We start from the raw sequence: 57,671 nt of genomic DNA on the forward strand, positions 1-57,671 counted from the left end.
TCTCCTATTTTAACCACATTACATAGTGGATACATCTCAAGTTCAATTGCATTTTTATATATCATATATGGATATGGTCTAGCTTCTTTTAATTCATCTGCTGCTACAACATAATCTGGTGAGTACCCTCTATCTTTAGCCGCATTTACTACTATCTCCATCATAACTTTTGTATATCCTGATGTACTCCCAAGCTTTAGATCATTATCTTTTATAAAATCTACTAACTTTAAAGCTCCATCTATAGGCTCTGCATAATTTTCTAATGTACTTAATAATTTAGGTTCAAACTCATTGTAAATACTAATTACATCCTCTTCTGAGATTTCTCTATTATAAATTTCTCGAAATTGATTTTGTACAGAATTTAGCTTAGATAATTCTCTTATATGATCTATCTTTTTAAGTCCCATAGGCCCTCTAGCTTCTTCATTTGTTATACTTATGCCTCTTTCCTTAAATACATCTACAAAAACTTTAAGTGGTGCCATGCATCCATAGTCAACCATAGTTCCTGCCCAATCTACTATTACACCGCTTATATTATTTAATTCTCTCATAATTAAATCTCTCCTCACTATAAACTTCTCTCCATCTTATACTCTTTATTTTTATTTATCTTTTTCATTATTAATTGATACAGAACTCTAACTATTAAGTTAGTTATTATTATCAGAGATGCTAGTGCTGCTGCTCCTGCAGTATTTCCTGCATCATCTAAATTTACTATTAAGATTGTAGCTAACATAAACTTTGGTGAATATAAAAATACAACTGCTGATATAGTTACCATAGAATTTGTAAAGAAGTACATAAAATTCTCTAGTATACCCTCTAAAGACATTGGAATAGTTACCTTTAATAGTGTCTTATAAAAGGGTATCTTTAATGTCATTGCTGCTTCTTCGAAATTATTATTGATCTTCTTTAGATTTCCTGTTAGGTTTATAAACGGAACTGAATAGAAATGAATAATATTGCCTATAACAACAATTGCTATAGTTCCATATATAAAGTTTAATGGATTATCTGGATTGTTAAAAAAGATTATATAGCTTATTCCTATTACTAATCCTGGAAGTGATAATGGAATTATAGATAGTAAGTATGATACCCCCCTAAGAATTTTAAAACTCTTTACTTTCTCTATTAGGTAGCTGTTCATAAATGTTATAAATGTTCCAACTATAGCTGTAAGTAGTGCTATAACTAATGAGTTCATATAACTTGTTAATCCACTTGCGCTCCCTGTATTAAACTTAAAATGATCTAGTGTTAAGCTTAAATTATAAGGCCATACCTTTATAAATGCTGCCAGTAAAACTACAAATATCATTACTACAAATATTAATGATATAATACTGTTAAATATCATAAATATAATATCTCTTACTTTATTATCTTTAATCTTAACTTCTCTTAAATCTGATATTTCACTTCCATTTTTTAGCTTACTATTTGTAACCCTGTCTATTATAAATGATAAAAGTGCTGGTATTATAAGTATCATCCCAACTGTTGATCCCATTGGAAGATTATTTTGACCTACAACCTGTTTATATACATCTGTAGCTAATACGTTATAACTTCCACCAACAATTTTGGGTGCCCCAAAGTCTGTAAAACTTAAAGTAAATGCTACAAAAACAGAAGATATTAGTGAGTACTTAATTCCTGGAAGTGTCACATAAAAAAATTGTTTAAACTTATTTATACCTAATGATTCAGCTGCCTCATACAATCTGTTATCTGTATTCCTAAGGGCTATATAAAGTATTAAAAAACATTGAGGAAATGTATATATTATTTCTGATACTATTATTCCCAAAGGACCATATAGCTCTAAGTTGATACCTAAGCCCATCGTTATAAATCCTTTATTACCAAATAAATATATAAGTGCTATACCATATAACATTGTCGGTGCAAATATAGGTAATAAAGCTAAATAGTGATATGCACCTTTAAATTTTATATTTGTCCTTGTAAGTCCATAAGCATATAAAAATGCTAACATTACCGATATTATTGTACTTATAGATGATACAAACAGACTGTTTTTTAGTGATATCCTAAATCCAAGTGATGTTAAATACATTTTTACATTTTCAAATCCTACATACTGCCCATGTCTATCTTTTGTTAATGTAAATAATAGCATCACTACTGGAATAAATATAAATATAACTAATAATGTAACCATAAGTACTATAAGTAACTTCTTTAATAGCTCTTCTCTATCTAATTCTTTTATTTCCTTTAAACTATTCAACCTATTTAACCCACCTTCTCAGTCATCTCTTCTTTAAAAGGTATTACATCATTAAGTCCAAGTATCACTTCAACTTTGTCCTCTTCTTTTATGTTGAGTTCTTTAAATTTATTAGATGTTATATCTGCCAATATAAAATTATTATTCTCTTCAAGCTTTATCCTATAGATACTACCTCTAAATTCTATATTCTTAACTACATAAGTTAAGGAATCTTCTGATTTAATATTTGATAAAGTTATATCTTCTGGTCTTATCATCACATTCTTACCTTCTCTTTTTAAGAAGTTACTAGTTCCTATAAAATCAGCTACAAAATCACTTGATGGGTTATTATATATTTCTTCCGGTGTCCCTATTTGTTCAATTTCGCCTCTATTCATAACAACAATTCTATCTCCCATTGATAAAGCCTCCTCTTGATCATGAGTTACCATTATTGTTGTTATTCTAAGCTTTCTTTGTAATTCTTTTATTTCATATCTAAGCCTTCCTCTAACCTTTGCATCTAATGCAGATAATGGCTCATCAAGAAGTAATATGCTAGGCTTCATTGCTATTGCCCTCGCAAGTGCTATCCTTTGCATTTGTCCACCAGACATTTGTGATGGATATTTATGTGCTATTCCGTTTAATTGGACAAGCTCTATAGTTTCTTTTAGTATTGATTGAATCTCGTAATTACTTATTTTTTTATTTTTTAATCCAAATGTTATATTTTCTTCTCCTGTCATATTAGGAAATAATGCATAAGATTGAAATACTATGCCCACATTTCTATCCTTTGTTGATAAATTACTTATATCCTTTCCTTCTAAAGATATTTTCCCGCCATTTTCCTTCTCAAGTGCTGCTATTATTCTAAGGAGACTTGTTTTTCCACACCCGCTTGGTCCAAGTAAACATATAAATTCTCCCTTTTTTATAGAAATATTAATGTCTTTTAAAACATGAAACTTACCAAAATACTTATTTATATTATTTAGACTAAGATATACACTATCATTCACAACATATACACCCCTTCAATATAGAATTTTTATTTTTTCTCTGACTTTGAATCATACCTCTTGCTCCACTCATCTGTTATCTTATCTTTTTCTTTTGATAACTTAGAAAAGTCTATATCAACAAGAGATTCTTTTATATCTTTTGGATATTCTTCTGGCATTTCATAATCATTCTTTATAGTTATAACAGGATAGTTTTTATGGTACTCTTTCATTGCACTATCGCTAATTGCCCAATTTAAGAATTCTTTTGATTCTTCTTTTATATTTTCTTTCTTTATAAGAGCATTTGCTTCAACGTCCCACATAATCCCATCCGTTGGAAATATAACTTCTACTGGTGATCCTTTAGATTTTTCACTTATTCCTCTATAAGCTATAGATATTCCAATTGGAAATTCACCTTTAGATGAATTAACTGCTGGCTTTGAGCCTGAGTGCGTATACATTTCTACGTTATCATTTAATTCATCTAAGTACTTCCATCCTTTTTCTTCCCCCATAGTTTCTAATATTCCAGATATTATAAGAAATCCTGTACCTGATGAAACTGGATTTGGTATTGTTATTAATCCCTTATACTCATCCTTTAATAACTCCTCATAACTTTTTGGAATATTTAATCCTTTAGCCTTTAATTCTTCCGCATTTACTATAAACCCAGCTTCTGAAATGTCCATTCCAACCCATTTAGGTTCTTTACTTGAATCTTTAAATTTATCAGGTATTCTTTCTACTCCACTTGGACTATATTCTTGTAATTGATCCTCTATTGTAAGTAAACTACTTGCACCAACTCCCCAAACTACATCTGCAACTGGATTATCTTTTTCAGCCTTCAACTTGGCCGCTATAACACCAGTTGAATCTCTTACTATATTAACTTTTACATCTGGATGACCTTTTTCATAATCGCTTAAATATTGATTTATAATATCCTCTTCTAATGCTGTATATACTGTTATTTCACTAGTTTTACTTTCATTTTTTGAACATCCAATAGTTAAAATGGATATGGTCATAATTGCTGCTATAATACCTATTAACCTTTTTTTCATACCGCACCTCTTTGTTACCATTTTTTGTTTTATTTTCAATTACTAGTATATAACTCTAAAGTTAAGTGATTATTATTGTAAGGTTAAAGACTTGTTCAATTCTTTAATTAAGAAAAAAATAAGCTCTGGACTTACTTCCAGAGCTTATTTACAAATATTGTATTAAAATTAGGTTAACTAAATTAAAATACTTTAACGTATCTTTATTTATTATTAACTTGCAATATCATATATATTATTTTCTCATTTCAATTAATATAAAATGTGAATCTGTCTTCGATTTTATAGATATATCTTCTTCAATGATTTCTAAAGCATCTCTTTCATTCACTTTAATATTATTTATTATAGAATTTCCTTCTATTTGTACAAGATATACTTGTCTTCCATCTTCAACTTTAAATTCTATCTCTTTTCCTTCTTCTAAAAATAAAGTATAGATATTAACATCTTGATTTATTTTTATAGGAGCATTACCTTCCATAGATGATACCATGTGTAAGAAGTTATTTCTTCTATCATCAAAATTAAATTCAAAGTCGCCATATTGTGGTTTTAATCCTTGCTTATCTGGAATTATCCATATTTGAAGAAGTCTTAACATATCATCTGACAAATTATGTTCACTATGATATACCCCTGTTCCAGCACTCATGTATTGCATGTTTCCTCTTGATAGAGTTCTCTTATTCCCCATGCTATCTCCATGAGTTAATTCTCCTGATACTATATAAGTTATAATCTCCATATTTTCATGTGGATGTGTATCAAAACCTGTTCCAGCTTCTATTAAGTCATCATTTAATACTCTAAGTGGTCCAAAATGCATATTATCTATATTAAAATATTCTGCAAAAGAAAAGTGAAATGAACTTTTAAGCCATCCTAAATTACTTTTCCCCATATTTTTATTCTCTAAATGCCTAATCATAATAATCTCTCCTTCTATAATTACATTTATCACTAATTAGTGATAAATATATAAAAAAATTTATAGTTTTCTAATCTTACTTAATATTTTTATTAATTGTTCCTTCTCTTCTTCATCTAATACACTAAATATATTCTTTATGTTTTCAAAGTGCTTTGGAAGAATATCCTCTATTACCTCTTTACCTTTGTCTGTTAAACTTATTAAAACCGCCCTACTATCTTCTGGATCTTTTAATTTCTTAATAAACCCTTCCTTTTCTAGATTTTTAATTATAACTGTTATATTACCTGATGTAGTAAGTATACTGTCTATTATTTGGCATATCTTAAGGTCTCCTTTACTATATAGAACTTCTAAAACTGCAAATTGTGATGTAGTTAATCCAGAAGGTCTTATAGTTTCATATGATAATTTACCTACCTTTTGATCAGCCCTACTTAGTGCAATTAAACTTGATAAACTTAACCTTGTTTCTTTATCTCTTACAAATTTATTCTTCATGATTCAAATTTATCACTAGTTAGTGATATTGTCAAACATAATTTTAAAAGAATGTATTAATATGATCTATTAATACATTCTCTTTATCATAATAACTTTTTATTTTCCCATAAATTCAGCGTATTGAGGTGTTGGCATTCCAAAACCTCCTGCAATCTCCATAAGATCTCCTGTTATAAATGATGAGTCATCACTAGCAAAGAATACAACTGCCTTAGCTATATCATCTGGTTTACCTACTCTATTAAGCGGTACATGTCTTACAAATGAAGCTCTAAACTCCTCAGTCATATTTTCTAAAGCAGCTTTAGTTCCAATAAGGCCTGGCAATATAGCATTACACCTTACATTTTGCTTAGCATATTGTGTTGCTATATTTTGTGTTAATGAATTTATAGCAGCCTTTGATACACAATAAGCCATTCTAGATAAATCTGGAACTACAGAGCCTATTGATGATATATTAATTATACTTCCTCCACCATTTTTAATCATATATGGAACAACTGCTTTACATGGTAAATATACACTTTGTACGTTATCTTGTAATATTTTAAAGAATTCCTCTGTATCCCCATCTACAAGATTCTTATCAAATTTAACGTTAGTACCACCATAATTATTTACTAATATATCTAATCGTCCTTCATTGTTTATAACTGTATCTATCATAGTAGTATAAGTATCTACTTCTCTTGCATTAAAATGTACAAACTTTGCTTTATAACCTCTCTTAGTTATATTTGCAATAACTTCATTTGCAAGCTTCTCTGATCTAGCTGCAATATACACTAAAGCTCCTTCTTCTGCTAAAGCAGCAGCAGATGCTAAGCCTATCCCCTTTGTAGATGATGTAACTAATGCAACTTTATTTTCTAATTTTCCCATAACTCAATACCTCCATTTACTGTATATACTATACTCAATAAAAATAATATTTAATGATTACATCCATTAAGCATAGTATTTATTTCTAATTATATCCTCAATTTAGCACTCTCTATCTATACAATCAATACTATTATTATTAAATATCTATTACATATTAAAAAACTTTCTCAATATTTAAGGAGGGTATTTTTACCCTCCTTAAATTTATATTCCAAACTATTGTATTAATTACTTTTACCTATATTCTGCGCCTGCATCGACCTTTGTTACTTGAACTGCAACCATTTCTTCAGTAGTTCCATTTATTATTTCATGCCATTCACCTGTTTTTACAAAAACAACAGCACCTGGATCTACATTATGTGATTTATCACCAACTAACATTTTTCCTTCACCCTTTAAGAATACAAAGATTTGCTCACCCTTAGGATGTCTATGAGATCTTAATATTTGATTAGGCTTAAAGTAGTATACTTCTGATGTTATATCCTCACCTGCAAAAACTGGTATCTTAGGTACAACATCTCCACCAAATTGCTCTAAAGTCCCATCTAATAAGTGTTTTTTAATAACTTCCATAGTATAAAATCTCCTTCTAAAATATAATATTTTACTAATTTATATATACCTAGTTTTTCTCTTAAGTCACTTATATTATTCATATATTTATAGTTAAAATTTATATTCTACAAGATACAATTAATTTATACTTGGACCTATATTTTGAAACAATTAATTTTTGCTTTGTCATTTTTTAATTTGGAATATATAATTTTTATTTATTTTCATAATATTTTATTAATGCTTGTGTTCCTAAATCCCCCATTCCTTCATCTTGAAGCTTTTCATACATTTTTAACACATCTTCTAGTATATCTAACTCTAAGTTAACATCCTTTGCTTCATCATCTGCAATTTTCATATCCTTTATATAATGTTTTATAAAGAATCCTGGATCAAAATCTCCTTTAAGCATTCTTGGTGCCATATTACTCATTTGCCAGCTTCCAGCAGCACCTTTACTAATACTATCTAACATTTTATCTACATCTAGTCCAACCTTTTTGGAATATGTTATAGCTTCGCATACTCCAGCTATAGCACCACCTAATGCTATTTGATTTGCCATTTTGGTATGTTGTCCACTTCCAGCTTCACCTTCGTATATTATGTTAGTTCCAAGACTTTTAAAAACATCTAAACATTCTTCAAAAGCATCTCTGTCTCCACCAACCATAACTGATAACGTAGCATTTTTAGCTCCAACATCTCCTCCTGAAACTGGTGCATCTAAAGCGAAAATATTTCTTTTCTTTGCTTCATCATAAATCCTAATAGATAACTTTGGACTTGTTGTTGTCATATCTATTAAATATGTTCCTTCTTTTGCATTTTCTATTATTCCATCTTCCCTAAAGTAAACTTCCTCTACATCCTTTGGATATCCCACAATAGTTATTACTACATCCTTATCTTTAGCACAACTTTTAACATCATTACACCAAGTTATACCTTCTTCTATTAAATCTAATACCTTACTTTTTGTGCGTGTATAAATTGATACATCAAATCCATTCTTAACTAGATTTCTTACCATAGATTTTCCCATTACACCTACACCAATGAATCCTATCTTTTTCATTTATATACCTCCCAAAAATCAAATAGAATATCTTACTAATTACTTTTTATTATATCATTATAAAATATATAATTTAGAATATAAAAAATAGATTCAAGATTACCCTAAAATTATCTTGAATCTATTTATATAAACTGGTGTAGTTTATACTAGTTCTTCTCTATCTTTCTTCTCATTATGAAAAAATATTCCTATAGTTAAAATTAATCCTCCCCATAATACAGTTGAGCCTAATGCAAATAATACTAAAGCCGCTGTTGTCATAAATATATTCCCCCTTTTACTAAGTTAAACCCTATATTATTCTGATATATAATCTTCAATTTGCTTATCCTTCCAAGGTTTCTTTGAAAGTATTAATGCAGAAATTATTCCAAAAGCTATTACACTCCATCCATATAATAAAAGTTCTGATAAATTATATCCTCCATAAGGTGTTTTAATTTCTGTAAGAAGGCTTTGAACTAACATAAATATTAATATAGATGGTGTAACATACTTAACTACTACATCCCACCACTTTCCTATGCTAAAATAAGAAACTCCATTAGTATGAATACGAATCTTCTCTGGAGTTATTATCCAGCCAATTAGAATAACCTCTAATAATCCAACTACAACTATTCCATAGTTATTTATAAAGTTGTCTATTATATCTAATAGATATAAACCTGCTCCTGTTGCAAAAAGTGTACTAATTAAAAATCCTATTAAGCATATTGTTGTAACAACTTTATTTCTATTCCATCCAAACTTATCTTGAAAAGGTGCAGCTACTGCCTGTGTTAAAGATACTGATGATGTTATTCCAGCAAAGATCAAGCATAAGAAAAATAAAGTTCCAAGCAATGTACCTATTGATCCCATAGTTGTAAATACTTGCGGAAATACTACAAATGCAAGTCCTACTCCACTTGATACAACTTCTGATACTGATACTCCTTGAGCTGTTGCCATATATCCTAAAATAGCAAATACTGCTATCGCAGATAAAAATTCAAATCCGCAATTTGCAAATGCAGTCATAAAAGCACTATTATTTATATCTGTCTTCTTTGGTAGATAACTTGAATAAGTTATCATTATTCCCATAGCCAAACTTAAAGAGAAGAATACTTGTCCGTAGGCCGCAATCCATACCTTTGGTTCCATAACCATTGACCAATCTGGAGTAAATAATGTGTTAAGCCCTTTAATTGCACCTTCTAAATTTACAGATCTAACTGCAATTATTATCATAATTACAACTAGCATAGGCAAAAGTATCTTATTAGCTTTCTCTATTCCCCCTTTAATTCCCTTATAACAAATAAACCAATTTACTATCCATACAAAAGCTATTCCAAGTAATATATACCATACAATTCCCCCAAGTTCTAAAGGTGAATTACTTAGGTTTAGAAAATTATTATGGAAAAATGTATTTGTGTCACTTCCCCATCCTTTACTAAAACTAAGACCTAAGTAATTAGTTGACCAGCTAAGTATCATTGAATAATAAATCAATATTATAAATGCACTTATAGTTGGCCACCATCCAAGCCATTCCCAACTTTTCTTTCCTCTTGCAATAGCTAGAGGAGTTGACCCCTTATATTTATGCCCCATTCCATATTCTAAAATCAAAAGTGGAATTCCTGCTGTAAATATAGCAACGAAGTATGGAATTAAAAAAGCTCCTCCTCCATTTTCATATGCAACATAGGGAAACCTCCATATGTTACCAAGGCCTACTGCCGAACCTACTGCCGCAAGTATAAATCCAAGTTTTGATCCCCACTCTTCTCTTTTATCCTCCATTTTAATTCCCCCTTTTTATATTTTGTGCTAATACATATGAATCCATTATATGTATATTATTACAAATTATTAATTAAATCAATATTTTGTTATTAATTTATATGTTTTAAAGACATTTTATTGATATTGTATGATTAATTATATGATTTTGTTATCACTTTATTATCAGTCCATAAATTATTTTTTGAATATATAATAATTACTTTAATATAATATTGTAATTATTTTGCATTTTTTATGTTTTTCATTAAATCAAATTCATTTTAATTCTCTAAAACATTGACTTTAAGATAATATTATATTAGAATTTATCTGATATTGATTATCAATTTAAAAAGAAAAGAGGTCTCATATGTATTTAATTTATTCATTAATAGTAGTAATACTCATGTCACTACTATTTACAAAAACAATCAGAAATCATTCTAAGATTTTTTATTCAATCGCCTCTATAGCAGCTATTGCTACAACTATTTATGAAATTTTAAGATTAACTTCTAATTTAAAATTACAGGGAATTATAGCTAATTTAGAAAAGGCTTCTATGAAGGGCAATATAGCAATTGCATTTTTTGTGTTAGTAATGTTTGCAGGTGCATTAAACTCAAGATGGACCATAACTAAGAAATTATTAAGCATAAGAGCTGAACTAGCTATACTTGGATCTATACTTATACTTCCACATTGTGTAATGTATTTTGTTAGATTTATAGTTAAATTATTTAATAATCAACCTATAAAACCTTTATACTTAATTTATTTAATTGTAGGACTTATAGCTTTCATTATAATGATTCCACTATTTATAACTTCACTTAAGAAGTTTAGAAGCAAAATGAAATATAAGGATTGGAAAAAGCTACAAAGATATGCTTATCCATTTTACCTTTTAGCTTATGTACATATATTACTTGCGTTATTAAATAGCAAGCAAGTAGATTTATTAAAATTAATAACATATACAGTTTTATTTGGTGTTTATTTTATTCTAAAGTTAGTAAAAACATTTAGTAAAAAGAATTAGTTCTAATAAAAACAACCTAGTTAAACAGACAAATCGTCTATTTAACTAGGTTGTTTTTAATGAATATATTCTTAACTAACTTTACTAAACTTTCTATACCTTATTATTGCTACAATTGTCGCAACACTACATATTACCCCTGCAACTATGAATACCCAATCCATTCCATATATAAATACATCATTTCTTCCTAGTATATAATTATCTACTTGATATCCTATCTTATAGCTCATTCTATCATATAAAAGTGTTGTAGCTAATGTGTAGCCAAATACCATACCTAAATTTCTAAGTAACGAATTTACACTTCCAGCTATTCCAAGCTCATTTTTCTTAATCTCTGCCATTACTAAAGAATTATTTGGAGATTTAAATATTCCATTTCCTACTCCCATAATTACACTATATATTCCTAAAATCCATATGCTTGTTTCGTCTTTAACTGTACCCATTAAGAATAACCCTAAAGTTAAAAGCATAATACCAATTAATGAGATAAGCTCTGCATTTAGCTTATCTGAAAGTGAGCCACTAAATGGTGATACAATAGCTAATGCTATAGGATATATCATAAGAAACATACCAGTTTCAAATGGCGACATCTTAAGTACATCTTGCAAGTAAAATGGTAATAATATTGATACACAACTTATTCCTATAAATGATATACATCCACAAAGCACACTTAAAGAAAATAATTTTGTCTTAAATAATTTTAAATTTAAAACTGGTGATTTAACTGTCATTTGTAGATATATAAATATTGAAAATGAAATTATAGAAATTAAAAATCCAAGTAGTATGGGTACACTTGTATATCCTTTAAATTCACCTTCTGTTACTGATAATACTATTGATACTATAAATACAGCAAATACTAAAGTTCCTCTAATATCAATTTTTTGTTTTGTATCATTTTGCACTTCATTTAATACAAATTTTGATGCTATAAAGTTTATTATGCCTATTGGTATATTTATATAAAATATACAGTCCCATCTAAATGAAACTATTATTCCTCCAAGAGCTGGTCCTATCATTGTACCTAAAGCTACTGCACTTGCCGCTATTCCCATGGCTTTTCCTCTTCCTTCTTTTACAAAGGTGCTTGTTATTATTCCCATACTATTTGCCATAGTGCAAGCTGCACCTGTACCTTGAATTACTCTTGCAACTATAAGCAATGGTAAACTTTTTGATATACCTCCCATTAATGAACCAATAGTAAATATTAAAATACCTATTTTAAAAACACTGCATTTACCCTTTATATCTCCAAGTCTACCGCATAATAATATCAGTACTGATATTGTCATAAGATAGCTTGTAACAATCCATTGAACCCCTGCCATACTTACATTTAAATCATGCGAAATCATTGGTAATGCAACATTTACAATACTTCCATCTATACACGTCATAAAAGTCATAGTTACTACGCAAATTAATATCTTCCATTTTTTAGACGAGCTGATTTCTTCATTAGCTTTATTCATTTTACTACCCTCCTATAATATAAATATAAGTTTATTATAGGAGAACTTTATTAACTTTTTACTCCGCTAGTATGTATATTATTTAAATATATATATGTGACTATTTAATTTACAATTAATCCATTAATTATACTACTACTAAAAATAAATAAGATAAGCTACATTTATGTGTAGCTTATCTTATTTACTTTTTCTATATATCATACCTCTATGACTGACCTCACTTATTGGCCCATAACTATCTTCATCAATAGTAGTTAAAGCTTTAGTTAATTCTTCAACATGTTCTTTCTCTTCTTTAATAATTTGATTTATTATACAAACTATAGATTGATCTTTTATATTGTTTATAAATTCTTCGTAAAGTATTATAGCTTCTAACTCACCTTTTATTAAAATCCTTATAGAATCAAGTAAGTCCTCCTTTTCAACTTTAGTGCTTTCTTTATATTTTTGCTTTGTATATATATTAATCTCTGAATAAATCTTCTTCTTTAATTCTCCCTCTTCTTTATCTACCTTTCTAAGTGCATCTAAAAACATCCCATAATGTACTTTCTCTCTTTTCATTATTTGATAAAAAATACCCTTTACTTCTTTATTATCAGTTAATGATATAAAATGGCTATAATCATCTATTGCTACTATTTCTGCTATCATTCCTTCTCTTAAAAAAGTTTCTATATTTCTTTCCATACCTTGCGGTTGTCTCTCTGTAGTATAACTCATAAATATCTCCTTTAATAAATTCGTACAGTTTTAGTTTATTAAATTTAAAATACTATTGTTACATAAATATATAACAAAATTAAAGCATCACTTATATAATTAAGCGATGCTCTAATTTAAAATAACTCTATTTATTTTTTATTTGTAATTTATAGCTTCCACTATCTGAATTTTCATATTTATAAACACATAAATAGTACTTTCCTGGCTTCGCTTTATAAGTATTAGATAACTTATTACCATCTTCTTTAGCATAAGTTACATAGTTATTTAAATCATCAGCTGAATATAGTATCCAATTCATACCTATATTATTGCTATTTTCAACTAATATATTTAAATCACTTGAGTCTTTTACATCAAAGCTATAAATATCCTTAATATCCTCACCATTTAAGTTTCCTAATATTTTGCTGTTATTACTTACTTTCATTGCACTTTTAAATTCATCATTTTTTTCAACTTCTTTTATAAATTCTTGTTGTTCTTGACCTTTATCTGTTAATGGTCCATTAACGTTTAATGTATAATCTCCAGCTTTTCCATCATAACTATATACACTAATATAGTATCTACCTGGCTTTAATGTTGCTTCACCTTCTTTTAATACATTATCATTACTAGTTGGATACATTATATACTTACTTAAATCATTTTCATTATAAACAAGCCATGTCATTCCTACTGAATTTATATTTTCCATACTAATGTTTACTTTTCCTTCTTTATCAACATCAAAATAATATTTATCAGTAGAATCATCTTTAGATAAACTTGCTTTTACAAGAATATCTGATTTTGATATTTTATTTGCTTTTTCATATGAATTATTTGGTTCTGACTCTGTAATTGTACCACTTGGAACTCGTTTAGTAATTTTAACTTTTTTACTAGTTATATTTGTTGCACCTAGATTATCAGTAACCTTTAACTTAATAGTATATTCACCTATTTTATTAAATTCATGATTAACTACTGCTTTATTAGATGTAGTACCATCTCCAAAATCCCATTCATAATTTTTAATTTGTCCATCTTCATCTTTTGAAGTACTTCCATCAAACTTTACTTCTTTTCCTATTGATGATGTATCATCTGATTTTATAACTGCTTTAGGTATTTTATTATTTTGTTTTTCATTAACATTTAAACCATGGAATACAACATCATATTGATAGTTACCATCTTTATCTACTCTGTGATTAACAAAGTATGCAGTAACAGTTTTATATCCACTCCACTCTTTATTAGATAAATCTTTTAATATATTATCTAACTTTGAGTTCATATCTTTCCAATCTGAAGCTTCACCATTACTCTTAGCCCCTGTATATGTTCCTCTTATATCATAAGTATTGAAGAATTGAGATTTTTCTTCTGTAGTAGTTACATCTTTTATGCTTGAAACCTCTTTTATATCATTACATACTTCATTGATATTTTTGTAAGGATGACTTTCTGTATAATCATCTGATACTAAAGGTACATTTAAGTTTTGAAGATTTTTTAATAAACCATCCATATAATCTTGATACTTATTATTTAAATTAGAATCACTACTCATTGATTCTATATAATCTTTATATCCTCTAGCATCATTATGTTTTATATAATCTGTCATTTTCTTAAACATATCTATATTGTTGTTATACATATAATTTGAGAATGCAAATCCATAGTGATAGAATTCCCATGACCCATATTTAGCATGAAGTAAATCATTTAAAGACATTCTACTATTTCTATCATAAGCTATATTTTGAGCTACTGATTTTCTTGGTTTTATTCCATCTGTTCTAGTTGATCCTGCAAAGAATTCTGCTGTTCCTTCTTCATACCAAGTTAATGATCCATCTTTATAGAATTCACCTTGTCCAAACATCCCTGGAACAACATATCTCGCTTGAAGATAATGAGTAAATTCATGACGGAATAATTCTTCTAAAGTATATATACTTTCCTCTGGAGTTCTTTCATATGTAAAGAATGTTCCTACTCCTTCAATATATATTCCTCCATTATCAGTACTATATCCATATAATTTTTGGTTTAACTTATACTCTTCTGGTGAGTTATATATTACTACAGTTAATACATCATCTGGATTACCTTGCTCTAATGCCTTATCATTTTGAACTACCCTCATAAATTGAGCTTTAACTTCTTTTGAAGCCCAATATAATCTCTTTATTTTTTCTTCTGATACTTTATCTCCAGCTTTGACCACAAACTTTCCGTCATCAAACTTGTAAGTTTTTGATAAATATTTATCTTTTGAATCTTCTTTTATTTTATTAAAATTTATATCTTTTCCATATTCATCTTTTCCATTAAAGTTACTATCTAAAGAACTAGCTGCTTCTATATATTGATAAGATAAATATGGATATGTATGCATTGCATCCTCTAAAGCCCTTTGTGAATATCTAGGATCCATCCTAAATTTCCCCATCCTACCGGTAAAATAAAGTGCATTATTAACAAGCCAAGCATTATCCTTATTCATTCTGTTTCCTAATAAACATAAACTCTCTAATTGATCCATATAAGGATTAATCTTACCATAAAAAATTGTATCTTTTGCGTCATAAGAGCTTGTATTATATAAAACTGAGTTAGTATAGTAATCTATTCCCTTAAGTAAATTATATACTGCATTCCCCTTTGCATTATCCTTTGCATATTCTTTAGCATTATCATTAAATTGAATAAGTATGTTTCTTGAATTATTTATAACCTCAGGATCCGCTGACGCATTCCCTATAAGTCTTCCAAGTGCTTCTACTACTCCATCTTGAGTTTTTGTACCTAGTCTAAAATTACTATTAGATTCAATAGCTTTCATAGCAGGTAAACATCTATTCTTAAACTCTACAGTGTTTAAGTATGATAACTGATTATTATAATATCCAAGATAATATCCGGCTCTTAAGAATTCTACTAAAGTTGGTATACCTTTATTATCAGTACTTGTATAACTTCTACCACTATCCTCTAGTGCATATATAATAGCTTGTACACGGTCTTTATTATTAAAGAACTTATACGAACTATCACTAAATTCAAATAAACCTGGGACATTTTCATAACTTATTTTTTTTATTACTGAAACTAAGTCACTATAGTTCATTCTATTTAATTCATCCAATGTATAATTTCTACTTTTATTATTACTTTGAACTTTAGTTGCATAGCCTTGTGGAATATTATTAGTTGGTACTACATTTTTATATACATCTTTTTTAATTAAGTCATTACTACTAACTTCTCTAGTTAATTCTGTATTATTGACTTGATTTTTCTGTGCTGCAAATACAGGAATTGAACTATTGAATAAAAGAAATGCTGTTAATGTTAATGCTACCCCCCCTTCTCTAATTAGTTTTAACTTGTTTGGTTTTTCTTTAAATTCTTTCTCTTTTGTAATCATAAAATCCTCCTATGTAAAGTAATTATTTATATAAATATCCTTTTAATTTATAAAAGCATATTACATACACCAATCAGTTTATATAATTGATTTTACTTTTAAATTTATTTTTTAATTAAACTATATTTACAATTAAAAATATGTTAAATACTTCACAAGTATATCACTATATCTTAAATAATTCATAAGAAATAGGTGAAATCGTACTACTATTTAACATTTTATATAAAATTTGTACAAAAAAAGAGCCTATATACATAGACACTCTTTTTTTATATTGTCTACTATATAGGCTTCAGTTTAATTCATTAAAACTCATTTTTATTATTTATTTCATCAATTTACATATAGCATTTGTAAAATCAACTGGGTCTTTTATATCAATTCCTTCTATAAGTAATGCTTGATTATATAATAAATCTGTATATAGCTTAAACTTATCTTTATCATGCTCATATGCATCTTTTAATGCTTTAAATACATCATGATTTATATTTATTTCTAAAACTTTATCTGCCTTTACACCTGGACTGTTAGGCATAGCATTTAGAATTTTTTCCATTTCAAGAGTTATCTCACCCATAGTTGATAAACATACTGGATGATTCTTTAATATCTTTGATTCTTTTACGCTTGTAACTTTATCATTCAATAGATCCTTCATAGCTTCAAAGATTTCTTTATTTTCTTTTTCATCTGCTTCTGATACTTCTTTATTATCTTCTGATTCTATTCCTAAGTCTCCGCCAGATACTGATCTAAATTCTTTATCTTTATACTTAATAAGCATCTTTATAGCAAATTCATCTACATCTTCAGTAAAGTATAGAACTTCATATCCTTTATCTAATAATGCTTCTGTTTGTGGAAGTTTTTCAATTCTCTCATTTGATTCTCCAGTTGCATAGTAGATATATTTTTGATCTTCTTTCATTCTTTCTACGTATTCATCTAGTGTAACTAATTTCTTTTCTTTTGATGAGTAGAACATTAATAAATCTTGTAGCACTTCTTTATTTGCTCCAAAGTCATCATATACACCATATTTTAATTGTCTTCCAAATGATTTATAGAATTTTTCATACTTTTCTCTTTCATTCTTTAGCGTGTTCTTTAATTCATTTTTTATCTTATTTTTAATATTTTTAGCTATAAGTCTTAGTTGTCTATCATGCTGTAACATTTCTCTTGATATATTAAGAGATAAATCTGGTGAGTCCACTACCCCTTTAACAAAACCAAAGTAATCAGGCAATAAGTCTCCACACTTATTCATTATTAGAACACCATTTGAATATAATTCTAATCCTTTTTCATATTCTTTTGTGTAGAAATCATATGGAATATTTTCTGGTATAAATAATATTGCATTATAACTTATCATACCATCAACACTTATATGAATATGTTTTAAAGGTTTATCAAATCCATAATGTTTTTCTAAATAGAAATTATCATAATCTTCATCAGTAAGTTCTTTCTTATTCTTTTTCCATATAGGAACCATGCTATTTACTACTTTAAGTTCTTTAACTTCTTCGTATTCATCTTCACTACCTTTTTTAAGCTTTTTAGTAGTTATATCCATCTTTATTGGATATCTTATAAAATCTGAATACTTCTTGATCATTGCTTGTAATTTATATTCATTTAAGTATTGATCATAATCTTCATCTTCTAAATTTTCTTTTATCTTAAGAATAACTTCTGTACCTACACTATCTTTAGTGCAAGGTTCAATTGTATATCCATCTTCCCCTTCTGATTCCCACTTGTAAGCTTCACTACTTCCAAAGGCCTTACTTATAACAGTAACTTTATCAGCTACTAGGAATGCTGAATAAAATCCAACACCAAATTGACCTATTATATTGTGTTCATCATTAACTTCATTTTCTTTCTTAAACTTTAGTGACCCACTTTGAGCTATAACACCAAGGTTATCTTCAAGATCTTCTTTTGTCATTCCAATACCAGTATCACTAATTGTTAGTGTTCTGTTTTCTTTATCAGGAGTTATCTTAATGTAGTAGTCATCTTTATTAAATTTTATGGAATCATCTACTAATGCTTTATAGTAAATTTTATCAATGGCATCACTTGCATTAGATATAAGCTCCCTTAAAAATATCTCTCTATTTGTATAGATTGAGTTAATCATAAGGTCTAATAATCTTTTAGACTCTGCTTTAAATTGTTTCTTTTCCATATCTAATTCTCCCTTCATAATAAAAACATTTACTAAATTACATATTGTAATAATTTATTTAAACCTTATAATTAGCACTCTAATCCAGAGAGTGCTAACCATACTTTTTATATAACATATTTTTAATTTTATGTCAATAAAAGTTACATTATATACATTATATATTAAAATTTCTAAATAGTAGTTGCTTAACAATTGTTATATAATGTTATTAGCTAAATATAGAAGTTAGAGGGGATACATAATGCAAAAGAAAAAACTAATAGTAATAATTTTAGGAATATGTGCAATAGCCGTAATTGGAGGATTTTCATTTAACTATTATAGGAAGGAAACTAAATTTTCTAATTATATAAGCACTGCAAATAAACTTATATCTGACGGAAACTATTCTGAAGCTACCTCAATGATAAATGAGGCTAAGGAAATAAAAGATTCTACAGAAGTAAAAGAAGCCGAAAATTTACTTAAGTTAACTGAAGAACAATCAAAAATATATGACGAAGGACTAAATCTAGCTAAACAAGAAAAATACACAGAAGCAATAAATGTTCTAGAAAAAATCGATAGTAATGCTACTCAAATAAAAGATAAGGCTAATAAAGAAATAGCCTCACTAAAAAATAAACTGATATCAACATATGTTGATAATGCAACTAAGTTTATAGATAAATCTGATTTTACAAATGCTAATAAGGAGATAGATAAGATTGCATCTATCAATAGTAATGATAGTAATATACAAAAACTAAAAGATTCAATAGATTCAAAAAAGAAAGAGCTTGTAGCTACTTATAAATCAAAAGCGACTGAAGCAATTAAGAATAATAATTTTAATGATGCTAATAAATCAATTAACAAACTTCAATCTATAGGCGCTAATGATGAGGCTATTAAAAGTTTAAAATCTAAATTAACCGATAAAGAAAAAACTCAAAAGTATTATAACTGTAGATATAGAGGTATATCAGACACTCAAAAACAAAGTACTATGTATTTTGCAGCAGCTCCTAGTAAACCATGTATAACTAGATATTATAACCCTGATTTAATGACAGAAAAAATCTTTATAGACTTCTATCATGCCAATATTGAACCTAAATTATATGAGGGTTATTCTTATGTTTTACGTAGTACAAAGGATAATAATTATGGACTCTTATTTGTATGTGAACCTAATGAAAATTATGAGTTCAATATGGGCAAAATAGGTCCAGATGGATTATTAGATATATATAGTGACTCAGCTGCATACTGTGGAATACACGGTGATAAAGTTGTATACTATAGCTTACAAACTCAACAACCTATAGGACCTTTATTATTAAGATAATTATATTAATATATAGAATTATCTTTAAAGCGAGTCAAAAATGACTCGCTTTTTATTAAAAATATTATAATTAACCTCTCTTTTTTAATACACTTATGCCAGCTAAAATAAATCCTATTGCACCTGCCATAAATCCTAAATTATTTCTACCTGTATCAGGTATTGGTTTATTGTTATTAGCTCCTCCAGATTCTGTATTGCTATCATCTTTATCAGTTGTATCACCTGGTTTTGTATTTGGACCTTCCTCTTTATCTGTATCTCCATTATTTTCTTTATCATTTTTAAGTACTAATTTATCAATTGATTCCTGTAGACTTTTAACTGCCTTATCTACTTGTTCCTGATTCACACCTTTATCATTTAATATCTCTTCTGCTTCTTTTAATGCACCTTTAACTACTTTAGCTGTCTCATCTGTATATTTTGATAAGTCTAATTTTTTTGTAGTACTAACCAAATCTTTTAATTTACTCTTATCAACTTCCTTTGGAGCTTCAACAGTCCCCTCTTTAGTTATAATTTCATATATATTAGGTAATGGTTTTGATGAATCAAATTCAAGTTTTACTTCTAATATTGTTTTTTTAACATCAAATGTTTTAAACTCTTCATCAAGCTTTCCAACTTGAATCCATTTGTCATCAATACCTTTAATGCTAACTTTAGCATCGCTTATATTTTTATCATCTTGTAAAAACATTAATTCCTGAACATCTGTAACTCTACTCATCTTATAAACAATATTATCCCCAGTCTTAACTGATTCTGGAGAATATGCTGTTGATAAATCTCCATCATAAAGGTTTTTAAATTCTCCTTTTGGATTCCCTGTAACTAACTCAACATAATCATTTCCTTCATTCTGCACTGTTTTGTTAACTTCAATCTCATATAATTGAACCCAATAGCTTGAATTACCTTCTGTATTTGAACCGTTTGCTTTTATTCTAATGTATCTTGCCATTTTACCTTCAGCATTGATAGCTGCAACCATCTTTCCATTTTCTTCAACATATTTTAACTCACCTAATGAAGTCCAATTGTCTCCATCTACTGAGATCTCATATTCTGAATTTCTCATACGATCTGAAACAGCAAAATAAGATTTTATATCATAAAGAGGTATAACTGACCCTAAATCAACTTTAATATGATGTCCTTCAGCTGATGGTTTATTACTCCAATATTTTGTTTCCATATCTCCATCAATAGCATTTTCAATATTATTACCATCATGAGTTCCTATATTTTCAGAAATTGATAATTTAGCTTTATATATTGGTGTGACCTCTAACTTTTTAATATCCTGAGATATACTATTATCTGAAGTATTTATAACTCTTACAAATGTAGCGGCAACATTCTCCTTTGATGTTGCTACTCCATCTATCACTTCTGTTTCTGCCTTAATCCACTCAATTCCATTTAATGAATATTGAAGTTCTATATTGTCATAGTTATCAGATTTTAATTCTATTTTATCTAGCATCATAGCTTTTGGTATTGCAAATCCAATATAATCATTTTTATTCATCTTTATATTTGATACATCATTTATACTATATTTACCTGCTTGAGTTTTTACCTCTACTTTTTGTATATCCTTAACATTACTAATTACTTTAGATGATTTATCTCCATTTAATGTCTTTGACATCATCTCCTCAGCTTTTTTTATAGTATCAGAAACTAATGGCTTAAGAAGTTTAGTTCCAACATCAACTATATATTCTTTAGCTCCCTCTGACTCTATCCTATCTACAGTAAAATTATTCATTGAATCTAGTTTTTGCTTTGCTACTTTAGTATTAGTAATCCATTCTTTAATATTACCTTCTTCAGCTGCAATTATTGACTTCATAGCTGATATCCCTGATTCACTTAAAGCTTCATATGCTCCTAAAAATGGTGTGATTTCCTTAAGTAAATTTTTATTTTTTAGTTTTGACTTTAAAGTTTTTGCATCAGATTTTAAAGTGTTAAATTCATTTAATAATACAGTAGCTGCCTTCTTTATTGATTCACCCTTTTGTATTGCATTTTTAAATGAATCAATTTTCTCTTTTAAATAAACTGACTCATCAAATATAAATGGACCACTTGCTCCCCCATCATCGCTTAAGTATGAAATATTTGATGCAAATCTTTTAAATTCTTCTGATGCTTCTGGAACAAGTTCCTCAATAGATCTTTCCCAACTTTTCTGATATTTAAATTCATTTGTATTCCATGTATAATCTGCAATACTATATAAAGCTACCTTTGAAGCTTCTGCTTGATTCATAGGATTTGAGAAAAATCCAGTAACATTATCTAAATCTGGATTTAAATTAGGCATCGGTGCCATTAAAAGCTTAGAATCACAATAATCATTTACTGGATAGTTCCACCAAACGGCAACATCTTTATCTACTCCTGTAGCGGTCTTTGGCCATTCAAATACCTCTTTAGATACATTTGACATAGTAGCATGTCCAGTCCACATCACTTCAATATCCTTATCTAAAGTCTGCATAAATGGTTTAAAATATCTATCTATATTAGGCCCCCAAGCTGAATTATATCTTGCTGAAATAACTATCATAGGTGCAACATCACCTTTAGCTTTAACAAACTCTTTATTTATTCTATTAATCCACTCAGCCTGAAGCTTCCCTCTACTCCAATCATCAGTATCATCAAATAATACGCCAAATTGACGAACTCCCAAGCTATAAAGCTGTTCAAATTTATTAATTATAGCTTTATAATCTTCATCTGTAAATTGAAGCGTTGCACCTGGGTGGATTGTCCAACAAAAATTCAAATTATTATCAGTCCCTGCCTTTGCAAGTTCTGCAATTTCTTTTGCCTTATCTTCTGGATATAACTTTTTCCACTCTGCTCTATGATATATGTCATCTTTTGGAGCATATATATAGGTATTCATTTTATATTCACTAGTATCTTTCATAAGGCTTTTTCTATCTTCATGACTCCAAGGAGTTCCATAAAATCCTTCAATAAATCCTCTATGCTTAATCTCTGGATTATCTGATATAACAACCTCAGCTATTTTATTTGAACCAGTTGATTGATCTAATATTTGATCTAATGTTAATACACCATAATAAACACCATCTTTATCAGTTCCCGTAATTTTTATAATTCCATTTTTATTTACATCATCACTTGTACTAAGTATATATCCCTCTTCCTTTTTAAGAGTTCCTAATTTATCAGATATTCCTTCAGTACAATCATCACAATGTTCTTTATCAGATGATAAAATTATATTTGCTTTTTTATCATCTACTTTTTCAGTTACTTCATATGAAATCTTATGTTTATCTAGACTCTTCTTAAGTCTCGGTAAAGTAGCTTTTTCTTGTTCTCCATGAACAACAATATTTACCTTTCCTTTAAGTTTAAACTCTTCTTGTGATTTATACTCTATCTTCTGAGGCAATGGATATATATCAAGTTTTTTATTAACTATATCCACAGGTTCTTTAGTCGCTGTCATTCCATAAGCTAATGGTGTTGCAAAAGTAGTAATTCCAAGTGATAGAAAACATGTAGTTGCTACCCCTATCTTCAAAGCTTTTTTCTTTTTATTTCTAAGCATATTATTTCTCCTTAAATTTATTATTTTATAAAACTATAAAGTTAATCATTATAATTTATTTATACAATATTTCCCATTAATTTCATATAGAATATTTTTACTTGTATTCTATTTCCTTGGAAAATTATTATTAATTTAAACTTAGAATTATATATGCACAGATAAAAAATTAAGACTATATTATCAATAATATAGTCTTAACCTTTAATATTTATTTAATTTATCTAATTACTTATCAAATAATCCTCCGCCATTACCAGTTTTAACACCCTTAGAGGCCACACTTCCTATACTCTTTTTAGCTTTCATACTATTTTTAGTACCAGAACTTTTCTTCTTCTTTTCTTCTATAAGCTTTTTCATCATTTCTATATTTTTATTCATACTATATATCCTCTTTTATAAATCCCTAATACTAGTGAGTATTGCTTGCACCAGCACTTTGCTTTCCGTATCTATCTGGTATTTTCTTTCCTGATTTTTTTGTTACCTTTGCTTTCTTTTCTTCTAAAAGCTTTTTCATCATCTCTACATTTTTATTCATTATAAAATCCTTCTTTCAATGTAGTCTTCTACATCATCTTATTTTACTTGTCTTTTATTTTAAATAAATAATATCATACATTATATTTACTTAAATCAACGAAAATCAATTCATCTAAACACTTCTAATATATTTAGTGGTATCTAAATATATTAATTATAATCATATTACTATAAATGAGTATCAATGTATAGTTTAACCTAAATTAAGAATTACATATATGAGTAGTTATTCTTATATCTAAATATTTTATATATTATTATTAAGTACTAATGTACCATCATTTATTATTGCTGGTTTGGTATAGAAAAATGATGATGTAATCATATTCTTATTTACTTCTCCATTTGCAGTTATAGTCCATGTACCACCTTCACAAGCACTAAGTATAATCCCTTTAGATTTATTTATTTTTATATCTCCATCATAAAATTGACAGCCTACAAACATATATCCAACATCAACATTATTACATACAAGAGACTCATCTAAATTATGATTAAATTGACATGAAACAGCGCTACCATGTGAATTGTTTGGATAATCAGAACCCCCAACTACATACATACCTGATTTATTTCTATTAAAAGAACAGTTAGAAAACATATTATTTCCTCCAGCATTTACGCAGCCTATATTATTCTTAGCTGAAGTTATATTTGTAAACTGAACATATTCAGCTCTTTTATCTAATGTTACTCCATAACTATTCTTTTCAAATCTACAATCTCTAACATGAAGATTCTTATAATACTGTGATATATTATTATATCCTATTTCAGTACAGTACAATCCACTTTTATCAAAACCTTCAACTAAAATATTATCTAATAATACTCGTTCACATTGCTTAACATATATCCCTATATATTCCCCTCTATTTGGACAGTACTCTTCTGTATTAAAGCCCTTTACTTTTATATTGCTTATAATAGCATTTACACCATCTCCTATAAATAGACAGTACTTATTTATAATATCTTCATTTAATACTATAGTTGAACCTAAAGTGCCTACTATATGGGTATTATTCCTTATAATCAAACTTTCAGTTAAAAACTCTCCCTTAGGTATAAATACTATCTCACCCTTATCTGCACATTCATCAATTATTGATTGTAATTTAGTATTCAGTGTGACTCCATCTCCTATACATCCTCTTTCTATTATGTCTACAAAACCCTTTTTTAAATTTTTCATCTTCATTACCTCTTTCTCATAAATTTTCTAAGAGACATAACTCTCATCTTTTATATATGCATGAAGATAAATTTACTAAAAAATAAATAAAGAAAAACCCAAATATATTTTCATACTTGGATTTTTCTTTAATAAGCTAATTATTTATAGCTTAATTTCCTTTACTTTTATTATCCTTATTTAATCTTTGTTCCACAATAAGGACAATATTTATAATCTTTTTCTAACGTTCTTCCACATGAAGGACATATATTCTTAGGTGAGTAATAGTAGTTATCAGAATGTCCATTATCTATTTCATTTAAATCCCAATATGTTATATCTACATCCTCACCATTTTCAATTTTCTTTCCTTTATCCTTTGGAATTTCATATATAGTACTACATCTATTACACTTGATATAATACATCTCATTCCATTTAAATATGGGTATAAAGAAAAACTGAAACAAACTAAATGTTTTTATAAGTTGTCCAGTAGTATTAACATTACAAACCTTACAGGGTATATTATTTAATGTTTTTATTTCTTTCTGACCACTCTCTATTCCAAATATGCCTATAAAAAACATAATTTCATCTCCATATTAAAATATTTATATAAAATAATTTTATCATAAAAATAAGAGATATAATAATTTAATATCATACCTCTTATTTCTAAATTCCATTCTATATAATTCTCAATTCAAATTATTATATTCTATATAAATTTACATACCTCTTAGATTCTTCATACTTATATCTAGTACTTTAAATGAATGAGTTAGAGCACCTGTAGATATAAAGTCCACTCCAGTTTCTGCAATATCAGTTATTGTATCTAATGTAATATTCCCTGATGCCTCTATCATAGCTCTATTATTTATAATTTTTACTGATTCTCTTAAAGTTTCTAAATCCATATTATCAAGCATAATAATATCTGCTCCAGCTTCTAGTGCTTCATTAACTTGATCTATAGTTTCTACCTCAACTTCTATCTTCCTAACAAATGGAGCTTTTTCTCTTATTAGATCGACTGCATTTCTAACTCCACCAGCAGCTGCAATATGATTATCTTTTATTAATACTCCATCATTTAGTCCAAATCTATGGTTATTTCCTCCCCCTATTGTTACTGCATATTTTTCAAATATCCTCATATTTGGAGTAGTCTTTCTAGTATCTAAAATTTTCACTTTACTACCTTCTAACCTGTCTACAAACTCTCTTGTAAGAGTTGCTATCCCACTCATTCTTTGAAGAAAATTTAAAGCTACTCGCTCTCCACTTAATATATTTTTGGTACTTCCTAGAACCTCACCAAACTTTTCACCTGATTTTACTCTATCTCCATCTTTTATATATAAGTTCACTTGTGTATCACCAAGAATTTTAAAAACTATCTTAAAAACCTCAACACCAGCTATTATTCCATCTTCTTTAGCTATTAAATCTATTACAGCCTTCTCTTTATCATTTAGTATAGCTTCTGTTGTTATATCTCCATACTGTAAGTCTTCATTAAGAGCTCTTTTTACAATATCCTCTACTAATAACCAATTCATCTCTTATATCCTCTCTTAATTCATAAATTGTTTCAGTCAAAATTCTACTATTTAAGCCTCTATAATAATCTATATCAACATACGATTTTTTTACTTTAATTGTTTTAACACCTTTTATTTCATTATTAATTTTTTTAGCACCTCTTCTTGAAAATACTAAAGCTTCTAATAATGAGTTACTAGCTAATCTATTAGCACCATGAACTCCAGTACAACTAACTTCCCCAAAAGCATATAAATTTTTCATAGATGTTTGTCCATATAAATCAACGTCTATTCCCCCCATAAAATAATGCTGAGTTGGAGCTACTGGAATAGGAGCTTTACATATATCTATTCCTCTCTCTAAACATTTCTTATATATATTAGGAAATCTATTTATTATAAAATCCCTATCCATAAAACTAATATCAAGATATACATTTTCTGAATTATTCATTCTCATTTCTTCATATATACACTTAGTCACAACATCCCTTGGAAGTAATTCATCTACAAATCTCTTACCTTTATTATTTATTAATTTTCCTCCTTCACCTCTTAATGACTCTGAAATTAAAAACTTTTTACTTCTAGATTTACCATCAAAAAGTGCTGTAGGATGAAATTGAATATAATCTAATCTGCTAACTTTTATTTCATTTCTTATTGCTACACCTATACTATCTCCTGTGAGTATTCTTTCGTTAGTAGAATTTTTGAATATACCCCCAATACCTCCAGTCGCTAATATTGTCGTTCTAGCATATATATTTATTACTTCATTGTCTTTAACACAAACTATACCAACACAAGTATTATTTACTTTTAATATATCTATCATTTCACAGTTTTCATATAAATTTATATTATCTCTAATTATCACGTTATTTAGAAGTGTATCCTCTATCTTTTTACCTGTTATATCTTCATAATAAACAATCCTATTTATGCTGTGAGCTCCCTCACGAGTAAATAATAACTCTCCATTACTCTTCTCAAACTCCATACCTAATGTTGATAATTTATTTATATTATCTATAGATTCTTCTGACAATATTTTAACTGAATCAATATTATTTTCATACTTTCCAGCCTTTAATGTATCATTTATAAATAAATTAATATCATACTCTCCTCTAGCTACAGCTATTCCCCCTTGAGCCAAAGATGTATTACATTCATCTAATTTTCCTTTTGAAATCATAGTTATATTTAAATTTTGACTTAGATTTAAAGCAGCATATAACCCTGATACTCCAGTTCCAACTATTAAAATATCAGTAACCATATCCATATTATCTTTAACCTCCAAGCTTGTGCATATTTTTTAAAGCAATACTTGCTTTTATTCTTATATCTTCTTTAAGCTCTATTTCATTTTTCATATTTAAAAGACTATTATATACATCCTCTAATCTTGTCTTTTTCATATTAACGCACATCATACTTCCACCTGGCATATAAAACTCCTTATTATCTTTAGAATCCATTTGATGAAGAACTCCTTCCTCTGTTACAATAAGAAATTTCTTATTAGAGCTTGTATTAACAAAATTTATAATCTCTCCTGTACTTCCAATAAAGTCTGATTCATCTCTAATTTCCTTTTCGCATTCTGGATGTGTAACTATTACCATATCCTTATGTATATCCTTAGCTTGTATAATTTCTTTATGCCTAACCTTTTTATGAGTTATACAGAATCCATTCCATATAATAAATTTCTTTTCAGGAACTTGTTCTTGTATATACTCTCCTAAATTTTTATCTGGCAAGAATATTATCTCTTCCTCATCTATATTTCTTATAATATTCAATGCATTAGATGACGTACAACATACATCTGATAGCGCTTTTACTTCTGCTGAAGAATTTATATAACATACAACCTTTGCTTTAGGATGTTTTTTCTTTAATTCTTCTACTTCATGTGCTTCTGCCATATCTGCCATTGGACACCCTGCATCCATTGCTGGAAGTATAACTGTTTTTTCTGGTGAAAGTATCTTTGCACTTTCAGCCATAAATTTAACTCCACAAAATACTATTACCTGCTCATTGCAATCTTTAGCTACTTTGCTAAGATAGTAAGAATCTCCAACTGCATCAGCTATATCTTGAATTTCACCCCTTTGATAATAATGAGCTAATATTTTAGCCCCTCTTTTCTTTTTTAGCTGTAATATTTTATCTTTTAAATTATTCTCCATATTATCCCCCATAAGCTAAATACTTTATATATACACTTATTTTTACAAGTGTATATACACCTATTGTATATACTATATCATCAAACTTATGGTATATCAACTCAATAATTCCTTATACTTCTAATATTTATATCCCTTACTTTAAAGTAATCTCTATTTATATAAAAATTAAAAGCACTAATTTATATTAATCAGTGCTTTACTATATATATCAAACATTTTATTCAAAAAATTCTTTAGCATAGATAACTTCTCCACTAACATTCTTCAATCCATTATCTATAAGTTCAATCGCCATAAAGTTCTCATCTGGTACTTCAAAAGGTGCTTCTATTCCCCACTTACTTGCAGGTTCATATCCAAAACGTGAATAATACTTAGAATCTCCAAGTATAATTACACTACCATATCCTAAGTCCTTTGCTATTTTGTGCCCTTCTAAAATCATCTCTCTTCCTACCCCACCCCATGATACTTAGGTAATACTGCAAGTGGTGCAAGAGCTAGTGATGTATATTCACCTATTTTTATTTTAGTAATCATAGTATGACCTATTATCTTTTCATCACTTTCTGCAACAAGTGATAACTCTTTAATAAAAGCATCACTATTTCTTAATCTATTTACAAGGTTATGCTCATTATGATCTGTATGCTCTGCATTTTCAAATGCTAATCTAACAACATCATAAACCTCATTAAAATCTTTATTATTTTCTTCTCTAATTATTATATCCATTAAACTTACCTCCCATAACCACTTAATAAATCATTTAATTCTCACTTATGTATTTGGATCCAAAACTATACTGATTATCTTGTTAGGAATTAAATATACAATTTCTCCGTTTTTTTCTCCTTTAAACTCTATTCCTTTTGATGTTTCCTTTATTAATTATACTATAATTTAACATAATGATATAAGGAATAAAAATGATGTGAGTTTAATATTACTCTATAATTAGTACTTTTAAATTCTTTAATTAGTAAAAATAAAATAATTAAAGCTGATTTCTGTTTAATACAGAAATCAGCTTTTTAGGCATAAATAAATATATAATTTTATTATTTTTCTTCAATCTTTTCAACTTCTTCAACAACTACATTGTTAGTAGTTACTTTTGCTTTATTACTATCTAACTTTTGTAGTATGATTCCTAATGAAACTAAAACAATTGCATAGAATCCATATTGAGCACAATTTGTCATATAGTAACTTATGATATTAAATGCATTCCCTTCCTTTACTAATGCACCTTGTGCAACCATTTGTGAAATATATTCGTGACAACTTACTATTGCCCAAACCATATAGATAAGTACTATTACAGCTATTATATATAGTATAATGCTTGCTATATTTATTTTTTTCTTCTTCATAATTCCTATCATCCTTTCAAATAATTTATTACTTAATAAAAAATATATTATGTTTTATATTATTTATTATATCAAAAATATCCTATATTTAGTGTGAATTAAAATTCACATAGACTTTCTTATAAATTTTAATATCAAATTATAAATAAATCTTCTAACTTTACTCTAATAATTTTTGAATCTCTTCTTCCGTTAAATTCCTATATTTACCCCTTTCTAATGTTTTATCTAATACTACATCACCAATTGCAATTCGTTCTAAGTATATTACATAACACCCTACTGCCTTTAACATACGTTTAACTTGATGCTTTCTACCTTCTGATATAGTAAGATAACACGCAACAACTGGTTGATTATACTTACTTTTATCTACATTACATAAGTTATCAATTTTTTCTTTAAAATTCTTATAAAACCCTGAATTTACAACTTTTATTTTAGCAGGCTTAGTTAATATTTCACCTTTATTAATATAAACTCCTTCTTCTAATTTCTTTATGTTTTCTTCACTCAGAGAACCTAAAGCCCAAAAGAAATAAGTCTTTTCCATATGCTTTTCTGGATACATTAATTTATGCTCAAATTCACCATCATTAGTAAATAACAATAATCCCTCTGTATCTTTGTCTAATCTACCAACGTGGAATATACCTTTTTTATCTGATTCATCAAATAAATCAAATACAGTTTTATTCTCTATGTCGCTCTTTGCAGTGATATATCCTGCTGGTTTATTAAGCATATAATATACTTTTTCAGCATAATATACTCTCTCATCAAGATATTCAATAACATCTAATTTCTCATCTATATCTATTGCAGGTATTATTACGACTTCTCCATTAACCTTAACTTTACCTTCTTTAATATAAATCCTAACTTCTTTACGCTTTCCAATAGATGCTTGTGCTAAAAATTTATCTAATCTCATATTTATCACTTCTTTTCCTTTGAATAATAATTTATATCTAGATTTATTAGATATATCCCTGAAATATAAGAAAATATTAGTTATCTATACAGTCTTTACTTAGGCTTCTTCTAACTTTCCAAAAATTCATTTAAAAATTAAACCACAAACTTCCAAAATATTTTCAACCTACAAAAACTCACTAAAAAAGATGAGTGGTAATAATATTAATCACTCATCTTTAAAATAATTATTTTCTAACAAGTCTTGCTACATTTTCTATATGTGCAGTTTGAGGGAACATATCAACCGGTTGAACCTTCTCTGTTCTATATCCAAGCTCATCTAATATCTTTAAATCTCTAGCTAATGTACTTGGATCACAAGATACATACACTACTCTCTCTGGCTTAGTTTCACCTATAGATTTTAATAATTTAATATCGCAGCCTTTTCTTGGAGGGTCAACAACTATTACATCAGCCTTAACCCCTTCATCTATAAGCTTTGGAATAACTTCTTCTGACTTACCTACAAAGAATTCTGCATTAGATACATAATTCATCTTAGCATTTTCTCTTGCATTAATTATTGCAGGTTCTACAATCTCAACTCCATAGACCTTCTTCGCCTTTTGTGATAAGAATAATGTTATTGAACCTGTTCCACAATAAGCATCAAATACAGTTTCTTCTCCTGTAAGGTCTGCATATTCTAAAGTCTTACTATATAATACTTCAGTTTGTACAGGATTTACTTGGAAGAATGAAAGTGGTGATATATTAAACTTAAACTCTCCAATATAATCTTTTATATAATCTTCTCCCCATAATGTGTAGCATTCTGGTGTAAGTATCACGTTAGTATCTCTACAGTTAATGTTAAGTATTATGCTCTTTAAACCTTCAATATGGAATTCAAGCTTTCTAATAAGCTCGTTCATATGAGTTAAATCTTTTCTAGTTGCAACTATAACTACCATTACTTCACCAGTTTTAAAACCTTTTCTAATCATTACATGTCTAAGAAGTCCTTTTTTATTAAAGTTTCCATCAACAAAAGCTGGCATTATGTTGAACTCTTCAATCCATTCTCTTGTTATCTTGCTTATTTTATTTGCATCTTCTTCTTGAATTAAGCACTCTTCTATATCTATAATATCATGGCTTCTTGGGGCATAGAAACCTAGTGCTGGCTTACCTTTAACCATACCTATAGGCAATTGAACTTTATTTCTATATTCATATGGCTTCTCTTCCATACCAATTGGATATTCAACTAAATCTTCTGAAAGACCACCTATCTTCTTAATGCAATCTTTTACTCTTTCCCACTTAAAATCTAATTGAGTTTTATAATCCATATGTTGCAATTTACAACCGCCACATCTTTTAAAATATTCACATTTAGGTTCTACTCTACCCTCTGACTTTTCTATAATCTCTAAAAGTTTTCCATAGGCAAAATTCTTATTTACCTTAACTACTTTAACCTTTACCTTTTCACCTTTTAAAGCACCTTCTATAAAAATAGGATATCCATCAACCTTAGCTATTCCTTCACCTTCATAACCCTGAGATACTATATCTAAAATGTATTCCGTGTTTTTTACAACCATTTTAATCCACCTTTTTCTTACGATTTAATATTGATTAATTATATCATAATTTTAGTATATATTGTGAGTAGCATTTACTTCTTACTTTTCCATTTAAATTTATTATAATAAATAACCTACAATAAGTTTTTAATGTAATAAAAAAGACTACTGATTTAAATCAGTAGTCAGATTTTAAACGATTACTTATGCTTTTCTAACCTTTGATGAAAGTAATATTAATCCTCCAACACTTACAAGTACAGCAGCACCTACTCCTAGTATTTTTGTAGTATTTTTCTTGTTACAAGATACTAAAGCTTTAAAATCTTTCATATTGCTACACCTCACCTTAAAATTATTCTTTCGGTAAATATGTTCTTAGTTTATATTATGATTTTACCCTCTTATTGCTTTCTTAATCTACAATTTTTATAATTTTTAAGGTTAATTTAATATGACTCTATAAAAGTTTCGCACTGAGTCTCTGCACTTTCTCTTGGCATATTACCAACTATTATTAAGTTTCTTGCTTCACATTTTCCATCACCATTATAAAAACACTTTCTAGCGCTGCAAGATACATTAGGTGAGAATTTCACTTCACCCGGTCCACTTAAAATTTGCATTATTTCACCAAAGAAATCTGTATTAGTAACAGCTTTCACTTCATTTACTATTGTATCTACCCTAAAATTACTACAATATGTTTGGCTTGATGTGTATGCACTGTCACCTTCTACTAATATATATTCTGCACCACATAATCCACCTTCATTATTAACACAATTATGTGCTGTGCATCCCAATGTATTCATTAATAATCACACTCCCTTTTACAATATATTATTGACAAAGTAAGTGTGATTATTCATTATTACATTCTATTTCTCATCTGCTGATCTATCATGTACATTCCAAGTGAATGCGAAGAATACTATTGCAAATATACATGAAGCCATAAGCATAACAAATCCACCATTCCAGCTAAATTTATCTACAACTGCTCCCATTGCCACTTCTGCAAATACTTGACCTCCCATATATCCAAAAAGTCCAGTAAATCCTGCTGCTGTTCCTGCTGCTTTCTTTGGAACAAGGTCTAATGCACTTACTCCAATTAACATAACAGGTCCATATATTAATGCTCCAATTGATGCTAGGGCACAATCTATAATAATTGGATTTGCACTCTTCCAATATACAAAGACTGCTATGAAAACTCCAATCATACAGAAGATTCCAAGAGGGGCTCTTCTTCCATGGAATACCTTATCACTAAGCCATCCAATTATTATTGTTCCTGGTATTGCTGCATATTCAAATAATGCAAATGCAACTGAAGATTCTTTCATACTAAAATTTCTAACTTCTTCTAAATATGTAGGTACCCAATTTATTACTCCATATCTAACTAAGTAAACGAACACATTAGCTAGTGCAATAAACCATAAGTATTTATTGTTAAATACATATTTAAACAATATTTCTTTTCCTGTTAATTCTCTTTCTCTATCATCAACAGCAACCTCTGGATAATCATCCTTATATTCTTCAATTGGTGGTAACCCAACTGATTGAGGTGTATCTTTAGCAAATATCATATATAATATACCGATTATAATTGCAATTATTCCTGGTAAGTAGAAAATTCCTTTCCAACTACCAAATATTGATACTCCAAGTACTGCTATTGTAGCTATAAGTCCTCCCCCAACATTGTGAGCTGTGTTCCAAATAGACATCTTTACTCCACGCTCTTTATCAGAAAACCAGTGAGTTATTGTTCTACCACATGGTGGCCATCCCATTCCTTGGAACCATCCATTTAAAAGCATTAATATAAACATTAATGTTATGCTACTTGTCAGTGGGAAGAATAAATTAACTACCCCTGATGCTATAAGCCCTATAGCTAAGAAAAATCTAGGATTAGATCTATCTGAGACATTTCCCATAACAAACTTACTAATTCCATAAGCTATTCCTAGTGCTGATGCTACAAATCCAAGCTGCATCTTTGTAAAGCCTTGATCTACAAGATATGCCTTTGCAAGTGAAAAGTTACTTCTTACAAAATAATATGTTAAGTATCCAATGTATATACTTATGAAAACTTGTATTCTATATCTTTTGTATGTAGAGTCTATCTTATCTTTCGGTAGCCTCTCTATATGTTTTGCTGGCTCTAAAAACTTTAACAATTTTTCCATCCCCTTATGTCTTTCTCCTCTAGTGCTTAAAAAAACCACAAAAAGGCATATCTTAAATTATGCTTTTTTGCGGTTATTCTCTATATCTCTACACCTAAGTTTATTCAATTTTCCATTTTTATAAATAGCGCTATTTCCTTTTTTATAATACATTTTTCAGTAAACATTTACAAGAATTTTCACTTTTATACTATCATTTTTTACCATTTGTTCACTTTATTTAATTTTTATTTTTATTTATTGTGAGAAATAATAAAAAAAATAGCACCACAAAGGGTGCAATAGAATCAGTTGCCAATACTAATCTTTCAAATAAACGTATAAAACGTACATCTTATAATTTTAACACATGTCACAAATAATATACAATATTTTTTTAATTTTTTTAAAATTAATATTAATATCTAAATCCAAGCAAAAATATATAAAAATAACTCTTAGAGAATACTCTCTAAGAGTTATTAGGTATTTAAAGTATTTAAACTATTTTACAACACTTACTTTCATTAAGTTAGTTGCTCCAACTTCTCCAACTGGTACTCCAGCAGCTATAACTACAGTGTCTCCGTTTTGAACGAATCCATTTTCTTTAGCTATTTCTACTGATTTATCCATCATTTCATCAGTTGATTCTAATCTGTCTGAAACGATTGAGTATACACCCCATGAGAATGCTAATTGCTTAGCAACTGTTTCATCTGGAGTTACAGCTATGATTGGACACTCTGGTCTACATTGTGATAATCTCTTAGCAGTTGCTCCACTTTGAGTTGATGAAACGATAGCTGATGCATGTAATTCGCTAGCAGCATTACAAGTAGCTCTACTTATTACTCCTGAGATTGCTGGAATATGGCTAGTTGCTTGTGATACAGCAACTTCATATTTTAATTGCTTTTCAGCTTCTTCAGCGATTTTAGCCATTGTTTGAACAGCTTCTACTGGGTAGCTTCCGTTAGCACTTTCACCTGATAACATGATTGCATCTGTTCCATCTAATATAGCGTTAGCTACGTCTGAAACTTCTGCTCTTGTTGGTCTTGGGTTTCTGATCATTGAATCTAACATTTGAGTTGCAGTAACAACTGGGATTCCAGCTTTGTTACATTTTTGTATTATCATCTTTTGAACAGCTGGTACGTTTTCTATTGGAATTTCAACACCAAGGTCTCCTCTAGCTACCATAATAGCATCTGATTCAGCTATTATTGAATCTATGTTATCAACACCTTCTTGGTTTTCTATCTTAGGACAGATAAGTATGTTTTCTCCACCATTTTCATCTAAAACTTTTCTTATAGCTCTTACGTCTTCAACTTTTCTTACGAATGATGCAGCTATCATGTTTACTCCGATTTCACAACCGAATTTTAAGTCTGATTCGTCTTTTGCAGTTAAAGCTGGTAATTTTATTGAAACACCAGGAACGTTAACTCCTTTGTGGCTTCCAACTAATCCTGTGTTCATAACTTCACAGATTACCTTGTTTCCTTCTACTCTTCTAACTTCTAATCCAACTAAACCATCATCTATTAATATAGTGTTTCCTGGTTTAACATCGTTAGCTAATCCATCGTAGCTTACTGAACATTTAGTTGCATCTCCAACTACTTCTTCACCAACATATATAGTGAATTCTGAACCCTTTTGTAATTCAAGCTTACTTGGTTCAAAGTTTCCAGTTCTTATTTCTGGTCCTTTTGTATCTAAAACTATAGCAATTTCTTTATTGAATTTCTTTGCTAATTCTTTAACCTTTCTAATTCTTCCACCATGTTCTTCATGGTCACCATGTGAAAAATTATGTCTTGAAGCATTCATTCCTGCTTCTATAATTTTTGATAGTATTTCTTCATTTTCACTTGCTGGTCCGATTGTACAGATCATTTTAGTTTTTTTCATTCGAAATAACACTCCTCTTTATTTATAATTAACCCAAAATCTATATATAAATATTATTTATAGCTACTATTTTGATAAGATTTCTGCTATTCTGTAAGTTTCTTCATCAAACTTTCTTTCAACTGCTAAAGCTTCATCTATATCCATATCAATTATCTTATTATCTACTGTTCCTATAACTCTTGAAGTTTTTCCTTCTTGTAAAACTTCTACAGCTTTTGCTCCCATTTTTGAAGCTAGTACTGTATCAAATGCACTTGGACTTCCACCTCTTTGGATATGTCCTAATACAGTTGCTCTTGTTTCTATTCCAGTAATCTCTTCTACTTCTTCAGCAAGCTCAAATGCTCCGCCTACTCCTTCAGCTAAAAGTACAAGATTATGCATCTTTCCTTTTTGCTTTCCTTCTAAAATAGTTTTACATAATTCGTTTTTATCGAATCCTTTTTCTGGTGTTATGATAGCTTCTGCTCCACCTGCTAAACCTGCATATAAAGCTATATCTCCACAATTTCTTCCCATAACTTCAACTATTGATACTCTTTCATGTGATGTTGAAGTATCTCTAATCTTGTTAATTGCATCTAATACTGTATTTAATGCTGTATCAAATCCTATAGTATAGTCTGTATAAGCTAAATCGTTATCGATAGTTCCTGGTAATCCGACAGTCTTAACTCCTAATTTTGAAAGAAGTTTAGCTCCTGTAAATGATCCATCTCCTCCGATTACAACTAAAGCATCTACTCCATAAGCTTTTAATATTTTAACAGCTTTTTTTCTTACTTCTTCTTGCTTAAACTCTGGACATCTAGCTGTTCTTAAGATTGTTCCACCTCTTTGGATTATATCTGAAACAGAACTTCTATCCATTGTGAATAATTCTCCGTTTATTAATCCGCTGTAACCTCTTTGGACTCCCATTACTTCTATCCCAGCTGCTATAGCAGTTCTAGTTACTGCTCTAAGTGCAGCATTCATTCCTGGTGCATCTCCACCACTAGTTAAAATAGCTATCTTTTTCATGATTACTCCTCCTTCTACCGCCGGGACATGGCTAGTCCCACTGGTAACAAAACTTCCCACGTTTATATGACCGATTATAATTGTACATAAATTGTTGAAATTTATCAACGTAATTTCTTCAACTTTTTTCAATATACTTCTATATATAATAAGTTATTCTTTATTTATCTAAATTTTTCGCTATGTTCTGATAATTTTTAATAATATTACAATTAATATTATACCCTATGAATATTAAAATTATATACAAAATAAATGATTTTTAGGAATTAATTTTTGTAAAAATTTTCATTTACATTTCATTCAATATTATTCATATTTATTAACCATTTTTCATATTTTTAATCACTTTATTGAAAATTTATTAAATAAATATTGCACTAATTAATCATTTATAGGATATTTATATAACTTTTCTTAATTATTCTAATACAATTATCTACTTATTTCGATAAAATTTCAATACTAAATAGTAATTTTTCAGTATTTTTAGATTATTTCCACAAAAAATAAGTATGATGCATTAATTATGCATCATACTTTAATGTTTTAGGAAGATATTACCTTGATATTATCTTCACCATATTTATCTTTAAGCACTGTAATTATATCTGTATCCAGATTAATCCAAGCCTCTCTAGCTAATCTGTAACTTTTGTTATTAGAAGCATTAAATACATATATTGCTGCCTCACCCTTATATTCTTCAAAACCTGTTCTAAGTTCATAATTAGCCTTTTTAACTTCTTCTTCATCATTTACTCTAATATAAATCTTATTAGAATCAACCTTCTCTAAACCTTCAATCTTTTCACATATAAGTTTTGGTGGCTCATCTTCCTTTAGACTAATTCTTCCTTTTATAGTAACTAAAGCATCCTCTGAAATACTCTCTCTTACTCTATCTAATGTTCTTGGAAATACTATAACTTCTATCTCACCACTTAAGTCTTCAAGTTTTAAAAATGCCATAATAGTATTATTTCTAGTAACTTTTTGATTTACTTCTGTAAGTATTCCTCCAAGTATTACTGCCTGATTATCTTTAATAGGCATTTGATCAATTATATCTTCTATATTTATACCTTTTGAAATATTTTCTTCAATTGCTTTATGAACTTTAAAAATACTACTTACTGAAGTGGTTGTTTGCATCTCTAAACTTTTTGCATATTCATCTAATGGATGACCTGATAGATACATACCTGTCATTTCCTTTTCCATTGATAAAAGATTCCTTTTATTAAATTCTTTTATATTCGGATAGTTAATTTCCGGCATACTTATCTCTTCTTCAACTGCAAAAAGACTTATTTGTCCATCTATATTTCTCTTTTTGTCTCCAGCTACTCCATCCATTAACTTTTCATATACTGCAAGCAGCTTAGATCTAAATACTTTAAAAGAATCAAAAGCTCCAGCCTTTATTAAGCTTTCGACAGCTCTTTTATTTATTGTTCCAAGATCTAACTTGTTTATAAAATCCATTATTGAGGTAAATTCACCTTTACCTTCTCTAGCTTTAACTATTCCTTCAACTACATTTACTCCAACATTTCTTATTGCAGCTAATCCGAAGATTATCTTGTCACCTTCAACTGTAAATTTTGAATAACTTTTATTTATATCTGGTGGAACAACTTGTATACCAAGGCTTTCTGCAAACTTTATATATCCTGCAACTTTTTCATTTATTCCCATTACTGAATTAAGCATGGCTGCAATCATCTCAACTGGATAATACTTCATTAGATATGCAGTTTGATATCCAACTACTCCATAAGCCGCAGCATGTGATTTATTAAATGCATAGGATGCAAAGTCCATCATCATGTCGTATATTTTATTTGCTACCTCTTCTGATATTCCATTTCTTAAGCATCCAGGTACTTCAATATTTCCATCACTATCTTCTATTCCATATATGAAGTTCTTTCTTTCTTCTTCCATTACCTTATGCTTTTTCTTAGACATAGCTCTTCTAACAAGGTCACTTCTTCCCATAGAGTATCCAGCTAACTTCCTAACTATCTCCATAACCTGTTCTTGGTAGACCATAACTCCATAAGTAACATTTAGTATATCTTCAAGTTCTGGAGTTAAATATTCAACCTTATCTGGATTTTTCTTTCTTTCAATATACCTTGGTATTTCTGCCATTGGGCCTGGTCTATATAAAGATATACCCGCAATAATATCTTCTAATGAGTCTGGTTTAAGTTCCTTCATGAAGGATACCATTCCAGCTGATTCTAATTGAAATACTCCAGCTGTTTTACCTTCACCAATCATCTTGTAAACTTCTCTATCATCAAAATCTATCTTATCTAAATCAATGTCTATCCCTCTATTATATTTAATCATTCTAAGGGCATCATTCATAACTGTAAGAGTACGAAGTCCTAGGAAGTCCATTTTTAAGAGACCAAGTTCTTCTAATGTATTCATACCAAATTGAGTTACTATCATATCTTCATTCTTTTGAAGTGGTACATACTCAACTAAAGGCTTTGATGCAATAACTACACCAGCAGCATGAGTTGATGAGTGTCTTGGAAGACCTTCTAAATCTTTACTAACATCTATAAGATTTTGAACCCTCATATCTGTATCATAAGCTGTCTTAAGTTCTGGATTTAAGTCAAGCGCCTTCTCTATAGTTATTCCAAGCATTGTAGGTATCATCTTAGCTATTCTATCAACCTCTGCATAGGAATAGTTCATCGCTCTACCAACATCTCTTATACATGCTCTTGCAGCCATTGTACCAAATGTTATAATTTGAGATACATTGTTTTCTCCATACTTTTCAACAACATAATCTATTACCTCTTGTCTTCTTTCATAACAGAAATCAGAATCTATATCAGGCATACTTACTCTCTCTGGATTTAGAAATCTTTCAAAGAGCAAACTATACTTTATAGGATCTATCTTTGTTATTCCTAAAGTAAATGCAACTATTGACCCTGCTGCTGATCCTCTACCTGGTCCTGTCGGTATCCCCTGTTCATTTGAGTATCTTATAAAATCCCAAACTATAAGGAAATAATCAACATATCCCATTTGATTAATTACTCCAAGTTCATAATCAAGTCTATCAATAAGTACTTTAGCTTCCTCATCCTCTTCTCTCATTTTGAATATCTTATCGTAATTATATTCTTCGTTCTTTATATCATCAAATACGCTATATCTCTCTAAAAGCCCCTTAAAGCATGTGTCTCTTAAATATATATAAGGATCATCTTCATCTGTTGGAAGCGGAAATTTAGGAAGCTTAGATACATGGAATTCATAATCAAAGTTACACTGATCCGCAATTTTTATTGTGTTCTCTAAAGCTTCTTTAACATATGAGAACATATCATACATTTCATCAGCTGATTTTAAGTAGAACTGATCTGATGGATATCTTCTTCTATCTGGATCTTCAACTGTTTTACCAGTTTGAATACACATTAATATATCATGAGACTTTGAGTCTCTTTGCTCTATGTAATGAACATCATTTGTTGCAACTAATGGAATTCCTGTTTCTTTAGATAATTTTATATTAAGTTCATTTACTTTTCTTTGTTCTTCCATTCCATGATTTTGAAGCTCTAAATAGAAACCTTCTTTAAATATATCTTTATAAGTTAAAGCAATATCTTTTGCCTTTTCATAGTTTTCGTTAAGAAGAGCCTTCTGCACCTCTCCCCCAAGGCATGCACTTAATGCAATAAGCCCTTCACTATGCTCTCTTAAATAGTCATGGTCAACTCTAGGTTTATAATAGAATCCATCAATAGATGCTGCTGACACTATCTTCATAAGATTCTCATATCCAGTTTCATTCTTAACTAAAAGAACTAAATGATTTGTACCATTATCTTTATCTACATTTTTTATAAGCATAGACTTACTAGCTACATAAACTTCACAGCCAAGTATCGGTTTAATTCCCTCTTCCTTAGCTGCCTTATAAAAATCTACACAACCATACATAACTCCATGATCTGTTATAGCCATGCTTTCCATACCTAACTCTTTTGCCTTTTTTACAAGCTTTTTAATTTTACCTGATCCATCTAAAAGGCTGTACTCTGTGTGAAGGTGTAAATGACAAAACTTTTTATTTTCCACTTAGTCACACTCCTTTCTATATAAGAGAAAGGCCATTAGTATGTACCTGACCTGACCTCTTCTGCTATCTTTTCAATTTTTCTTAATCTATGATTAACTCCTGACTTTCCAACTGGTGGATCTAGCATTTCTCCTAATTCCTTTAACGATTCTTCTGGATATTGAAGTCTAAGCTCCGCTATCTCCTGAAGATTTTTTGGTAGTCTTTGAAGTCCTATATTATTCTGAATAAGTCTAATACTTTCAACTTGCCTAACAGCTGCATTAACTGTTTTTGAAAGATTAGCTGTTTCGCAGTTAACTAATCTATTAACGTTATTTCTCATTTCTTTTTTTATTCTTATATTTTCTAGTTCAAGTAAGCATGTGTGAGCTCCAAGTATATTAAGTAAATCTACTATTTGCTCTCCTTCTTTAATATAAATAATAAAACTATTTTTTCTTTGAATAACTTTAGAATTAAGTCCACAACTATTTATAAGTGCACATAAATCATTCGCATACTCTTCACTATGAGTAACAAACTCTAAATGATAAGTTTTTTCTGGATTACTTATACTTCCTCCACCCAAGAAAGCTCCTCTTATATATGCCTTCTTAGTTTCATCAGTTTTTACCATTTCAGGGTCTATTGTGTAATCTAAACTCATTACACCTTCTACTTCCTTAAGTATTCCAGTCTCTTCTAAAAGTCCACGAACTCCCATCTCTTCATCGATAACAACCATATATATGTTATTTTTTTTAAGAGAATTACTTTTCTTAACCATTAATTTAGAGTGAATATTAAAATGCTCTTTTAATAAAGTAAATATAAGTCTTGCACTTGCAGGATTCTCAGTAGTAATCCTAAATGCTAAACCTTTTCCAGTAAATGCAATGGTACCACTTACTTTCATTATTGCTGAAATTTCTGCTAAAGTCTCCTCTTTGCTTATATCACTGTATCTACAGATTTCTCCTTTAACTTTTGATGAAAACGACATTTATTGCTCTCCTTCTATATATATTAATTAAAATATATCTAACTATATACAATACTTAATTATAACATAAAACTCCCTAAATAATTACTTTAATATACGTATATAATATACATTATCCTTAGAATTTTAGGAAATATATTCTGCATTAATCTTAGTAAAATTTCAAACTTTAATCTTATACTTATTATACAAAATATTTATAATATAATATTCGTAAATGTCTTTTATATTTCTTATCCTTTTATATACTTACAGACTTTTTTCTTACATTGTTACCATTAACTTAAATCGATAAACCAATAGTTCTACAATGATAGTATATTAAACTAATTATTGCTTAACTGCCCCATTTTCTTTTACAATATGAATTCAGTCAGATACTTAATATATTAAATAATAAAAACCAGCAAAGTACTTTGCTGGTTTTTATTATTTATTTGAATTATCTTTATTTGAACTATCTCTTTTAAACTTCTTTTCAGTCTTATCTCTTTCCTTTATACGTTGAGAAAGATACATATACTCAATAATCTTTCTTCTATCATAAAGAAGCTTCTTCTCCATAATAGTTTCAACTAAAACTTGAGCTAAATAATCAGAGTCATGCTTAATAGTACCTTTACTTACTCTTACAAGATTCTTTTCTACTATATCAATTCCAAGATCTTTAATATTCTTTCTATCAATGTTAACAATCTCTGATCCTTTATCCTTATACTTTTCTTTCATATCATCACTGATACTTCCAACATTTGCAATTACACAGTTGACTATATCTTTTCCACCATATTTCCTTAATATATTGATATGATCAGTTACTTTGAATCCATCCGTCTCTCCTGGTTGAGTCATAACATTTGAAATATATATTTTAAATGCACTACTCTTTTTTATTTCACCTACAATACCATTAACTAAAAGATTAGGAAGTACACTAGTATAAAGACTACCAGGCCCCATTACTATAGCATCTGCATCTCTTATAGCTTCTAATGCTTCTTCTAATGGTTTTGCATCACTAGGTTCAATAGATAATTTTTTTATTCTAGATTTTTGTCTTAAAGCTTCTTCCGGAATATCTGATTCACCTTCAACAATATTACCATTTTCTAATTTAGCTACTAGTTTCATGTCATCTAGAGTAACTGGCAGTACCTTTCCAGTTACCGCAAGAACAGAACTCATTTGTTGAACTGCATCAACAAAATTTCCAGAAACTCCATCCATAGCAGCTAAAAATAAATTACCAAAACTTTGCCCCTTAAGTCTTCCGTCAGTAAATCTATATTGAAGTAAGTCTTCCATTAATGGTTCCATATCTGCTAATGCTAAAATACAGTTTCTTATATCTCCAGGTGGGAGCATCCCAAGGTCCTCTCTTAAAGCACCTGATCCTCCACCATCATCGCCCACTGTAACTATTGCAGTTATATTAGATGTATAGTATTTAAGTCCTCTAAGCATAGTAGATAGACCTGTCCCCCCTCCTATAACAACTATTTTAGGACCTTTAACTAAAAGTCTCTTTTCTGTTATAAGAGTCTCTATCTTCTTACTATCTAAGGACATCCTTATATAACCCTTATTCATAAGTGCAATTACCGATTTAATTCCTTCTGTAATTGATATATATATTACAAATACTCCTGTTACATTAAGACATATATAAAATAGTTTATAATAAATATCATAAACTCTATGGGTAACAAGTTCATTAAATCCAAATGCAATTAACAAAATCCCAAAAAGTCCAAAGGCAATCCACCTCTTAACTTTAATACCCGGTTTAAACCAATCAGAAAGCCTCATAGCTTCTTTTCTCCCTTATTAACGTCTTCAGATATATCTCTATGCTCTATACCTGTTTTATATCCTTCTAATGAAAGAAGTTCATGTATTCTATTTGCTATGGTAACTGATCTGTGTCTTCCTCCTGTACATCCTATTGATATTATAAGTTGTCTCTTTCCTTCTTTAATATAATTTGGAATTAAGAATTTAAGCATATCTTTAAGCTTATCTACAAACTCTACTGTTTCTGTTTGTTCTAAAACATACTTTTTAACAGGTTCATCATTACCTGAGTATTGTTTAAGCTCTGGGATGTAGAATGGATTTGGAATAAATCTTACATCAAATACTAAATCTGAATCTACAGGTATTCCATACTTAAATCCAAAACTTAGTACAGTTACTGATAATTCCTTATCTGGTTCTTCACTTGAACCATAGTAACTATTCATTTTTTCTCTTAAGTCTCTAATTGCATATTTTGATGTGTCTATTATAACATCTGCTCTATCTTTAACTTCTCTTAACTTATTTCTCTCTTCAGTAATTCCTGTAAGAACACGAGATTTTGGTGAAAGAGGATGACTTCTTCTAGCTTCTTTAAATCTCTTAACTAAAACTTCATTTGATGCTTCTAAAAATAATATTTCATACTTAAAATCGTTGCTCTTTAAGTATACTAAGCTTTCAAATAAATCATCAAAGAATACTCCACCTCTTATATCTGTAACAATTGCTACTTTTTCAATGCTTCCATTATTACATGCTTCAGCAAACTTAGGTATTAATTGTGGTGGTAAATTATCTACACAAAAGTATCCTAAATCCTCTAAACTTCTAGTTGCTTCTGTCTTTCCAGCTCCTGATAATCCTGTGACTATTACAAATCTCATAACCTACTCCTCCTTTTACGATTAATTTATCTCATTATATCATATATGCAAATTACGATATACTATTTACAACTTGCAATGATGGATAAAAATCCTTAATAATTTTTAACGTAATCTTTATATTAATTTACTCTCTACTTATTGTCAATTGCAAATTTTACATAACTTTCAATAGATTAAAAAAGCGTTATGTATAACATAACGCCTATATTCATTAATTATTATTTCTATACTCTATTGCCTCCTCTAGAAGTTCAATAAATTCTCTATTATCACCTTCTAGACCTATTGATACTCTTATCCATCCTGGCATACCAAGTAAAAATCCGGGTCTTATTATAAAACCCTTAGATAATAAGTACTCATGTATCTTTTTGTCATCGCCATTTACATTTACCATAATAAAGTTAGCATGAGTATCCAAATATTTAAGCCCTAGTTTTTTAAACTCTCTCTTTAAATATTCTCTTTGAATCTCATTATTCTCAATTACATATTTTAAGAATTCTTTATCTTTTAAAGCTTCTGTAGCAGCTTTCTGTCCATATAAATTTGAATCAAATGCATTAATAACTCGATTTAAGTACTGAACAAAGTTAATTTCACCTATTCCATATCCAATTCTTAAAGATGCTAATCCATAAGCTTTAGAAAATGTCTTTAATAAAATTATATTATTATGAGCCTTCATAAGTTCTAATGTATTTGGAAATTTATCTGATTGAACAAACTCTTCATAAGCTTCATCCATAACTATCAATACACTTCTAGGTATTCTATCAATAAGTGCAAGAAATTCTTCTTCTGTAAATATTGTTCCTGTAGGATTATTAGGATTACAAAACCAAATTACCTTTGTCTTATCAGTTATGGCATCTACCATACCTTGTATATCTAACTTATTATCCTTCATTGGAATTTTAATAGGCTTTGCTCCCATTAATAAAGTATTTGATTCATATCTTGGAAAAGTAATTTCACCCATGATACTTTCATCACCTTCATTTAATATAGTAAGACATATATCTTTGATTAAAGAGTCTGATCCTGCCCCACAGAATACCATATCTTTATCTACATTAAATTTTTTAGCTATCTCTTCTTTAAGGTCATGTGATGCTGCATCTGGATATAAACTAGTCTCATCAACTAATTCATTAATCACTCTCTTAACTGCCTGAGAGCATCCATATGGGTTCTCATTTGACGCAAGTTTAACTACTCGCTCAATTCCATATTCCCTTTTAACTTCATCTATAGGTTTCCCTGCTACATACGGTGAAAGGGATTTCACTTCTTTTCTTATTAAATTTTCCATATTTTCCTTCCCTAACTAGGAAGTCCCCCCTTTTTTAATATACTTTAGTATATATTTATTTTATCATTTATTCTATTGCTTAATGGCAAATAAACTATTGCTAGAATAGCAATAAATTAAATTCTTATATAATTTTTAATCTTTAATGCGAAATAAATAATAATATTGTAAAAAAATACTAATGCTATAAATATAATATTATACTATTCCCATAAATTTAACAAATCAAAGTTACTCTAAGCACTCTCTATCTACTATAATTTCCCCAAAATAAAATGAGCCTATGAAAAATAGGCTCATTTTATATATAAAAATTTCTAATTTTTTTCTTCTCCAATTATCCTAACTTCTGGATGAAGTTCAACTCCAAATTGATTTTTAACCTCAGATTGTATGTGTGCTATAAGATCAAGTATATCTTTTGCAGTTGCACCACCCTTATTTATAACGAAACCTGAGTGCTTTTGTGAAACAGCAGCTCCCCCTATTGAGTAACCTTTAAGACCTGCATCTTGAATAAGTTTACCTGCAAAATGTCCTTCTGGTCTTTTAAAAGTACTTCCCGCTGAAGGATATTCAAGAGGTTGTTTTGATTCTCTCTTTTCAGTTAAATCATCAACTCTAGCCTTGATCTTTTCATGCTCTCCACCTTGAAGAGCAAATACAGCTTCTAATACTATTGCCTTCTCTTCCATTACTCTTGATGTTCTATATCCTAAATTTAATTCTTCTTTAGTATAATTTATAATCTTTCCATCCTCTGTTAGCACTTCAGCACTTTCAATTACATCTGCAATCTCTCCATTGTAAGCCCCTGCATTCATAAATACAGCTCCTCCAATAGACCCAGGTATACCACAGGCAAACTCTAATCCAGTCATATTATGCTCTAATGCTATTTTAGAAGCATCTTTTAATAATGCTCCTGTTTCTGCTATTACCTTACCTTCTGATATATCTATGTTATTAAGTTCTGTAAGCTTTATAACAACACCTCTTATACCACCATCTTTAACAAGTAAATTTGAACCATTTCCTATAACATAATAAGGTATATTATTTTCCTTACAAACCTTTATAGTCCTAACAATTTGTTCTTTTGCCTTTGGTATAAGTAATACGTCGGCAGGTCCTCCGACCTTGAAATATATATGTTCGCTCATATTAGCGTTAAATTCTATTTGATTTTCTGAATATATGTCCTTGAATAATTCTCTATATTTATTCATCCATAAAAACTCCTTGAAATATATTTTTTACAATTATTTAGTATATTCTAAATTGGAAATTAAAACAAGTACTTAAAATTTACATTTGTTTTAATTTTGCTTATTTTCATCACCTTTAAAGTATTCTATTATACTTTCCGCAGCTTTATTGTTAATGCCTGGAACATCTAGTAACTCTTCCAAGCTTGCATTTTTCACCTTATCAACACTTCCAAATTTCATAAGAAGCTCTTTTCTTCTCTTAGCTCCAATATTCGGTATATCATCTAATATTGAATGAAGTGTTCTTTTATCTCTAAGAGATCTATGATAGGTAATAGCGAATCTATGAACTTCATCTTGAATTCTTCTTATAAGCTGCATGAGATTTGAGCTTCTATTTATTATTAACTCTTCATTCTTATATATAATTCCTCTAGTTTGGTGCTTATCATCTTTTACAAGACCACAAACTGGAATCTCTATATCAAGCTTTCTTAGAACCTCTAATGCAATATTAACCTGTCCTTTTCCGCCATCCATCATTATAAGGTCTGGAAAATTTGAAAACTTTCCTTTTGAAAATGTAAGTTGTCTCTCTTGTATCTCCTTAATCTCTTTTAATCCATGAGAGAACCTTCTCTCTAATATTTCTCTCATACTATCATAATCATTGGCACCTTTTACAGTTTTTATTCTAAATCTTCTATAATCACTGTTTTTTGCTTTACCATCTTCAAAAACAATCATACTTCCAACAGAATCTACTCCCTGTATATTAGATATATCATAGGCTTCTATTCTACGTGGCATATCATCTAATGAAAGTAAATTTGCAAGTTCACTTAAGGAAATTCTATTTATTTCTTTTTCTTTTAATATCTTATCCTTAAATTGTTCTAAGGTTATCTTAGCATTTTCCTTAACCATTTCTAGCATGCTCTTTTTTTCTCCCTTTTGAGGAGTCTTAATCCAAACTTTAGAGCCTCTCTTTATTGTTAATAACTCCTCTAGTACATCCCTATCCGAAACTTCTGGGCAATATATATTCTTTGCAACTTTAGCTACCCCACTATAAAAGTTAACTATAAATTTAGCTAGAACCTCATTCGCTTCCTCTTCCGCGGTATTTTCTATCATAAAATGTTCTCTTCCTGTGATCTTTCCATCTCTTGAGAAGAATACTTGAATACAGCTATCTTTTTCATCACTATATATATTTATGAAATCTTCATCCTCATCTGTTACTTTAAACATCTTTTGTTTCTGAACTAATGCATCTATTGCTAAAATTTTATCTCTATAAGAAGCTGCCTTTTCAAACTCAAAATCTTCCGCTGCCTTCTCCATGTTCTTTTTAAGTTCACCAGTTACCTCTTTATCCTTGCCATTTAAAATATCTATAACTGAAGCAATCATCTTTCCATACTCTTCTTTAGATACATATCCACCACAAGGTCCGTTACACTTATTAATATGGAAATTCAAACATGGTCTTGTAAGTTCACCACCTTCTTTTATAGCTCTTTTACAAGTTCTAATAGGAAATACCTTTCTTATTAGATTTATTGTTTCATATACCGCCGCACCGTTTGTATATGGTCCAAAATATTTATTTCCATCCTTTGCAAAATTTCTTGTTACAAATACTCTAGGAAAGTCCTCATTTGCAGTTATCTTTATAAAAGGATAGAATTTATCATCCTTTAATGAAATATTATATTTAGGACTATACTTTTTTATTAAATTACACTCTAAAATTAAAGCTTCCATCTCAGAGTCTGTTATTATATATTCAAATTCAGCTATATTCTTAACCATTGCTCTTACTTTCTCTGAATGATTCTTAGAATTTCTGAAATATTGTCTTACTCTATTTTTTAAAACCTTAGCCTTACCAACATATATTACTTCTCCTAATGAATTTTTCATTAAGTAGACTCCAGGCTTATCAGGTAATATTTTTAATTGATATTCAAAATCGAAAATTTTAACCCCCTCCTAATCTTTTGTTTAATTACATTTATATACTAATTATATCATCTAATGCAACTCTATTTCTTTCCTTTTTCTTCAAACTCTTTAATCATAAAGTGCTTAAATATTTTAAAATATCCATATCCATTTTCTTTTGCTTTATACATAGCTATATCTGAATATCTAATAACAGATTTTATATCCTTATTATCCTCTGGATATATACTAATTCCAACACTAACTTCTATATTATAGCTACTATCCTTTGATGAAAAATCTTTTTTAAATAGACTTATAATCTTATCACCATATTTATGTACATCTTCCTTATTATCTTTTTCCTTTATTATTATAAATTCATCTCCGCCAACCCTAAAAATATTTGTCTTTGAATTTATTAAAGTAATTAATCTATTTGATACTTCAAGTAGTAAATCATCTCCTACTTCATGACCTAATGTATCATTAATAATCTTAAATTTATTTATATCCATAAGTGCTACAATAAATGTCTTATCACTTACTATTTCTATTTCATCTAAGTACTTCTTTAAACTTAATCTATTTTTAAGCCCTGTTAATGAATCTGTATACGCTTGCTTCTCTAGAAGCTTATTTAATTCTTCACTTCTATGTAAAACACACCTAAATCTATAAACCATTAATTCAAAGTCGCATATAAGCATATTGATTTCTTCTATACTACTTTTTGACCATTCAATGATTTCTCCTTGACTTAAATTATTAGGTGTATTTTCTATTATTGATAGTAGATTTCCTATATCTTTTATCAGTATTTTTTTTATGTATTTAATTAAAACATATATAATTAATACTATAATTACTAAAAACTTAATTTTAATAATTTCTTCATCTAAGATTATCGATCTTTCTCTATTAATATCAAAACTATAATCTATAGTTTGCATAATATTTATATTCAATTCCTTATATACATTTCTGCAAATCAATACAAAATCAAAAACAAATGGAATAACTATAGAAATACATACAATATGAAAAATAATATCTTTAGCTCTTATTGTATAATTTTTATTTTCTCCTGTAATAAAATTAATCGATACGTAAGTTATAACTATATCCGCAATTAAAGCATTCATTAATCCGTTTAGAACAATATTTAGAATAATAAATTTTGATGATATATTTAGATTTATATATAATAGATTTAATCTTGATGATATAAAGATCATTGATAGAAAGATTATCCAATAGGCTACATCTTTAAAAAACACTCTTTTCACTATACCTATTTTATTTAGAATTCCTATAAATATAATTTCAAATACCATTAATAATTTATAAGTCTCAATATCTCCAGTAAAATAAGTAATTGTTAATATTGATATAATAACAATTCCAGTATATTTAAATCCATAAAGATTTAATATGATAAGTAGTACACATGATAATATACTAATATTAATACCATAGATATTTAAATTTATTATATTTGATATAAATGCTAAAATACTTAATAAAATTATTAATATTATCTTTATTAAAGTGTTTTTTCCATTAAACTCTACCCTATTATTTATCATAATAATCAATCCCTGCATAAAATACTTCTATTATAGTATTTGCACTCTTAGTACTTTATATAAACTCAGATTAACTTTCTTTATAATAAAATAGGGATATCTTTAAAAGATATCCCTATTATAATAACTACTTATTTAATTTTGCATTTATAACTTTTCCTGCAACATCTGCAGCTTTACCGGCTCCATATCCTCCATTTTCAACAATTACAGCAATTGCAATTTGAGGATCGTCAGCTGGTGCAAAACTTACAAACCATGAATGTGGTTTTAATGGATTACCATTTGCATCATTATGATCTGCTGTACCAGTTTTGGCTGCTGCATTAGTTCCTTTTAAGTAACTCCATACACCATTTTTTATATTCTTTTCAACTAAGCCTTGCATATATCCTTTAATAGTATTAGCATCACTTTCACTCATAGCTTTGCTAAACTCTTTTGGCTTAATAGTTTCTACTACATTACCCTCTTGATCTAATACCTTACTTACAAGATCTGGTTGCATTATAACTCCCTTATTAGCTACAGCACATGTTACTAACGCCATTTGCATTGGAGTAGCAAGTATTGAACTTTGCCCTATACCAGTCTGAGCTAATTGCCCTGGGTCAACCTCTTTAGGGAATGTACTTTGACTTATTGTAAATCCATTTGCTGGAACATTTTTATTAAACCCAAAAGCTTCTGAAGTTTTCATAAGTTTTTCATTGCCAAGATCCATTCCTAGAGTTCCAAATACTACATTACTTGAAACTATAAATGCTTTTCTTAAATCTATATTTCCATAAGATGCACCTTCTGAATTACTCATAGTTCTTCCATCTTTAAATTTAATACTTCCAGTATCATTAAATGTTTTATTTTGAATTCCTGGTATGTTTTCAAGAGCACTTGTAGTTGTAACAATCTTAAATGTTGATCCTGGTGCATATTTTCCAACGGTAGCCCTATTTATTAACGGACTATTTTCAGCCTTTCCAGCATTAGCTTTATCCATTTCCTCTTTTAGATTATTTGGATTAAAACTTGGCTTAGATGCCATTGCTAAAACTGCTCCTGTTTTAGGATCAAGTGCAACTACAGCACCTCTATTATTACCTAGTGCATCATACGCTATCTTTTGAAGGTTAGTATCTAAAGTTGTTACAACAGTGTTCCCAACTTTTGGTTTGTCTTCTCTAGTAAAGAAAGCATTCTTTAAATTTTCTATACTAGGATCACTTAATAATTTTTTAAATCCTACTGACGCATTATTGCTTGTAGTTAGTTGCTTATCATAAGCAGCTTCAAGACCTGATTCTCCATATACATTACTAACATATCCTATTGGATGTGCATATAAAGAATTCATTTCATACTCTCTATTTTGAACATTATTCTTCCCTCTAACGCTCTTAGCTATTACTTTTCCACTACTATCTAATATTTCTCCTCTTAAGACCTCATTTTTCTTAGCCCAAGCTCTTTGATTTCCTGACATTTCTGCAATCTTAGGAGCCTTAAATACTTGGAAATAAGCTATATATGAAATAAGAGCTACAAGGCAAAATAAAAATACAATCATTACTTTTTTTACACTATCTTTAATATCACCTTTCATCCTAGCCCTCCTCTGAAATCTTCTGTAATATACCTAATGCAAAGAACATTGTAATCATTGATGAACCACCATAACTTATAAGTGGTAGTGCTATACCTGTTAAAGGAATTACTGCAAATATTCCTCCAATTATAACTAATACCTGACAAACTAGCATAGCGCTAAATCCAACTGCATTAAGTTGAAGGAATTCATCATCTGTAACAAAGGCTGTTCTTATACATCTATAGAATAATAAGAAATATACAATCATTATACCTATTCCAAAGATTATACCAAACTCTTCACATATTATTGCAAAAATATAATCTGTTGTATTTACTGGTACAAATCCTGGATAACCTTGACCAAGTCCTGACCCAAACATTCCACCTGATGAAATTGAATAAAGCCCTTGAACTATTTGATAACCTTGATCTTGTGCATACTTCCAAGGATTTTGCCATATCTCAACTCTCTGTCTTACGTGTCCAAACATCTTAAATGCAGCGACTGAACCTATAGCTGAAAGTGCTAAACAACTAAGAATATATTTTAGTTTTCCTGTTGCAATATATAACATAGTTATTGATATTCCAAAGAATATTAAAGCTGAGCCTAAATCTCTTTGAAGCACCATACATCCTAAACTAAACATCACTATTAATGCTGGCTGAATAAGATTTTTTATATTATTCTTAGAATTATCCCCTGACTTATATTCTCTAAGGGCTGATGATAGATATAATACTAGAGCTATCTTACCAAACTCTGACGGTTGGAAACTTACGGGTCCAATTATAACCCAGTTCTTTGCTCCATAGACTTCTGTACCAATTATAAGAGCCATTGGCATAAAGATTATAATAGCTAACATATATAAGTTTTTATACTTAGCAAACTTTCTAAAGTCTGGAAATGCCTTTAATATTATCATATAAATAACTATACCTAATAAAAACCATACAAGCTGTTTCTCTGCAACTTTAGGATTTATTCTATATAACATAGCTATCCCTATAACAACTAACACACATGAAAATGTAAGAATAAATTTATCACCATCTGGATAGAACTTCCTTACAACAAAATGTGCAATAAAAATAACTACACATAATATTCCACCAAAATATAGTGCATTCTTGTCTATTGGATCTTTTATGATAGCTAAATTTGTGAACAGAGCTATACATAGTAAATATGTTAAGACTAGCATTGTGGTTTCTTTCTTACCTTTAAACATTAAATCACCTCACGCCATTTAAGACAGTACTTTAAATACTGCTGTTCCTATAGCTATTTGATCCTTTGTAAATAGCTTAACTCTTCCGCTTATCTTTTCACCATTTAAGAAAGTTCCATTTGTACTTCCTAAATCTTCTAATATTAGCGCATTATTTTTTACCATTATTTTGGCATGATTACCTGATACATATTGATCTGATAACACTACTGTGTTATTACCTCTTCTCCCTATTGTAGTTACATCCCTAATCGGTATTACCGAGCCTACCTTTAATGCCGTATTATCCCCTATTTCTATTATCTCTATCCCATGATGTCTTCGTTTTGAAGGAATAGGTCTTTTACTATTACTATTGCTTTTAGCATTAGTTGGTGTATTCCCTCCACTCTTAACATCTTTGGCCATTATTTTTAAGGCATAAATTATTATAAAGTATAATAGTACGATAAAAATTATTCCAAATACGACTGCAATAAATTTTGAAAAATCCATCTTTTCACCTCGAAAAATTACTTTATCTTTTTGATTATACACCAAAATAATATTAAATTCCTACATTTATATTACAATTATTGCTTGTATGAGTAATTAACTAGCTTTCTTAGTAAACTTTTCTAAAAGCTAGTTAATTAATTTATAATATTTTGTTTTCTTTGTTTACTTTAATATTTTACGTAGATAATATCCAGTATATGAATCCTTTATTTCACATATTTTTTCCGGTGTTCCTGTACCTATAATTGTACCACCTTTATCTCCACCTTCTGGGCCTAAATCTATGATATAATCAGCACACTTTATCATATCTAAATTATGTTCTATTACTACAACTGAATTACCAGCATCCACTAATCTTTGTAATATTTGAACAAGTCTATTTACATCATCTATATGAAGTCCTGTTGTTGGCTCATCTAAGATATACAATGTTTTACCTGTACTTCTCTTTGAAAGCTCAAATGCAAGCTTTATTCTTTGAGCCTCACCACCTGATAACTGAGTTGATGGTTGACCTAATCTTATATATCCAAGCCCTACATCATAAAGTGTTTGAAGCTTATTTTTAATTCTTGGTATATGTTCAAAGAATTCTAAAGCCTCTTCTACTGTCATATTTAAAATATCATCTATATTTTTACCTTTATACTTAACTTCTAATGTTTCTCTGTTGTATCTTTTTCCCTTACAAACTTCACATGGAACATATACATCTGATAAGAATTGCATTTCTATCTTTATTATTCCATCTCCAGAACACGCCTCACATCTTCCACCTTTAACATTAAAACTAAATCTTCCCGGCTTATATCCTCTCATTTTAGCTTCTGGTGTTTGTGAGAATAATTCTCTTATTATATCAAATGTTCCAGTGTATGTTGCTGGATTTGATCTTGGAGTTCTTCCAATTGGACTTTGATCTATATCGATTATCTTATCAATATTTTCATATCCTTTAATTTCCTTATGAGCTCCAACCGGATTTTTACTTTTATTTACTAATTTATTTAATCCTTTATAAAGAATTTCATTTACTAAAGTACTCTTTCCAGATCCAGATACTCCTGTAACCATAGTAAGCATTCCAAGCGGAAAATCTACTGTAACATTTTTTAAATTATTTTCCTTTGCTTTAGAAACAGTAATCTTATTTCCATTTCCTTTTCTTCTTTCACTTGGAACTTCTATTTTCTTCTCTCCAGTTAAGTACTGTGCAGTTATGGATTCCTTACATTTTTTAATTTCTTCCATTGGACCTGCTGCAACAATATTTCCACCATGCTCACCTGCCCCTGGTCCAATATCAACAACATAATCAGCTTCTCTTATAGTATCTTCATCATGTTCTACGACTATAACAGTATTACCTACATCTCTTAAATGTTTTAATGTCTTAATTAATCTATCATTATCTCTTTGATGAAGTCCGATACTAGGTTCATCTAAAATATATAAAACCCCCATAAGTGCAGAACCTATTTGAGTTGCAAGTCTTATTCTTTGAGATTCCCCACCAGATAAAGTTCCTGAACTTCTTGATAGATTTAAATAATCTAATCCTACATTCACTAAGAACTCTAATCTACTTACTATCTCTTTTACTATTTGCTCGCTTATTATTTTATTCTTTTCTGAGAATTCAACACTATTTATAAAATCTAACTCTTCTTGTATTGAAAGCTCAGTAAATTCATAAATATTTTTATCTCCAACAGTTACAGCAAGAGCTTCTTTATTAAGTCTTGCACCTTTACACTTAGGACAGTGCTTATTACTCATATATTGTTCTATTTCACCTTTTATAAGATCAGAGTTAGTTTCTCTATATCTTCTTTGAAGAGCATTGATTTCGCCTTCCCATACTGAATTATAGGTAGCTCTGACTCCTTCTTTTACGTAATCTACTTTTAATCTCTTTCCTTCTGTTCCATATAAAAGTACTTTTACTATATCTTTTGGCAAATCCTTTATTGGAGTGTTTAAATCAAAGTCATATTCTTTGCTTAATGCTTTCAGGAATGAGA

The 57,671-nt window shown here is 29.0% G+C and carries 47 protein-coding genes (2 of these 47 running past the window's edge); 2 read left to right on the plus strand and 45 right to left on the minus strand.

From position 1 onward, the window contains the following. The 11 genes from phnX to JOC62_RS04295 all read right to left on the minus strand — a co-directional run. A protein-coding gene (gene phnX, locus JOC62_RS19110) for a phosphonoacetaldehyde hydrolase (RefSeq protein ID WP_243425011.1) crosses the window boundary here: on the minus strand, positions 1–560 show its 5' portion. 259 nt of this gene lie to the left of the window's left edge; only the first 560 of its 819 coding nucleotides appear in the window; it begins with the start codon at positions 558–560; its stop codon lies beyond the left edge, outside the window. A gap of 17 nt (positions 561–577) precedes the next feature. Then, positions 578–2,272, minus strand: coding sequence for a putative 2-aminoethylphosphonate ABC transporter permease subunit (locus JOC62_RS04250; RefSeq protein ID WP_243425012.1), 1,695 nt, complete (start codon positions 2,270–2,272; stop codon positions 578–580). A 5-nt stretch (positions 2,273–2,277) separates the two neighbouring features. Further along, on the minus strand, positions 2,278–3,282 hold the full coding sequence (locus JOC62_RS19285) for an ABC transporter ATP-binding protein (RefSeq protein WP_341534793.1): 1,005 nt from the start codon (positions 3,280–3,282) through the stop codon (positions 2,278–2,280). Between the two features lie 29 nt (positions 3,283–3,311). Further along, positions 3,312–4,340 (minus strand): putative 2-aminoethylphosphonate ABC transporter substrate-binding protein, encoded by a 1,029-nt coding sequence (locus JOC62_RS04260; protein WP_204593991.1) that lies wholly within the window; start codon positions 4,338–4,340, stop codon positions 3,312–3,314. 235 nt (positions 4,341–4,575) lie between these two features. Further along, positions 4,576–5,271 (minus strand): pirin family protein, encoded by a 696-nt coding sequence (locus JOC62_RS04265; RefSeq protein WP_204593992.1) that lies wholly within the window; start codon positions 5,269–5,271, stop codon positions 4,576–4,578. Positions 5,272–5,331: 60 nt separating this feature from the next. Continuing rightward, positions 5,332–5,775, minus strand: coding sequence for a MarR family winged helix-turn-helix transcriptional regulator (locus JOC62_RS04270; RefSeq protein WP_204593993.1), 444 nt, complete (start codon positions 5,773–5,775; stop codon positions 5,332–5,334). 99 nt (positions 5,776–5,874) lie between these two features. Further along, positions 5,875–6,663, minus strand: coding sequence for a 7alpha-hydroxysteroid dehydrogenase (gene hdhA, locus JOC62_RS04275; protein WP_204593994.1), 789 nt, complete (start codon positions 6,661–6,663; stop codon positions 5,875–5,877). 237 nt (positions 6,664–6,900) lie between these two features. Then, the gene (locus JOC62_RS04280; protein WP_204593995.1) at positions 6,901–7,245 is read right to left on the minus strand and encodes a cupin domain-containing protein; all 345 of its coding nucleotides are present in this window, start codon (positions 7,243–7,245) and stop codon (positions 6,901–6,903) included. Positions 7,246–7,441: 196 nt separating this feature from the next. Continuing rightward, positions 7,442–8,308 (minus strand): NAD(P)-dependent oxidoreductase, encoded by an 867-nt coding sequence (locus tag JOC62_RS04285; protein ID WP_204593996.1) that lies wholly within the window; start codon positions 8,306–8,308, stop codon positions 7,442–7,444. A 144-nt stretch (positions 8,309–8,452) separates the two neighbouring features. Then, positions 8,453–8,572 (minus strand): MetS family NSS transporter small subunit, encoded by a 120-nt coding sequence (locus JOC62_RS04290; protein ID WP_204593997.1) that lies wholly within the window; start codon positions 8,570–8,572, stop codon positions 8,453–8,455. A gap of 36 nt (positions 8,573–8,608) precedes the next feature. Beyond that, positions 8,609–10,108, minus strand: coding sequence for a sodium-dependent transporter (locus tag JOC62_RS04295; protein WP_204593998.1), 1,500 nt, complete (start codon positions 10,106–10,108; stop codon positions 8,609–8,611). Positions 10,109–10,460: 352 nt separating this feature from the next. On the opposite strand from JOC62_RS04295, the gene JOC62_RS04300 reads away from it, so the two are divergent. Continuing rightward, positions 10,461–11,132 carry a ferric reductase-like transmembrane domain-containing protein gene (locus JOC62_RS04300; RefSeq protein ID WP_204593999.1) on the plus strand — a complete coding sequence of 224 codons (672 nt, stop codon included), beginning with the start codon at positions 10,461–10,463 and terminating at the stop codon, positions 11,130–11,132. A gap of 71 nt (positions 11,133–11,203) precedes the next feature. Here JOC62_RS04300 and JOC62_RS04305 read toward each other — a convergent pair whose 3' ends face one another. The 4 genes from JOC62_RS04305 to htpG all read right to left on the minus strand — a co-directional run bounded on the left by JOC62_RS04305 (position 11,204) and on the right by htpG (position 18,996). Then, positions 11,204–12,628 carry an MFS transporter gene (locus JOC62_RS04305; RefSeq protein WP_204594000.1) on the minus strand — a complete coding sequence of 475 codons (1,425 nt, stop codon included), beginning with the start codon at positions 12,626–12,628 and terminating at the stop codon, positions 11,204–11,206. Positions 12,629–12,808: 180 nt separating this feature from the next. After that, on the minus strand, positions 12,809–13,357 hold the full coding sequence (locus JOC62_RS04310; protein ID WP_204594001.1) for a ferritin family protein: 549 nt from the start codon (positions 13,355–13,357) through the stop codon (positions 12,809–12,811). 127 nt (positions 13,358–13,484) lie between these two features. After that, positions 13,485–16,787: a collagenase gene (locus JOC62_RS04315; RefSeq protein ID WP_204594002.1), complete on the minus strand. Its 3,303-nt coding sequence runs from the start codon at positions 16,785–16,787 to the stop codon at positions 13,485–13,487. A 328-nt stretch (positions 16,788–17,115) separates the two neighbouring features. After that, positions 17,116–18,996 carry a molecular chaperone HtpG gene (htpG, locus tag JOC62_RS04320; RefSeq protein WP_204594003.1) on the minus strand — a complete coding sequence of 627 codons (1,881 nt, stop codon included), beginning with the start codon at positions 18,994–18,996 and terminating at the stop codon, positions 17,116–17,118. Positions 18,997–19,240: 244 nt separating this feature from the next. Here htpG and JOC62_RS04325 point away from each other — a divergent pair, with 244 nt between their 5' ends. After that, positions 19,241–20,329, plus strand: a complete 1,089-nt coding sequence (locus tag JOC62_RS04325) for a hypothetical protein (RefSeq protein ID WP_204594004.1) — start codon at positions 19,241–19,243, stop codon at positions 20,327–20,329. Positions 20,330–20,399: 70 nt separating this feature from the next. Here JOC62_RS04325 and JOC62_RS04330 read toward each other — a convergent pair whose 3' ends face one another. The 30 genes from JOC62_RS04330 to uvrA all read right to left on the minus strand — a co-directional run. After that, positions 20,400–23,939 carry a glycoside hydrolase family 84 protein gene (locus tag JOC62_RS04330; protein WP_204594005.1) on the minus strand — a complete coding sequence of 1,180 codons (3,540 nt, stop codon included), beginning with the start codon at positions 23,937–23,939 and terminating at the stop codon, positions 20,400–20,402. A gap of 228 nt (positions 23,940–24,167) precedes the next feature. After that, positions 24,168–24,323 carry a hypothetical protein gene (locus JOC62_RS04335; protein ID WP_204594006.1) on the minus strand — a complete coding sequence of 52 codons (156 nt, stop codon included), beginning with the start codon at positions 24,321–24,323 and terminating at the stop codon, positions 24,168–24,170. A gap of 31 nt (positions 24,324–24,354) precedes the next feature. Then, on the minus strand, positions 24,355–24,483 hold the full coding sequence (locus JOC62_RS19290; RefSeq protein WP_279381499.1) for a hypothetical protein: 129 nt from the start codon (positions 24,481–24,483) through the stop codon (positions 24,355–24,357). A gap of 249 nt (positions 24,484–24,732) precedes the next feature. Further along, positions 24,733–25,683, minus strand: a complete 951-nt coding sequence (locus JOC62_RS04340) for a pectate lyase family protein (protein ID WP_204594007.1) — start codon at positions 25,681–25,683, stop codon at positions 24,733–24,735. A 176-nt stretch (positions 25,684–25,859) separates the two neighbouring features. After that, the gene (locus JOC62_RS04345; protein WP_204594008.1) at positions 25,860–26,255 is read right to left on the minus strand and encodes a zinc ribbon domain-containing protein; all 396 of its coding nucleotides are present in this window, start codon (positions 26,253–26,255) and stop codon (positions 25,860–25,862) included. Positions 26,256–26,396: 141 nt separating this feature from the next. Then, positions 26,397–27,233, minus strand: a complete 837-nt coding sequence (gene nadC / locus JOC62_RS04350; protein ID WP_204594009.1) for a carboxylating nicotinate-nucleotide diphosphorylase — start codon at positions 27,231–27,233, stop codon at positions 26,397–26,399. After that, on the minus strand, positions 27,190–28,509 hold the full coding sequence (locus JOC62_RS04355; protein WP_204594010.1) for an L-aspartate oxidase: 1,320 nt from the start codon (positions 28,507–28,509) through the stop codon (positions 27,190–27,192). Before JOC62_RS04355 ends, nadC begins: the two co-directional genes overlap by 44 nt. A 7-nt stretch (positions 28,510–28,516) precedes the next feature. Beyond that, complete coding sequence (nadA, locus tag JOC62_RS04360) at positions 28,517–29,425, minus strand: quinolinate synthase NadA (RefSeq protein WP_204594011.1); 909 nt, start codon at positions 29,423–29,425, stop codon at positions 28,517–28,519. A 220-nt stretch (positions 29,426–29,645) separates the two neighbouring features. Beyond that, a complete protein-coding gene (locus JOC62_RS19510) occupies positions 29,646–29,873 on the minus strand; it encodes a GNAT family N-acetyltransferase (RefSeq protein WP_481128547.1) in 228 nt (75 codons plus the stop codon). Positions 29,874–29,881: 8 nt separating this feature from the next. Further along, positions 29,882–30,163, minus strand: coding sequence for a GNAT family N-acetyltransferase (locus tag JOC62_RS19515; RefSeq protein ID WP_481128548.1), 282 nt, complete (start codon positions 30,161–30,163; stop codon positions 29,882–29,884). Positions 30,164–30,489: 326 nt separating this feature from the next. Next, entirely contained in the window at positions 30,490–30,804 is a 315-nt protein-coding gene (locus JOC62_RS04370; protein WP_204594012.1) for a hypothetical protein, read from the minus strand. Positions 30,805–30,964: 160 nt separating this feature from the next. Beyond that, entirely contained in the window at positions 30,965–31,738 is a 774-nt protein-coding gene (locus tag JOC62_RS04375) for a pseudouridine synthase (protein WP_204594013.1), read from the minus strand. Between the two features lie 229 nt (positions 31,739–31,967). After that, the gene (gene rlmD / locus JOC62_RS04380) at positions 31,968–33,335 is read right to left on the minus strand and encodes a 23S rRNA (uracil(1939)-C(5))-methyltransferase RlmD (RefSeq protein WP_204594014.1); all 1,368 of its coding nucleotides are present in this window, start codon (positions 33,333–33,335) and stop codon (positions 31,968–31,970) included. Between the two features lie 186 nt (positions 33,336–33,521). Then, positions 33,522–33,650: a hypothetical protein gene (locus JOC62_RS19295; protein ID WP_279381500.1), complete on the minus strand. Its 129-nt coding sequence runs from the start codon at positions 33,648–33,650 to the stop codon at positions 33,522–33,524. A gap of 116 nt (positions 33,651–33,766) precedes the next feature. Beyond that, positions 33,767–34,132, minus strand: a complete 366-nt coding sequence (locus JOC62_RS04385; RefSeq protein ID WP_204594015.1) for a DUF1540 domain-containing protein — start codon at positions 34,130–34,132, stop codon at positions 33,767–33,769. 66 nt (positions 34,133–34,198) lie between these two features. Beyond that, positions 34,199–35,518 (minus strand): glycerol-3-phosphate transporter, encoded by a 1,320-nt coding sequence (glpT, locus tag JOC62_RS04390; protein ID WP_204594016.1) that lies wholly within the window; start codon positions 35,516–35,518, stop codon positions 34,199–34,201. A gap of 492 nt (positions 35,519–36,010) precedes the next feature. Continuing rightward, positions 36,011–37,429, minus strand: coding sequence for a pyruvate kinase (gene pyk / locus JOC62_RS04395; RefSeq protein WP_204594017.1), 1,419 nt, complete (start codon positions 37,427–37,429; stop codon positions 36,011–36,013). 66 nt (positions 37,430–37,495) lie between these two features. Then, positions 37,496–38,455, minus strand: a complete 960-nt coding sequence (gene pfkA / locus JOC62_RS04400; protein ID WP_204594018.1) for a 6-phosphofructokinase — start codon at positions 38,453–38,455, stop codon at positions 37,496–37,498. A gap of 549 nt (positions 38,456–39,004) precedes the next feature. After that, the gene (locus JOC62_RS04405; protein ID WP_204594019.1) at positions 39,005–42,583 is read right to left on the minus strand and encodes a DNA polymerase III subunit alpha; all 3,579 of its coding nucleotides are present in this window, start codon (positions 42,581–42,583) and stop codon (positions 39,005–39,007) included. A gap of 35 nt (positions 42,584–42,618) precedes the next feature. After that, entirely contained in the window at positions 42,619–43,569 is a 951-nt protein-coding gene (gene whiA, locus JOC62_RS04410; RefSeq protein ID WP_204594020.1) for a DNA-binding protein WhiA, read from the minus strand. Between the two features lie 429 nt (positions 43,570–43,998). Continuing rightward, positions 43,999–45,378, minus strand: a complete 1,380-nt coding sequence (locus JOC62_RS04415; protein ID WP_204594021.1) for a gluconeogenesis factor YvcK family protein — start codon at positions 45,376–45,378, stop codon at positions 43,999–44,001. Next, complete coding sequence (rapZ, locus tag JOC62_RS04420) at positions 45,375–46,253, minus strand: RNase adapter RapZ (RefSeq protein WP_204594022.1); 879 nt, start codon at positions 46,251–46,253, stop codon at positions 45,375–45,377. The genes JOC62_RS04415 and rapZ overlap by 4 nt, the downstream gene beginning before the upstream one ends. A 214-nt stretch (positions 46,254–46,467) precedes the next feature. Continuing rightward, positions 46,468–47,571 (minus strand): histidinol-phosphate transaminase, encoded by a 1,104-nt coding sequence (hisC, locus tag JOC62_RS04425; protein ID WP_204594023.1) that lies wholly within the window; start codon positions 47,569–47,571, stop codon positions 46,468–46,470. 317 nt (positions 47,572–47,888) lie between these two features. After that, entirely contained in the window at positions 47,889–48,800 is a 912-nt protein-coding gene (murB, locus tag JOC62_RS04430; RefSeq protein WP_204594024.1) for a UDP-N-acetylmuramate dehydrogenase, read from the minus strand. A gap of 90 nt (positions 48,801–48,890) precedes the next feature. Beyond that, entirely contained in the window at positions 48,891–50,768 is a 1,878-nt protein-coding gene (gene uvrC, locus JOC62_RS04435; RefSeq protein ID WP_204594065.1) for an excinuclease ABC subunit UvrC, read from the minus strand. A 65-nt stretch (positions 50,769–50,833) separates the two neighbouring features. Further along, on the minus strand, positions 50,834–52,321 hold the full coding sequence (locus JOC62_RS04440) for a GGDEF domain-containing protein (RefSeq protein WP_204594025.1): 1,488 nt from the start codon (positions 52,319–52,321) through the stop codon (positions 50,834–50,836). Between the two features lie 127 nt (positions 52,322–52,448). After that, positions 52,449–53,924 carry a peptidoglycan D,D-transpeptidase FtsI family protein gene (locus JOC62_RS04445; protein ID WP_204594026.1) on the minus strand — a complete coding sequence of 492 codons (1,476 nt, stop codon included), beginning with the start codon at positions 53,922–53,924 and terminating at the stop codon, positions 52,449–52,451. Between the two features lies 1 nt (position 53,925). Further along, entirely contained in the window at positions 53,926–55,146 is a 1,221-nt protein-coding gene (locus JOC62_RS04450; protein WP_204594027.1) for an FtsW/RodA/SpoVE family cell cycle protein, read from the minus strand. Between the two features lie 18 nt (positions 55,147–55,164). Next, on the minus strand, positions 55,165–55,641 hold the full coding sequence (locus JOC62_RS04455; RefSeq protein WP_204594028.1) for an FHA domain-containing protein: 477 nt from the start codon (positions 55,639–55,641) through the stop codon (positions 55,165–55,167). A 165-nt stretch (positions 55,642–55,806) separates the two neighbouring features. Then, positions 55,807–57,671, minus strand: partial view of an excinuclease ABC subunit UvrA gene (uvrA, locus tag JOC62_RS04460; RefSeq protein ID WP_204594029.1) — the 3' portion only. It continues 961 nt past the right edge of the window; 1,865 of the gene's 2,826 nt are visible here — the last part of the coding sequence; its start codon lies off the right edge, out of view; it ends in the stop codon at positions 55,807–55,809.

It is taken from the genome of Clostridium sardiniense, from assembly GCF_016907995.1.
Classification (GTDB): Bacteria; Bacillota; Clostridia; order Clostridiales; family Clostridiaceae; genus Clostridium; species Clostridium sardiniense.

What these genes read in the sequence shown, in the direction of transcription:
- JOC62_RS04260 (WP_204593991.1), bottom strand. Translation starts at nt 4,340, where the DNA reads ATGAAAAAAAGGTTAATAGGTATTATAGCAGCAATTATGACCATATCC.
- JOC62_RS04265 (WP_204593992.1), bottom strand. Translation starts at nt 5,271, where the DNA reads ATGATTAGGCATTTAGAGAATAAAAATATGGGGAAAAGTAATTTAGGA.
- JOC62_RS04270 (WP_204593993.1), bottom strand. Translation starts at nt 5,775, where the DNA reads ATGAAGAATAAATTTGTAAGAGATAAAGAAACAAGGTTAAGTTTATCA.
- hdhA (WP_204593994.1), bottom strand. Translation starts at nt 6,663, where the DNA reads ATGGGAAAATTAGAAAATAAAGTTGCATTAGTTACATCATCTACAAAG.
- JOC62_RS04280 (WP_204593995.1), bottom strand. Translation starts at nt 7,245, where the DNA reads ATGGAAGTTATTAAAAAACACTTATTAGATGGGACTTTAGAGCAATTT.
- JOC62_RS04285 (WP_204593996.1), bottom strand. Translation starts at nt 8,308, where the DNA reads ATGAAAAAGATAGGATTCATTGGTGTAGGTGTAATGGGAAAATCTATG.
- JOC62_RS04290 (WP_204593997.1), bottom strand. Translation starts at nt 8,572, where the DNA reads ATGACAACAGCGGCTTTAGTATTATTTGCATTAGGCTCAACTGTATTA.
- JOC62_RS04295 (WP_204593998.1), bottom strand. Translation starts at nt 10,108, where the DNA reads ATGGAGGATAAAAGAGAAGAGTGGGGATCAAAACTTGGATTTATACTT.
- JOC62_RS04300 (WP_204593999.1), top strand. Translation starts at nt 10,461, where the DNA reads ATGTATTTAATTTATTCATTAATAGTAGTAATACTCATGTCACTACTA.
- JOC62_RS04305 (WP_204594000.1), bottom strand. Translation starts at nt 12,628, where the DNA reads ATGAATAAAGCTAATGAAGAAATCAGCTCGTCTAAAAAATGGAAGATA.
- JOC62_RS04310 (WP_204594001.1), bottom strand. Translation starts at nt 13,357, where the DNA reads ATGAGTTATACTACAGAGAGACAACCGCAAGGTATGGAAAGAAATATA.
- JOC62_RS04315 (WP_204594002.1), bottom strand. Translation starts at nt 16,787, where the DNA reads ATGATTACAAAAGAGAAAGAATTTAAAGAAAAACCAAACAAGTTAAAA.
- htpG (WP_204594003.1), bottom strand. Translation starts at nt 18,996, where the DNA reads ATGGAAAAGAAACAATTTAAAGCAGAGTCTAAAAGATTATTAGACCTT.
- JOC62_RS04325 (WP_204594004.1), top strand. Translation starts at nt 19,241, where the DNA reads ATGCAAAAGAAAAAACTAATAGTAATAATTTTAGGAATATGTGCAATA.
- JOC62_RS04330 (WP_204594005.1), bottom strand. Translation starts at nt 23,939, where the DNA reads ATGCTTAGAAATAAAAAGAAAAAAGCTTTGAAGATAGGGGTAGCAACT.
- JOC62_RS04335 (WP_204594006.1), bottom strand. Translation starts at nt 24,323, where the DNA reads ATGAATAAAAATATAGAAATGATGAAAAAGCTTATAGAAGAAAAGAAG.
- JOC62_RS19290 (WP_279381499.1), bottom strand. Translation starts at nt 24,483, where the DNA reads ATGAATAAAAATGTAGAGATGATGAAAAAGCTTTTAGAAGAAAAGAAA.
- JOC62_RS04340 (WP_204594007.1), bottom strand. Translation starts at nt 25,683, where the DNA reads ATGAAAAATTTAAAAAAGGGTTTTGTAGACATAATAGAAAGAGGATGT.
- JOC62_RS04345 (WP_204594008.1), bottom strand. Translation starts at nt 26,255, where the DNA reads ATGTTTTTTATAGGCATATTTGGAATAGAGAGTGGTCAGAAAGAAATA.
- nadC (WP_204594009.1), bottom strand. Translation starts at nt 27,233, where the DNA reads ATGAATTGGTTATTAGTAGAGGATATTGTAAAAAGAGCTCTTAATGAA.
- JOC62_RS04355 (WP_204594010.1), bottom strand. Translation starts at nt 28,509, where the DNA reads ATGGATATGGTTACTGATATTTTAATAGTTGGAACTGGAGTATCAGGG.
- nadA (WP_204594011.1), bottom strand. Translation starts at nt 29,425, where the DNA reads ATGGAGAATAATTTAAAAGATAAAATATTACAGCTAAAAAAGAAAAGA.
- JOC62_RS19510 (WP_481128547.1), bottom strand. Translation starts at nt 29,873, where the DNA reads ATGATTTTAGAAGGGCACAAAATAGCAAAGGACTTAGGATATGGTAGT.
- JOC62_RS19515 (WP_481128548.1), bottom strand. Translation starts at nt 30,163, where the DNA reads ATGGATATAATAATTAGAGAAGAAAATAATAAAGATTTTAATGAGGTT.
- JOC62_RS04370 (WP_204594012.1), bottom strand. Translation starts at nt 30,804, where the DNA reads ATGAAGAAGAAAAAAATAAATATAGCAAGCATTATACTATATATAATA.
- JOC62_RS04375 (WP_204594013.1), bottom strand. Translation starts at nt 31,738, where the DNA reads ATGAGATTAGATAAATTTTTAGCACAAGCATCTATTGGAAAGCGTAAA.
- rlmD (WP_204594014.1), bottom strand. Translation starts at nt 33,335, where the DNA reads ATGGTTGTAAAAAACACGGAATACATTTTAGATATAGTATCTCAGGGT.
- JOC62_RS19295 (WP_279381500.1), bottom strand. Translation starts at nt 33,650, where the DNA reads ATGAAAGATTTTAAAGCTTTAGTATCTTGTAACAAGAAAAATACTACA.
- JOC62_RS04385 (WP_204594015.1), bottom strand. Translation starts at nt 34,132, where the DNA reads ATGAATACATTGGGATGCACAGCACATAATTGTGTTAATAATGAAGGT.
- pyk (WP_204594017.1), bottom strand. Translation starts at nt 37,429, where the DNA reads ATGAAAAAAACTAAAATGATCTGTACAATCGGACCAGCAAGTGAAAAT.
- pfkA (WP_204594018.1), bottom strand. Translation starts at nt 38,455, where the DNA reads ATGAAAAAGATAGCTATTTTAACTAGTGGTGGAGATGCACCAGGAATG.
- whiA (WP_204594020.1), bottom strand. Translation starts at nt 43,569, where the DNA reads ATGTCGTTTTCATCAAAAGTTAAAGGAGAAATCTGTAGATACAGTGAT.
- JOC62_RS04415 (WP_204594021.1), bottom strand. Translation starts at nt 45,378, where the DNA reads ATGAGGCTTTCTGATTGGTTTAAACCGGGTATTAAAGTTAAGAGGTGG.
- rapZ (WP_204594022.1), bottom strand. Translation starts at nt 46,253, where the DNA reads ATGAGATTTGTAATAGTCACAGGATTATCAGGAGCTGGAAAGACAGAA.
- hisC (WP_204594023.1), bottom strand. Translation starts at nt 47,571, where the DNA reads ATGGAAAATTTAATAAGAAAAGAAGTGAAATCCCTTTCACCGTATGTA.
- murB (WP_204594024.1), bottom strand. Translation starts at nt 48,800, where the DNA reads ATGAATAAATATAGAGAATTATTCAAGGACATATATTCAGAAAATCAA.
- JOC62_RS04440 (WP_204594025.1), bottom strand. Translation starts at nt 52,321, where the DNA reads ATGATAAATAATAGGGTAGAGTTTAATGGAAAAAACACTTTAATAAAG.
- JOC62_RS04445 (WP_204594026.1), bottom strand. Translation starts at nt 53,924, where the DNA reads ATGAAAGGTGATATTAAAGATAGTGTAAAAAAAGTAATGATTGTATTT.
- JOC62_RS04450 (WP_204594027.1), bottom strand. Translation starts at nt 55,146, where the DNA reads ATGTTTAAAGGTAAGAAAGAAACCACAATGCTAGTCTTAACATATTTA.
- JOC62_RS04455 (WP_204594028.1), bottom strand. Translation starts at nt 55,641, where the DNA reads ATGGATTTTTCAAAATTTATTGCAGTCGTATTTGGAATAATTTTTATC.